Annotated in this window: 51 protein-coding genes, 1 pseudogene and 1 riboswitch (1 of these 53 only partly in view); of the genes and pseudogenes, 24 read left to right on the forward strand and 28 right to left on the reverse strand. The window is 70.3% G+C overall.

The genetic code is table 11. The annotated features are described in order from the left end of the window. Positions 1-188 (forward strand): annotated as a pseudogene (locus BWR60_RS37610) (hypothetical protein); the annotation flags it as partial. A gap of 79 nt (positions 189-267) precedes the next feature. On the opposite strand, the gene BWR60_RS07240 reads toward BWR60_RS37610, so the two are convergent. Beyond that, on the reverse strand, positions 268-891 hold the full coding sequence (locus BWR60_RS07240; RefSeq protein WP_088150339.1) for an FMN-dependent NADH-azoreductase: 624 nt from the start codon (positions 889-891) through the stop codon (positions 268-270). Between the two features lie 122 nt (positions 892-1,013). Here BWR60_RS07240 and BWR60_RS07245 point away from each other — a divergent pair, with 122 nt between their 5' ends. The 5 genes from BWR60_RS07245 to BWR60_RS07265 all read left to right on the forward strand — a co-directional run bounded on the left by BWR60_RS07245 (position 1,014) and on the right by BWR60_RS07265 (position 7,246). After that, positions 1,014-2,030 carry a LysR family transcriptional regulator gene (locus BWR60_RS07245; RefSeq protein WP_088150340.1) on the forward strand — a complete coding sequence of 339 codons (1,017 nt, stop codon included), beginning with the start codon at positions 1,014-1,016 and terminating at the stop codon, positions 2,028-2,030. Next, positions 2,026-2,219: riboswitch (cobalamin riboswitch) on the forward strand. It overlaps the preceding gene by 5 nt. A 99-nt stretch (positions 2,220-2,318) precedes the next feature. Next, entirely contained in the window at positions 2,319-4,208 is a 1,890-nt protein-coding gene (locus BWR60_RS07250) for a TonB-dependent receptor plug domain-containing protein (RefSeq protein ID WP_088150341.1), read from the forward strand. A gap of 242 nt (positions 4,209-4,450) precedes the next feature. Next, entirely contained in the window at positions 4,451-5,224 is a 774-nt protein-coding gene (locus BWR60_RS07255; protein WP_429913016.1) for an ABC transporter substrate-binding protein, read from the forward strand. Between the two features lie 211 nt (positions 5,225-5,435). Next, on the forward strand, positions 5,436-6,461 hold the full coding sequence (locus BWR60_RS07260; RefSeq protein ID WP_088150343.1) for a FecCD family ABC transporter permease: 1,026 nt from the start codon (positions 5,436-5,438) through the stop codon (positions 6,459-6,461). Continuing rightward, the gene (locus tag BWR60_RS07265) at positions 6,461-7,246 is read left to right on the forward strand and encodes an ABC transporter ATP-binding protein (RefSeq protein WP_088150344.1); all 786 of its coding nucleotides are present in this window, start codon (positions 6,461-6,463) and stop codon (positions 7,244-7,246) included. Before BWR60_RS07260 ends, BWR60_RS07265 begins: the two co-directional genes overlap by 1 nt. 13 nt (positions 7,247-7,259) lie before the next feature. On the opposite strand, the gene BWR60_RS07270 is transcribed toward BWR60_RS07265, so the two are convergent. Beyond that, a complete protein-coding gene (locus BWR60_RS07270; protein WP_088150345.1) occupies positions 7,260-9,593 on the reverse strand; it encodes an LPS-assembly protein LptD in 2,334 nt (777 codons plus the stop codon). Positions 9,594-9,734: 141 nt separating this feature from the next. Then, positions 9,735-11,288 (reverse strand): DEAD/DEAH box helicase, encoded by a 1,554-nt coding sequence (locus BWR60_RS07275; RefSeq protein ID WP_088150346.1) that lies wholly within the window; start codon positions 11,286-11,288, stop codon positions 9,735-9,737. A 169-nt stretch (positions 11,289-11,457) separates the two neighbouring features. Here BWR60_RS07275 and BWR60_RS07280 point away from each other — a divergent pair, with 169 nt between their 5' ends. Together BWR60_RS07280 and BWR60_RS07285 are read left to right on the forward strand one after the other, a co-directional pair. Further along, the gene (locus BWR60_RS07280; RefSeq protein ID WP_088150347.1) at positions 11,458-12,000 is read left to right on the forward strand and encodes an isochorismatase family protein; all 543 of its coding nucleotides are present in this window, start codon (positions 11,458-11,460) and stop codon (positions 11,998-12,000) included. 7 nt (positions 12,001-12,007) lie between these two features. After that, positions 12,008-12,712 carry an alpha/beta fold hydrolase gene (locus BWR60_RS07285; RefSeq protein WP_088150348.1) on the forward strand — a complete coding sequence of 235 codons (705 nt, stop codon included), beginning with the start codon at positions 12,008-12,010 and terminating at the stop codon, positions 12,710-12,712. 228 nt (positions 12,713-12,940) lie between these two features. Here BWR60_RS07285 and BWR60_RS07290 read toward each other — a convergent pair whose 3' ends face one another. From BWR60_RS07290 to parE, 3 genes are all read right to left on the reverse strand, one after another. After that, on the reverse strand, positions 12,941-13,486 hold the full coding sequence (locus BWR60_RS07290; RefSeq protein ID WP_088150349.1) for a hypothetical protein: 546 nt from the start codon (positions 13,484-13,486) through the stop codon (positions 12,941-12,943). Positions 13,487-13,546: 60 nt separating this feature from the next. Further along, a complete protein-coding gene (locus BWR60_RS07295; RefSeq protein WP_144445542.1) occupies positions 13,547-14,059 on the reverse strand; it encodes a hypothetical protein in 513 nt (170 codons plus the stop codon). 277 nt (positions 14,060-14,336) lie between these two features. Continuing rightward, positions 14,337-16,319 (reverse strand): DNA topoisomerase IV subunit B, encoded by a 1,983-nt coding sequence (parE, locus tag BWR60_RS07300; RefSeq protein ID WP_088150351.1) that lies wholly within the window; start codon positions 16,317-16,319, stop codon positions 14,337-14,339. 94 nt (positions 16,320-16,413) lie between these two features. On the opposite strand from parE, the gene BWR60_RS07305 reads away from it, so the two are divergent. Further along, complete coding sequence (locus BWR60_RS07305) at positions 16,414-16,815, forward strand: acyl-CoA thioesterase (RefSeq protein ID WP_429913015.1); 402 nt, start codon at positions 16,414-16,416, stop codon at positions 16,813-16,815. Positions 16,816-16,997: 182 nt separating this feature from the next. On the opposite strand, the gene BWR60_RS07310 is transcribed toward BWR60_RS07305, so the two are convergent. From BWR60_RS07310 to BWR60_RS07350, 10 genes are all read right to left on the reverse strand, one after another. After that, positions 16,998-18,194, reverse strand: coding sequence for a multidrug effflux MFS transporter (locus BWR60_RS07310; RefSeq protein ID WP_179221663.1), 1,197 nt, complete (start codon positions 18,192-18,194; stop codon positions 16,998-17,000). 14 nt (positions 18,195-18,208) lie between these two features. Next, positions 18,209-18,937 (reverse strand): class I SAM-dependent methyltransferase, encoded by a 729-nt coding sequence (locus tag BWR60_RS07315; RefSeq protein WP_088150434.1) that lies wholly within the window; start codon positions 18,935-18,937, stop codon positions 18,209-18,211. Between the two features lie 261 nt (positions 18,938-19,198). Continuing rightward, positions 19,199-19,459 carry a hypothetical protein gene (locus BWR60_RS36220; RefSeq protein ID WP_144445543.1) on the reverse strand — a complete coding sequence of 87 codons (261 nt, stop codon included), beginning with the start codon at positions 19,457-19,459 and terminating at the stop codon, positions 19,199-19,201. Between the two features lie 60 nt (positions 19,460-19,519). Beyond that, positions 19,520-19,744 (reverse strand): hypothetical protein, encoded by a 225-nt coding sequence (locus tag BWR60_RS07320; RefSeq protein WP_179221664.1) that lies wholly within the window; start codon positions 19,742-19,744, stop codon positions 19,520-19,522. Positions 19,745-19,757: 13 nt separating this feature from the next. Further along, a complete protein-coding gene (locus BWR60_RS07325; RefSeq protein WP_144445544.1) occupies positions 19,758-20,132 on the reverse strand; it encodes a hypothetical protein in 375 nt (124 codons plus the stop codon). A gap of 109 nt (positions 20,133-20,241) precedes the next feature. Next, positions 20,242-20,469 carry a hypothetical protein gene (locus BWR60_RS07330; protein ID WP_179221665.1) on the reverse strand — a complete coding sequence of 76 codons (228 nt, stop codon included), beginning with the start codon at positions 20,467-20,469 and terminating at the stop codon, positions 20,242-20,244. Positions 20,470-20,557: 88 nt separating this feature from the next. Further along, entirely contained in the window at positions 20,558-21,535 is a 978-nt protein-coding gene (locus BWR60_RS38635) for a calcium-binding protein (protein ID WP_088150355.1), read from the reverse strand. A gap of 359 nt (positions 21,536-21,894) precedes the next feature. After that, a complete protein-coding gene (locus BWR60_RS07340) occupies positions 21,895-22,548 on the reverse strand; it encodes an amino acid ABC transporter permease (protein ID WP_088150356.1) in 654 nt (217 codons plus the stop codon). Beyond that, positions 22,548-23,219: an amino acid ABC transporter permease gene (locus BWR60_RS07345; protein WP_088150357.1), complete on the reverse strand. Its 672-nt coding sequence runs from the start codon at positions 23,217-23,219 to the stop codon at positions 22,548-22,550. Before BWR60_RS07345 ends, BWR60_RS07340 begins: the two co-directional genes overlap by 1 nt. A gap of 181 nt (positions 23,220-23,400) precedes the next feature. Next, the gene (locus BWR60_RS07350) at positions 23,401-24,243 is read right to left on the reverse strand and encodes a transporter substrate-binding domain-containing protein (RefSeq protein ID WP_088150358.1); all 843 of its coding nucleotides are present in this window, start codon (positions 24,241-24,243) and stop codon (positions 23,401-23,403) included. Positions 24,244-24,358: 115 nt separating this feature from the next. Here BWR60_RS07350 and BWR60_RS07355 point away from each other — a divergent pair, with 115 nt between their 5' ends. Further along, complete coding sequence (locus tag BWR60_RS07355; RefSeq protein ID WP_230982983.1) at positions 24,359-25,129, forward strand: IclR family transcriptional regulator; 771 nt, start codon at positions 24,359-24,361, stop codon at positions 25,127-25,129. A gap of 172 nt (positions 25,130-25,301) precedes the next feature. Beyond that, positions 25,302-25,715 carry a hypothetical protein gene (locus BWR60_RS07360; protein WP_088150360.1) on the forward strand — a complete coding sequence of 138 codons (414 nt, stop codon included), beginning with the start codon at positions 25,302-25,304 and terminating at the stop codon, positions 25,713-25,715. A gap of 105 nt (positions 25,716-25,820) precedes the next feature. Here BWR60_RS07360 and BWR60_RS38640 read toward each other — a convergent pair whose 3' ends face one another. The 6 genes from BWR60_RS38640 to BWR60_RS07385 form a co-directional block, all read right to left on the reverse strand. Next, positions 25,821-25,949, reverse strand: a complete 129-nt coding sequence (locus BWR60_RS38640; RefSeq protein WP_275542370.1) for a hypothetical protein — start codon at positions 25,947-25,949, stop codon at positions 25,821-25,823. Then, positions 25,946-26,356, reverse strand: coding sequence for a hypothetical protein (locus BWR60_RS36225; protein ID WP_144445545.1), 411 nt, complete (start codon positions 26,354-26,356; stop codon positions 25,946-25,948). Before BWR60_RS36225 ends, BWR60_RS38640 begins: the two co-directional genes overlap by 4 nt. Continuing rightward, positions 26,353-28,158, reverse strand: a complete 1,806-nt coding sequence (locus tag BWR60_RS07370; RefSeq protein WP_088150362.1) for an adenylate/guanylate cyclase domain-containing protein — start codon at positions 28,156-28,158, stop codon at positions 26,353-26,355. The genes BWR60_RS36225 and BWR60_RS07370 overlap by 4 nt, the downstream gene beginning before the upstream one ends. Before the next feature lie 107 nt (positions 28,159-28,265). Further along, the gene (locus BWR60_RS07375; protein WP_088150363.1) at positions 28,266-29,144 is read right to left on the reverse strand and encodes an arginase family protein; all 879 of its coding nucleotides are present in this window, start codon (positions 29,142-29,144) and stop codon (positions 28,266-28,268) included. A gap of 126 nt (positions 29,145-29,270) precedes the next feature. Continuing rightward, on the reverse strand, positions 29,271-29,972 hold the full coding sequence (locus BWR60_RS07380) for a class GN sortase (RefSeq protein ID WP_218823382.1): 702 nt from the start codon (positions 29,970-29,972) through the stop codon (positions 29,271-29,273). Positions 29,973-30,049: 77 nt separating this feature from the next. Next, entirely contained in the window at positions 30,050-32,296 is a 2,247-nt protein-coding gene (locus BWR60_RS07385; RefSeq protein WP_179221666.1) for a marine proteobacterial sortase target protein, read from the reverse strand. Positions 32,297-32,488: 192 nt separating this feature from the next. On the opposite strand from BWR60_RS07385, the gene BWR60_RS07390 reads away from it, so the two are divergent. From BWR60_RS07390 to BWR60_RS07415, 6 genes are all read left to right on the forward strand, one after another. Then, on the forward strand, positions 32,489-33,283 hold the full coding sequence (locus tag BWR60_RS07390; RefSeq protein WP_088150436.1) for a helix-turn-helix domain-containing protein: 795 nt from the start codon (positions 32,489-32,491) through the stop codon (positions 33,281-33,283). Positions 33,284-33,382: 99 nt separating this feature from the next. Beyond that, complete coding sequence (locus BWR60_RS07395; protein ID WP_088150366.1) at positions 33,383-36,568, forward strand: UvrD-helicase domain-containing protein; 3,186 nt, start codon at positions 33,383-33,385, stop codon at positions 36,566-36,568. A 137-nt stretch (positions 36,569-36,705) separates the two neighbouring features. Continuing rightward, positions 36,706-37,626: a DMT family transporter gene (locus BWR60_RS07400; RefSeq protein WP_144445546.1), complete on the forward strand. Its 921-nt coding sequence runs from the start codon at positions 36,706-36,708 to the stop codon at positions 37,624-37,626. 308 nt (positions 37,627-37,934) lie between these two features. Next, positions 37,935-38,654: a glutathione S-transferase gene (locus BWR60_RS07405; protein ID WP_088150368.1), complete on the forward strand. Its 720-nt coding sequence runs from the start codon at positions 37,935-37,937 to the stop codon at positions 38,652-38,654. A 39-nt stretch (positions 38,655-38,693) separates the two neighbouring features. Beyond that, positions 38,694-39,548 carry an NAD-dependent epimerase/dehydratase family protein gene (locus BWR60_RS07410; RefSeq protein WP_088150369.1) on the forward strand — a complete coding sequence of 285 codons (855 nt, stop codon included), beginning with the start codon at positions 38,694-38,696 and terminating at the stop codon, positions 39,546-39,548. Between the two features lie 164 nt (positions 39,549-39,712). Next, positions 39,713-39,931, forward strand: a complete 219-nt coding sequence (locus BWR60_RS07415; RefSeq protein ID WP_088150370.1) for a hypothetical protein — start codon at positions 39,713-39,715, stop codon at positions 39,929-39,931. Here the strand turns inward: BWR60_RS07415 and BWR60_RS07420 are convergent. From BWR60_RS07420 to BWR60_RS07440, 5 genes are all read right to left on the reverse strand, one after another. After that, a complete protein-coding gene (locus tag BWR60_RS07420; protein WP_218823383.1) occupies positions 39,928-42,510 on the reverse strand; it encodes a polynucleotide kinase-phosphatase in 2,583 nt (860 codons plus the stop codon). The two genes, BWR60_RS07415 and BWR60_RS07420, sit on opposite strands and share 4 nt — an antisense overlap. Further along, the gene (locus BWR60_RS07425; RefSeq protein ID WP_088150371.1) at positions 42,507-43,085 is read right to left on the reverse strand and encodes a hypothetical protein; all 579 of its coding nucleotides are present in this window, start codon (positions 43,083-43,085) and stop codon (positions 42,507-42,509) included. The genes BWR60_RS07420 and BWR60_RS07425 overlap by 4 nt, the downstream gene beginning before the upstream one ends. Continuing rightward, a complete protein-coding gene (locus tag BWR60_RS07430; RefSeq protein WP_088150372.1) occupies positions 43,082-44,470 on the reverse strand; it encodes a 3' terminal RNA ribose 2'-O-methyltransferase Hen1 in 1,389 nt (462 codons plus the stop codon). Before BWR60_RS07430 ends, BWR60_RS07425 begins: the two co-directional genes overlap by 4 nt. 43 nt (positions 44,471-44,513) lie before the next feature. Next, positions 44,514-45,254 (reverse strand): trypsin-like serine peptidase, encoded by a 741-nt coding sequence (locus tag BWR60_RS07435; RefSeq protein ID WP_179221667.1) that lies wholly within the window; start codon positions 45,252-45,254, stop codon positions 44,514-44,516. A gap of 165 nt (positions 45,255-45,419) precedes the next feature. Beyond that, entirely contained in the window at positions 45,420-47,447 is a 2,028-nt protein-coding gene (locus BWR60_RS07440; protein WP_088150374.1) for a calcium-binding protein, read from the reverse strand. A gap of 445 nt (positions 47,448-47,892) precedes the next feature. Between BWR60_RS07440 and BWR60_RS07445 the strand changes: the two genes are divergently transcribed. Further along, positions 47,893-48,123 (forward strand): hypothetical protein, encoded by a 231-nt coding sequence (locus tag BWR60_RS07445; RefSeq protein ID WP_088150375.1) that lies wholly within the window; start codon positions 47,893-47,895, stop codon positions 48,121-48,123. A 9-nt stretch (positions 48,124-48,132) separates the two neighbouring features. Here BWR60_RS07445 and BWR60_RS07450 read toward each other — a convergent pair whose 3' ends face one another. Then, on the reverse strand, positions 48,133-48,927 hold the full coding sequence (locus BWR60_RS07450) for an IclR family transcriptional regulator (protein ID WP_088150376.1): 795 nt from the start codon (positions 48,925-48,927) through the stop codon (positions 48,133-48,135). Between the two features lie 224 nt (positions 48,928-49,151). Here BWR60_RS07450 and BWR60_RS07455 point away from each other — a divergent pair, with 224 nt between their 5' ends. The 6 genes from BWR60_RS07455 to BWR60_RS07480 all read left to right on the forward strand — a co-directional run. Next, complete coding sequence (locus BWR60_RS07455) at positions 49,152-50,687, forward strand: ABC transporter substrate-binding protein (protein ID WP_088150377.1); 1,536 nt, start codon at positions 49,152-49,154, stop codon at positions 50,685-50,687. A 165-nt stretch (positions 50,688-50,852) separates the two neighbouring features. Next, a complete protein-coding gene (locus BWR60_RS07460) occupies positions 50,853-52,385 on the forward strand; it encodes an ABC transporter substrate-binding protein (RefSeq protein ID WP_088150378.1) in 1,533 nt (510 codons plus the stop codon). Positions 52,386-52,586: 201 nt separating this feature from the next. Further along, a complete protein-coding gene (locus BWR60_RS07465) occupies positions 52,587-53,528 on the forward strand; it encodes an ABC transporter permease (RefSeq protein WP_088150379.1) in 942 nt (313 codons plus the stop codon). Further along, positions 53,528-54,397 (forward strand): ABC transporter permease, encoded by an 870-nt coding sequence (locus BWR60_RS07470; RefSeq protein ID WP_179221668.1) that lies wholly within the window; start codon positions 53,528-53,530, stop codon positions 54,395-54,397. Before BWR60_RS07465 ends, BWR60_RS07470 begins: the two co-directional genes overlap by 1 nt. Further along, the gene (locus BWR60_RS07475) at positions 54,397-55,551 is read left to right on the forward strand and encodes an amidohydrolase/deacetylase family metallohydrolase (protein WP_088150381.1); all 1,155 of its coding nucleotides are present in this window, start codon (positions 54,397-54,399) and stop codon (positions 55,549-55,551) included. The genes BWR60_RS07470 and BWR60_RS07475 overlap by 1 nt, the downstream gene beginning before the upstream one ends. Continuing rightward, positions 55,548-56,445: the 5' portion of an ABC transporter ATP-binding protein gene (locus BWR60_RS07480; protein WP_088150382.1), read on the forward strand. The gene runs 116 nt beyond the window's last position; 898 of the gene's 1,014 nt are visible here — the first part of the coding sequence; the start codon lies at positions 55,548-55,550; its stop codon lies beyond the right edge, outside the window. Before BWR60_RS07475 ends, BWR60_RS07480 begins: the two co-directional genes overlap by 4 nt.

Here is a 56,445-nt window from a genome sequence, read left to right on the forward strand (position 1 = left end):
CACCCGCCGCCGCACCCGGGTCTCGGCCCGGCTGCCGGATGCGCGGGAGCAGCGCTTGCTCGAGATCACCCCGCACCCGGCCGGTGATGGCGACCGAGGCGCTGAACGTCGACGCCGACGGCACGGTGGTCGAGTTCGGCCTGTCCAGCTTCGCCAGCGATCGTATCCAGCTGGTGTTCGAGGGCTGAGCGGACCGGATCGAGGCTGACTAACCCCCTCCCCCTASCCCCCTCCCGCAAGGGGAGGGGGGACTAGGAAGGTGCCTTTTCACGCCGCGACGGCCAGGCCCGGGCTCGCCTTGGCCTGCTGGTGCGCCTCGGCCACCGCGCGGTCGCGATGCTCCGGCCCGTAGCCCAGGCCCTCGGCGCGGACGAACTCGATCTCGGTGACGCCGATGAAGCCCAGCGCGGTGCGCAGATAGGCCTCCTGGTGGTCCATCGCCTCCAGCCCCGCGGTGTAGATGCCGCCGCGCGACGAGACCACGATCACCTTGCGGTCGCCGGCCAGGCCCACCGGGCCGGTCTCGGTGTAGCGGAAGGTGCGGCCGGCCTGCAGCAGGCGGTCGATCCAGGCCTTCAGCTGGGTCGGCACGGTGAAGTTGTACATCGGCGCGCCGATCACCACGACATCGGCCGACAGGAACTCCTCGACGATGCTGTCGATCAGCGCGCGCTCCTCGGCCTGCGCCGGGGTCAACTCGGCATCCTTGCCGAACTTGATCACCGCCAGCCGCTCCGCCGTCAGATGCTCCGGCGCGTCGGCGACCAGGTCGCGATGCACGATCTCGGCCTGCGGGTGGCGGGCGCGCCAGGCCTCGACGGTGGCGCGGGTCAGCTGGCGCGACACCGAGGCGTCGCCGAGCGGGCTGGAATCGATCTGCAGGATCTTCATGGACCCCTCCTGGGTGCAAATGACAGTGCCATTGCATTTACGGATGGAGATAATCCATCTGTAGCCTGGATTTTCGTGATGGATCGTTCTATCTGTGGGACAATCCATCGCGGGTGACGGCCATGCTCGACCTCAACGACCTCCGCCTCTTCGCCAAGGTGGCGCAGCTGGGCGGCTTCACCGCCGCCGGCCGGGCACTGGGCCTGCCCAAGTCGCGGCTCAGCCGCCGCATCGCCACGCTGGAGGAGGAGCTGGGCGTGCGGCTGCTGCAGCGCTCCACCCGCCGGCTGTCGCTGACCGATGTCGGCGAGACCTTCCTGCGTCATTGCGAGGCCCTGCTGGCCGAGGCCGAGGCGGCGGAGCAGGCGGTGGCCCAGGCGCGGTCGGAGCCGAGCGGCCTGGTCCGCGTCACCTGCCCGCACATCCTGGCGCAGACGATGATCGCGCCGCTGATCAACAGCTTCCTGGCCGACCATCCGGCGGTGCGGATCTCGATGGAGCTGACCGGCCGCCGCGTCGACGTGATCGAGGAGCGGGTCGACCTGGCCTTTCGCGTGCGCCGGCCGCCGACCGAGCCCTCCGACGTGGTGGTGCGGGTGCTGGCCCAGACCCGCGGCGTGGTGGTGGCCGCGCCGATGCTGCTGGACCGGATCGGCCGCCCGGTCGAGCCCGTCGACCTGATCCGCCTCGGCACGCTCGACCTGCACCGCGCCGACGGCCGCCATGTCTGGACCCTGGCCGACGCCGCCGGCGGCACCCAGTCGCTGCCGCATGTGCCGCGGCTGGCCAGCGACGACATGTTCACCCTGCGCCAGGCCGCGATCGACGGGCTCGGCTCCGCGCTGCTGCCCGACTATATCTGCCGGCCGGCGATCGAGGCCGGGCTGCTGGAGCATGTGCTGCTGGACTGGCAGGTGCCGGAGGGCGAGGTGCAGGCGGTGTTCGCCTCGCGCCGCGGCCTGGTGCCGGCGGTGCGCGCCCTGGTCGACCATGTCGTGCGCTGGGTGCCCCGGATGGTGTCGATCTGCGACGGCGAGCGGCGCGAGGAGGACCGGCTGCCGCCCTACCGGGATTCCGGCGCCAACGCCGCCGCGCTGGGCCTCGATGCGCTGTTGACGGCGCGGCCGGCCGCCCACTAGCTTCGCCGCGACGGTTCCTTCGGGATCAAAAGGGAACGCGGTGAGGGCTTCGGCCCGACGCCGCGGCTGCCCCCGCAACTGTGAGCGGCGAGTCCTTCGTCATCACGCCACTGGGCTCGCGGGCCTGGGAAGGCGACGTAAGGGCGACGACCCGCAAGCCAGGAGACCTGCCGTCAGTCGTGGTCACGCGCGAGCACGCCGGGCGGGGTGTCCTGGCGGTTGCCGAACCGGTGCGCCGGGGAGACAGCGTTCGCGGTGACGTGCCACCGCGTGTCCCCCGAGGTCTCCATGCCCGTCTCATCCCGCTGCGTCCTGGCCCTGCTCGCGGCCGGCATCTCCATGCCCGCGGAGGGGCAGGAGGCCGGCCTGACCCTGCCGCCGATCGTGGTCACCGCCAACCGCACCCCGACCCCGGCGGCGGAGGTCGGCAGCGCCGTCACCGTGATCACCCGGCAGGAGCTGGAGGACCGGCAGGTCCGCCAGCTTTCCGACGCGCTGCGCCAGGTGCCGGGCGTCGCCGTCAACCGCACCGGTCCGGCCGGCCAGACCACCCAGATCCGCATCCGCGGCTCCGAGAGCAACCAGACGCTGGTGCTGATCGACGGGATCGAGGTCAACGACCCGTCATCGGAGTCCGAGTTCGACTTCGCCCATCTGATGGCCGACGACATCGAGCGGATCGAGGTGCTGCGCGGGCCGCAGAGCGCGCTCTACGGCTCGGACGCGATCGGCGGCGTGGTCAACATCGTCACCCGGCGGGGGGAGGGGCCGGCCGCCGGCGCCGCCTCGGTCGAGGGTGGCGGCTATGGCACCCTGCGCGCCCATGCCTCGGTCAGCGGCGGCAACGACGATCTGGACTATCTGATCGGCGCCGCCGGGCTGCGGACCGACGGCGCCTCCGCCGCCCGGACTGGCAGCGAGGCCGACGGCACCCGCAACGGCACGGTCTATACGAAGATCGGGCTGCACCCCAGCGAGCTGGTCGATATCGACGTGGTCGGGCGGTACACCCGCTTCAACACCGATCTCGACGGCTTCGCGGGCGGCGTCGGCGCCATCGACAGCAAGGACGATGTCGACGGGTCGAGCTTCCTCGGCCGGATCCAGGGCAGGCTGAAGCTGCTCGACGGCCGGTGGGAGCATATCGTCGGCCTGTCCTATACCGACGACAGCCGCGACTACCGCGACGGCGACGACATCGTCACCGCCAGCTATCGCGGCAAGACCACCCGGGTCGACTACCAGACCAACCTGACGCTGGACAGCGAGGCGGTGTTGCCGGCCGAGCACCGCCTGACCTTCGCCGTCGACCATGAGGAGCAGCAGGCCGACAGCGACAGCGGCTTCTCCGCCTTCAGCCGGCGGATCGGCGCCACCGGGCTGGTCGGGCAGTACCAGCTGGGCCTGGCCGACAGCCTGTTCCTGACCGGCAGCGTGCGGCACGACCTGAACGACCTGTTCCGCGACACCACCACCTGGCGCCTGACCGCGGCCTGGCAGATCGAGAGCACGGGCACCAAGCTGCGCGCCTCCTATGGCACGGGCGTGAAGAACCCGACGCTGTTCGAGCTGTACGGCTTCACCAACACCTATCGCGGCAACCCGGACCTCAAGCCTGAGCACGCGGAGGGCTGGGACGCCGGCTTCGACCAGCAGCTCTGGGGCGACCGGGTGGTGCTGGACGCGACCTATTTCGAGCAGCGGATCAGCGACCTGATCGTTGGCAGCGGCCAGGGCTCGGCCAACCTGCCGGGCACCGCGACCGCGCGCGGGGTGGAGCTGGGCCTGTCGGTGACGCCGGTCGACGACCTGACCATCCGCGCCTCCTACACCTATACTGACGCGGAGGATGCGACCGGGGCGGAGCTGGTGCGCCGGCCGCGCAACCTCGCCAGCCTCAACGTCAACTACCGCTTCCTGGAAGGCGCGGCGACCGTCAATCTCGGCGTCGACTACAATGGCCGGCAGAAGGACCTGGCCTTCGACGAGGCCTACAATTCGTCGCCGGTGACGCTGGACGGCTATACTTTGGTGAACCTGGCGGCGTCGTACCAGGTGAACGACAGGATTCAGCTCTATGGCCGGATCGACAACCTGCTGGACGAGGATTATGAGGAGGTCTGGACCTACGGCTCGCTGCGGCGGGCCGGCACTCTCGGCATGAAGGTCAGCTTCTGATCGCGATGCGCTTCGCTGCCGCCTTTCGGAGAGTATTGAGCGCTTTGCGTTGCCTCTCCCGCGTGGCGGGAGAGGTCGACAGCGCGCAGCGCTGGCGGGTGAGGGTTGGCACCGGCCTCGACAAAATCCCCTCACCCGGAGCCGCCAACGCGGCTCCGACCTCTCCCGCAAGCGGGAGAGGCAACGCGCGCGTTTTTCTGCTCCTCCTCTTTGCCCTCCTTTCCTTCACCGCCACGCCCGCCCTGGCCGGGCCACATCGCATCGTCTCGCTCAATCTCTGCGCCGATGCGCTGGTGCTGCGCCTGGCCGACCGCGCCGACGTGCAGTCGGTGACCTGGCTGGCGCGCGACCCGGAGAACTCGGTGGTGGCGGCGGAGGCGGCGTCGGTGCCGGTCAATCACGCGCAGGCGGAGGAGGTGGCGGCGCTGCGGCCCGACCTGGTCGTGGTCGGCGCCTTCACCGCCCGCAGCACGGTGGCGCTGCTGCGCCGGCTGGGGATGCCGGTCCTTGAGATCGGCGTGCCGCGGGACATCGACGGCATCCGCGCCCAGATCCGCCAGGTGGCCGCGGCCCTGGGCCAGGCGGAGCGTGGCGAGGCCATGATCGCGGCGATGGATGCGCGGCTGGCGGCGATCCGGCCCCCGGCTGCGCCGCCGCTGGCGGTGGTGCTGCGCCCGAACGGCTTCACCGCCGGCCGCGGTTCCCTGGTCGACGAGATCCTGCGCCGCGCCGGGGTGCGCAACCTCGCCGCCGAGCAGGGGCTGGAGAATTACGGCGAGATCCCGCTGGAGCGCGTGGCCCTGGCAGGGGTGCGCCTCTTGATCCTGAACCAGCCGGAGAACGGGGCGCCATCGCTGGGCGAGGCGATGCTGGACCATCCGATCCTCTCCGCCCTGCCGGACCTCCGCCTGGTGCGGGTGCCGCCGCGGCTGTGGACCTGCGGCGGACCCGAGGTGGCCGACGCCGCCGCCCTGATCGCCGCCGCCGCAAGGCAGGCCGAAGGGGAGGGGGCGTGATCGGGACGATTTCCAAGTCCCCCCTCCCCTTGCGGGAGGGGGTTAGGGGGAGGGGGTTTTCTCCATTCCGAACCGGCTCAGGCCTGAGGCAGCCGGACGGGACGGCGCGTGCGGTCCAACCCATTCGCGCGCGGACGCGCGCAGCCCCCTCCCCCTATCCCCCTCCCGCAAGGGGAGGGGGGACTGGAAAAAGCATGTGCGGAGGGGCGGCATGACGGCCGGTTTCGACACCGCATCCCGTTCCGCGGCTCCTTCCTATCCGTTCCTGCTCACCGGCCTCGCCCTGGCCGCGCTCGCCTGCCTGGCCGGGTCGGTCGCCACCGGCTACGCGCCGCTCGACCTCGGCCCCGCGATCGGCGACCTGCTGGCCGGGCGGCAGAGCCTGCCGGCGCTGGTGCTGCTGGAGCTACGGCTGCCGCGGGCGCTGCTGGGCCTCCTGGTCGGGTTCAGCCTCGGCCTCGGCGGCGCGGCGATGCAGGGGCTGCTGCGCAACCCGCTGGCCGAGCCCGGGGTGATCGGCGTCTCGGCCGCGGCGGCGCTCGGCGCCGTGCTGGTGTTCTACACCGGCCTCTCCGGCGGCTTCGCCCTGGCCCTGCCGCTGGGCGGTATCGCCGGGGCGGTGCCGGCGACGCTGCTGCTGCTGGCGCTGGCCCGGCGCGGCGCCGGCACCATGACCGTGATCCTGGCCGGCGTCGCCATCAGCAGCGCTGCCGGCGCCCTGACTGCCCTGGCGCTGAACCTGTCGCCGAACCCCTATGCGGCGCTGGAGATCGTGTTCTGGCTGATGGGGTCGCTGGCCGACCGCAGCCTGGACCATGTCTGGCTGGTGCTGCTGCCGATGGCGATCGGCTGGGCCCTGATCCTGGCCGGGTCGCGGGCGCTGGACGCGCTGACCCTGGGCGAGGACACGGCGACCAGCCTGGGCTTCGACCTGGGCCGGCTGCGGCTGCAGCTGATCGTCGGCACCGCCCTTGCGGTCGGCAGCGCCGTGGCGGTGAGCGGGGCGATCGGCTTCGTCGGGCTGGTGGTGCCGCATCTGCTGCGGCCCCTGGTCGGGCACCGGCCGGGACGGCTGCTGCTCGCCAGCGGCCTGGGCGGCGCCGTGCTACTGCTGCTGGCCGATATCGCGGTTCGGCTGATCCGGGTGCAGCCGGAGCTGAAGCTGGGCGTGGTCACCGCGGTGATCGGCGCGCCCTTCCTGTTCAGCCTGATCTGGCGGCTGCGGCGGAGCGCCTGATGCGGATCGACGCCACAGGGCTGCACTTCTCCCTCGGCGGCCGCCCGGTCCTCGCCGGCATCGACCTGGCGCTGGCGCCGGGCCGGCTGGTCGGGCTGATCGGCCCGAACGGCGCCGGCAAGACCACGCTGCTGCGCGCGCTCGCCGGGCTGCAGGCGCCGGATGCCGGCACGGTGCGCTATGACGGGCAGACGGCCAGGCAGCTCGGCCGCGACCGGCTGGCGCGCGGCCTGGCGGTGCTGATGCAGGGCGACGACGTGCAATGGCCGTTGCGGGCCGACCATCTGGTGGCGCTGGGGCGGCTGCCGCATCGCCGGTTCCTCGGCGGTCTGTCGGCGGCCGACGAGGCTTCGGTGGCGCGGGCGCTGGAGGCTGCGGATGCCGCGCATCTGCGGCTGCGCACCGTCGGCACGCTGTCGGCCGGGGAGCGGATGCGGGTGCTGTTCGCCCGGGCGCTGGCGGTCGAGGCGCCGATGCTGTTCGCGGACGAGCCGGTGGCGGCGCTGGACCCGTTCCACCAGCTGCAGATCATGGAACTGCTGCAGGCCCGCGCCCGGGCCGGCGCCGGCGTGCTGGTGGTGCTACACGATTTGGCGCTGGCCGGCCGGTTCTGCGACCGGCTGGTGCTGCTGCAGGACGGCCGGGTGCTGGCCGACGGCGCGCCGGACGCGGTGCTGACCGACGACCATCTGCGCCGGGCCTATGCGGTGGAGGTGCAGCGCGGCGAGCGTGACGGGGTCGGCTATGTCCTGCCCTGGTCCCGCATCGGAACGCCGGGGCCGTGAGAGGGCTGCCGGCTCAGGTGCCCGCGGCGCGGCTCTGCTCGCCGCTCAGCTTAAGCGGCACCTCGCCCAGGTTCTTCAGGTTCAGCGTCAGGAAGAAGGAGTAGCCCTCCTTCTGGTCCTCGGCGGTGGTGAAGCGGCGCTGCACCGTGACGCCGAAGGTGAAGCACTCGTCCTGGTACTGCGCGCCGGCGCTGTAGGTGAACGGCCGCATCTTCTCGATGTCGTAGGTCAGGCCGGTCGACAGCGTCCAGTAGTCCGAGATCTTGGCGCTGCCGCCGGCGCCGAGCTGCTGCTGGTTGAAGGTGTTGCCGTCGTCGTCCGGGCCCTTGTCGTCCAGCAGGCTGTAGTTGACGTTCAGGTTCAGCCAGTCCAGCGGGGTGGCGGAGGCCTGGACGAACTGCCGGCGGCTGTAGAAGTTGTCCTTGTCCAGCCGGAACCGCCAGTCGAGGTTCAGATACGGTCCCGGATGGAAGGTGACGCGGCCGACATAGTCCGAGACCTTGTCGCGCAGGCCGGAGCTCTCGGGGAAGTCGTCGTCCTCCTCGAACCGGTAGCTCTGGCCCAGGAAGAAGGTGGCGGAGGCGCCGTCCGGCGCGTACAGGCCGTAGCGGAAGCCGTAGGAGACGTGCTGCCCGCCCTCGACCCGGTCGAGGCCGGGGAAGCGGTTCTCGCTGAACAGGTTGATCTCGTCGAACTCGATGTCGGCGCTGTCGTTGTTCGGGATCTTGCGGCCGTTGCTGATCTTCGGCGCGGCGCTGAAGCTGACGATCGGCTCCAGCAGCTGCTGGTAGCTGCCGATCTGGCCGACGAAGGGATAGCGCGCCGTCAGAGTCGCCACCGGGAACAGCCGGGCGGCGCCGACACTGTCCTTGAGGATCACCTCGTCCGGCCCGCCATTGACCACGTTGATGCCGTCCGGCACGTCGCTCGACTGGTACAGGTCGCCGCGCAGATAGGTGCGCGCGTTCAGCACGATGCCGCTGTCGGTGTAGAAGTCGCGCTGCCAGCCGACCTGGGTCGACAGGCGCCGCGTGTCCAGGCCGCGGGTGGGATCGCTGGTCACCGGGTCGTAGTCGCGCAGCAGGCTGATGGCGCTGGCATTGACGAACCACTGGCCGCCCAGGACGGTGTTCGGCTCGCTGACGTAGTTGGCCTGCGCCCAGGGCAGGATGGTGGGCGAGAAGCCCTTGCTGCCGATGCCGGTGCCCGGCTGCCGCAGGTCCTGCCAGTCCAGCGCCTCGACCGAGATGTAGCTCAGGCCGTAGAAGCCCTCGGCGAAGGCCCGGCTCTGCAGGATGTCGGCGCCGGAGATGTTGAAGTTGTCGAGATATTTGCGGTCCGAGGTGCGCTGGACGTTCACCCCGAAGCGCCAGTTCTGGTCGAAGTCATAGGCGGCGGTGCCGAAGAAGTGCCAGCGCACCTGTTGCGACCGGAAGTCGAGATTGGTGCCGTTCGGTCCCGAATTGTCGTTCAGGATCTTGCTGTAGCCGCTCTGGTTGATGCTGCCGTCGAGGGTGACCAGGCCCTTGTCGAAGCGCTTGCGGTACTCGCCGCTGAACACCACGCCGGCATCGCGCGTGATCATGGCGCCGAGCGTGGCGTCCTGGTCCGGCGAGATGTCGAAATAGTATTGCAGCCCGAAGAACGGCCCGACATCGGAGGTGGCGCCGAAGGTCGGGAACAGGAAGCCCTGGCGCCGGTCGACCGAGGGGTCGGGCATCGAGAAGTAGGGCGTGTAGAACAGCGGCACGCCGAACAGGTCGATGAAGGCGTCGTGGTAGATGATGTCCTTCGACACCGCGTCGTTGGTCACCCGCACCGCCCGGATCTGCCACAGCGGCGGCTGCGACGGGTCGTCCTTGCAGACGTTGCAGGGCGAATAGACCGCGCGGTCGATGGTGGTGACCTCGCCGCGCTCGCGCACCGCGCTGTTGCCGACCATGCGCGAGTTGTCGGACAGGATCAGCGACACCTGCTGGATGAAGCCGTCCTTCAGGTCGTCGGTCAGCTCGGCATAGTCGCCGAACATCACCTCGCCGCCCGGCTGCACCATGGTGACGTGGCCGCTGGCGGCGACGACCTGGGTCTTCTGGTTGTAGGTGACCTGGTCGGCCCGCACGATCTGGTGATTCTGGTGGATCTCCACCTTGCCGCGGGCGGTGACGAGGCCGAGCGTCTGGTCGTAGATCAGCTCATCGGCGCTGATCACCGGGGGCTGCTGCTGCCCGGCGGGTGCCGCGGGCGACGCCGCGGCGGGCTGCGACGGCTGCTGCTGCGCGGCCGGTGCGGCGGGCTGCGTCTGCTGCGCGCCCGGCTCCTGGGCCGAGGCGCCGATCGCCGTGAGCATCGCGATCACGGAAACGGCGCCGAGAAAGGTCGATAACCGATTGATTCGCTTCACTGCCGCTTCCAAGCTCCGACGCCGGCCGTCGCCCCTTGTGCCGAAAGCGATGGGGCGAAGTCAACGTCGGTTACGGCAGTGCGGGTACTAAGCGGCGGTTTCGGTGACCTCGGCGGTGCTGCGCTTGCGCTGCGGCACGGGGCGAAGCAGGAAGGCCGGGACATGGTCGCCGAGGCCCAGGACCGGCACGTCGTCATGGTCTTCGCGGTGCCGCCGCCGGTCGCGGCCGCGGTCCTCGCCATGCTCGTCGCGACGCGGGGCGTCCCGGCGCGGCCGGTCGCCGCCGCGACGGTCCTCGGCGTGGTACGGCCGCTCCTCGGCGCGGTGTGGCCGGTCCTCGACAGGACGCGGCGCCGCCTCCGCACGCTCCTCGCGGCGGGGCTCCGCCGCCGAGTCGCGGTCGCGACGCCGGCTCGACGACTCCGGACGGTCGCCGCGCTTGCCGCCCTCGGCACGCTCGCCGCGCCGGCGGGCCTTGCCGCGCTGCTTGATCTCGTCCTCGGACAGGAAGCCCTCAAGCCCGATCTCGGGCAGCACCAACACCGGGATCTGCTTCTTGGTCAGGCTTTCGATCGCCTTGACGAAGCGGCCCTCCTCGGGCGTGGCGATCGAATAGGCCTTGCCGGTCTTGCCGGCACGGCCGGTGCGGCCGACGCGATGGACATAGTCGTCGGCATGGATCGGCACGTCGAAGTTGAAGACGTGGCCGATATCGCTGACGTCGATGCCGCGGGCGGCGACGTCGCTGCAGACCAGCGTGGCGATCTCGCCCTTGCGGAACCGGTCCAGCGTCTCGTTGCGCATCGACTGGACCATGTCGCCATGCAGCTGGCCGGCGTTGAAGCCGTGGCTCTGCAGCGACTTGAACACCACCGAGACGTCGCGCTTGCGGTTGCAGAACACGAAGGCGCTCTTCACGTCCTCCTGCCGCAGCAGGTGGCGCAGCGCCTTGCGCTTGTCCTCGGCCTCGACGATGACGAGGTTCTGCTCGACCGTGTCGGCGGTGGTGGCGGGCGGGGCCACCGAGATCTGCTTCGGATTGCTGAGGAAGGCGTCCGACAGGCGACGGATCTCCGGCGGCATGGTGGCGCTGAAGAACAGGGTCTGCCGCAGCGGCGGCAGCAGGCCGACGATGCGCTCGATATCCGGGATGAAGCCCATGTCGAGCATGCGGTCGGCCTCGTCGATCACCAGGATCTTGACGTCGGCCAGCAGGACCTTGCCGCGCTCGAACAGGTCGAGCATCCGGCCCGGCGTGGCGATCAGCACGTCGACGCCGCGGTCCAGCTTCTTGATCTGGTCCTCGAAGCTCTCGCCGCCGATCAGGAGGGCGTAGGACAGCTTCTCGTATTTCCCGTACAGCTCGAAATTCTCGGCCACCTGGGCGGCCAGCTCGCGGGTCGGCTCCAGGATCAGCGACCGCGGCATACGCGCCCGGGCCCGGCCGGAGGCGAGGATCTCCAGCATCGGCAGGGTGAAGCCGGCGGTCTTGCCGGTCCCGGTCTGCGCAATGCCGAGGACGTCGCGCCCCATCAGCACATAAGGTATGGCCTGGGCCTGGATCGGGGTCGGCGTGGTGTAGCCGACATCGTCCACGGCGCGCAGGATTTCGGGCTTCAGCCCAAGATCCGAAAAGAGCATCGTACAGGAATCTTTACTAATGGGGGCGCGCCGAGCGGCCCGCCGCAGGCCCTTTAAATGGGAAAAACCAACGTCAAGTCAATTGAAACTATCGAGACGTCCGGGCATGGCTCACCCCAGCGGCGTGCGACTCGGGCGCTGCCGGGACGATAGATCGAAGAGGTGACGAATGCTGCTCGACCGGAATGACAGCGTCCTCCTGGTGGTCGACGTGCAGGCGAAGCTGGTGCCGGCGATGCATGATTTCGCGGCGGCGCGGAAGGGCATCGAGACGCTGATCCGCAGCGCCGTGGCGCTCGGCGTGCCGGTGCTGTTCGCCGAGCAGTATCCGAAGGGGCTGGGCCCGACCCTGCCGGATCTCCTGGCCCTGGCGCCGGATGCGCCGGTGGTGCCGAAGACCCGGTTCTCGGCGGTCGGTGAGCCGGCGCTGCTGGACCATCTCGAGGGGATCGGCCGCCGCACGGTCGTGCTGTGCGGCCTGGAAAGCCATGTCTGCGTGCTGCAGACCGCCTTCGACCTGCATGACGCCGGCTTCCGGCCGGTGGTGGCGATCGACGCCACCACGGCGCGGGCGCCGCGCAGCACGGCGGTGGCGGAGCTGCGGCTGGTGCAGGGCGGCGTCGAGATCGCGACCGCCGAGATGGCCTGCTTCGAATGGCTGGGCGAGGCGGGGACCGAGGAGTTCCGCACGGTCAGCGCCTTCCTGCGATGATTGTCCGATGACTCTGCCGGTCCTGTTCCTGCCGGGCCTGCTGTGCGACGCCGACCTGTGGGCGGCGCAGCTGAACGCGTTCTCGGCCGGGCGCGCCGTAGCTGTGGCCAGCCTGACCGGCGCCGATTCCGTGGCCGGGCTGGCGGAGGCGGCGCTGGACGCGGCGCCGCCGCGTTTCGCCCTGGCGGCGCTGTCGATGGGCGGCTATGTCGCGCTCGAGATCCTGCGCCGGGCGCCGGAGCGGGTGGCCGGCCTGGCCCTGATCGACACCTCGGCCCGGCCGGACACGGAGGAGCAGAGCCGCCGCCGGCGCGGCCTGCTGGCCCTGGCCCGGAAGGGCGAGTTCAAGGGCGTGACGCCGCGGCTGCTGCCGATGCTGCTGCATCCCGGCCGGCTGGAGGACGAGGCGCTGACCGGCCGGGTGATGGCGATGGCGGCGCGGATCGGCCGCGACGCCTTCCTGCGGCAGCAGACGGCGATCCTCGGGCGGCCGGACAGCCGCCCGGACCTGCCGCGGATCGGCTGCCCGGCCGTGGTCGTCTGCGGCCGCCAGGACGCGCTGACGCCGCTGGCGGTGTCGGAGGAGATGGCGGGTCTGATCCCCGGCGCGGATCTGGTCGTGGTCGAGGATTGCGGCCACCTCTCGACCATGGAACGGCCGGACGCCGTCAACGCCGCGCTGGCCGCCTGGCTCGGGCGGCTGCCGGGCTGAGGCTGGTCCGGCTACCCCTGATTGTCATTGCCGGGCTTGACCCACTGCTGTCCGGTTAAGCTTCTGGGGTTGTGGATAGAGTCCCTGATCCCAACCTTTGTTGTCATTGCCGGGCTTGACCCGGCAATCCAGGGGCCACCGAGAGCGGCTCTTGAAAGCCCCTGGATCCTCGGGTCAAGCCCGAGGATGACAAACGAGGACGGCTTTCTTCCCCCTTCACCGGGCTCCTCACGGAAAATCCGGCCGGCCGAACGGCGCCGGCAGGACATAGGGGAAGAGCTGGATGGTCAGGTTGCGGACCAGGGAGACGAATTGCGGGTCGTCCGGCCCGGTCGCCTGGTCGAGATAGCCCGCCACCGCCGACTGCTCGCGGCCGAGGATGCAGAAGGCGGCGCGCACCACGATCGGCCGCTTGGCCGGGGCGGTGGTCCAGGTCTTGCGGTCGCACAGGTCGAACGGGTTGACCTCGGGCCGGGCGTTGAACACCACCGAGACGAAGTAGTCGCGGTTCTCGGTCGGCCCGGGCGTTGTGGTGAAGCGGGTCCTCGGCCCGACATAGGTGCCGGTCATGATCTCGGTCACCCGCTGGTCGAAGCCCGGCGCGCCGAAGGGGTTGCCCTGGACCACGGTGCGCAGGTCGCGGCCGTCGGCGGCGCGGAACAGCTCGCCGGTCGAATACATCATGCCGAGGTCGCTGCGCACGATCCGCGGCCCGGAGCAGGCGGCCAGCGCCAGCAGCGCGGCGGCGGCGAGGGCGCATCGGAGCAGGATCATGGCGTTTCCCCTTTCTCGACCCCCGCGGGCGGGCGCCGGACCGTCCGGCGCCCCACGCGATCAGTACGGGAACATCGACAGCATCATATGCTGGATCATGCTGACGAAGTTCGGATCGTCCGGCCCTTTGACATTGTCGACATAGCCGGTCACGGCCGTGGCCTCGCCGCCGGTGATGCAGAAGGCGGCGCGGGCGGTGATCCGGTTCGGATTCGGCGGTGCGGTCGGGATCGGCGCGCTGTTGCACAACGCGAACGGCACGACGTCCGGGGACGGGTTGAACACCACCGAGACGAAATAGTCGCGCTTGGCCGTGGGGCCGGGGGTGGTGGTGAAGTTGGTCTTCGGCCCGACATAGGTGCGGTTCATGATCTGGGTCACCGCCTGGTCGAAGCCGGGCGTGCCGAAGGGATTGCCCTGGACCACGGTGCGCAGGTCGCGGCCATCCGCGGCGGCCGAGAACTCGACCCGGGAGTAGCGGGAGCTGATGTCGGAGACGACCACCCGGTCGCTGGCGCAGCCGGCCAAGGCGAGGGCTGCGAGGGGTAAGAGGCGGAGTGCGTGCTGGATCATGTCAGTTCTCGATGCGGCGGCCGGTCCTATGATATGGCGCGGCGCGGGGCGCCGCCAATCGGCCGGCTCCAGGGTTTCTACGCGAACCGTTCGGCCCCGCTTGTGCCCCGGGTCACAGGCTGCGGCGGGATGCCCCAGACGATCTTGCGCCCTACGCTGATGTAAGGATCGTCATTGCGAGCGCAGCGAAGCAATCCAGGGTCGTTTGGCGTGGCCCCTGGATTGCTTCGTCGCTGCGCTCCTCGCAATGACGGATGGAGAGGTCGGGCCGCCGGCCTCAGATATCCAACTCGGTCGCCTTGTCGGCGTTCTGCTGGATGAAGCGCAGCCGCAGCTCCGGCTTGCGGCCCATCAGCTGCTCCACCAGGTCGGCGGTGCGGCGGCCGTCGATCTCGTCCTCCGGGTCGTCGACCAGGTCGACCCGCAGCAGCGACCGCTTGCCCGGGTCCATGGTGGTGTCGCGCAGCTGCGCCGGCATCATCTCGCCCAGGCCCTTGAAGCGGCTGATCTCGACCTTCTTGCCGGCGAACTGCTTGGCCAGCACCTCGTCCTTGTGCGCGTCGTCGCGGCAATAGACGGTGGTGGTGCCGGCCTGCACCCGGTACAGCGGCGGCTGCGCCAGGAACAGGTGGCCCTCGGCGATCAGCCCGCGCATCTCCTTGTAGAAGAAGGTCATCAGCAGCGACGCGATATGGGCGCCGTCGACATCGGCGTCGGTCATGATGATGACCCGCTCGTAGCGCAGCTTGTCGCTGGCATACTGGCCGCGGGTGCCGCAGCCCAGCGCCAGGGTCAGGTCGGCGATCTCCTGGTTGCCGGCCAGCTTGTCGGCCGAGGCGCTGGCGACGTTCAGGATCTTGCCGCGCAGCGGCAGGATTGCCTGGGTCTCGCGGCTGCGCGCCGCCTTGGCCGAGCCGCCGGCGCTGTCGCCCTCGACCAGGAAGATCTCAGTGCCTTCCGGCGCGTTGCGGCTGCAATCGGCCAGCTTGCCGGGCAGGCGGACGCGGGCGGTCGGGGTCTTGCGCCCGTTCTCCTTGGCCTGCTTACGGCGCAGCCGCTCCTCGGCCCGTTCGGTCAGGAACTCCAGCAGCCCCTCGGCCGATTTCGGGTCGGCCGACAGCCAATGGTCGAAATGGTCTTTAATGGCGCCCTCGACCAGCTTGGTGGCCTCGGGCGACGAGAGACGGTCCTTGGTCTGGCTCTGGAACTGCGGGTTTGGGATGAAGATCGACAGCAGCACGGCGACGCCGGACATCACGTCGTCGGCGATGATCTGGCCGGCGCGCTTGTGGTTGGCCAGCTCGGCGAAGCCGCGCAGGCTGCGCAGCAGGCCGCCGCGCAGGCCCTGCTCATGGGTGCCGCCCTGCGGCGTTGGGATGGTGTTGCAATAGGTGTGGACGAAGCCCTCGTCGTCATCCTCGGGCCAGGCCACCGCCCATTCCAGCTGGCCGCCGCCATCGGGGAAGGTGGCGGTGCCGGCGAAGGCGGTGGGGGTGCGCGTCGGCCGCTCGTTCAGCGCCGCCTTCAGGTAGTCGGACAGACCGCCGGGGAAATGCAGCACCGCCTCGGCCGGGGTGCGGTCGTCGCCCGCCACCAGCGCCGGGTCGCAGCGCCAGCGGATCTCGACGCCGCGGAACAGATAGGCCTTGGACCGCGCCAGCCGGTACAGCCGGCCGGGCTGCAGCCGGGCGTCGGCGCCGAAGATCTCCGGGTCCGGATGGAAGCTGATCGTGGTGCCGCGCCGGTTCTGCACCGCGCCGCCGCGCTCCAGCGGGCCCTGCGGCAGGCCGCGGGAGTAGCGCTGGAGAAAGAGCTGGCGGTCCCGCGCGACCTCGATCCGCAGGTCATCCGACAGGGCGTTGACCACCGACAGGCCGACGCCGTGCAGGCCGCCCGAGGTGGCGTAGACCTTGTTCGAGAACTTGCCGCCGGAATGCAGGGTGGTGAGGATCACCTCCAGCGCCGACTTGCCGGGGTATTTCGGGTGGTCGTCGACCGGGATGCCGCGGCCGTTGTCGCGGACCGTGACGAAGCCGTCGGCGTCGAGCCACAGGTCGATGGTGTTGGCGTGGCCGGCCACCGCCTCGTCCATGGAATTGTCCAGCACCTCCGCCACCAGATGGTGCAGGGCGCGGTCGTCGGTGCCGCCGATATACATGCCGGGGCGGCGGCGCACCGGTTCCAGCCCCTCCAGGACCTCGATGTCGCTGGCGGTGTAGCGGCCGTTGGAGTTGGTGCCGGGCTCGAACAGATCTGCCATGATCCGGAATCGGGGTCTTCTCGTGGAACTGCGGGCTGGCTCCATCATATAGACACTTCCGGCCTTCTGCGTAACCAAATCTAGGATTTCATCCGTGACCACCCTGCTGCTGCCATCCGGGATGCCGGCCCTCCGCACCATTGCCATGCCGAAGGACGCCAATCCGAATGGCGACATCTTCGGCGGCTGGCTGCTGTCGCAGATGGATCTGGCGGGGGCGGTGGTGGCGCATGAGCGGGCGCGGGGCCGCACGGCGACGGTGGCGGTGGAGGCGATGAGCTTCCTGGCCCCGGTCAGGATCGGCGACACCGTCTCCTGCTATGCCGAGCTGGTGTCGACCGGGCGCAGCTCGATGAAGGTGCGGATCGAGACCTTCGTGCAGCGCCGCACCGACCACAGCGTGGTCAAGGTCACCGACGGCACCTTCACCTATGTCGCGATCGACGGCGACGGCAAGTCGCGCGCCCTGCCGCCGGAGCCGACCGCGATCGGGTAGGGCCGGTCAAAGACCCCAGGCATAGCCGAACACCGCCAGGCCGTAGCAGGCGCCGAACACCAGGGTGAGGGTCACGGTCTCGCGGATGAAGGTCCAGTCGCTCATGATGTTCCTCTTATGTTCCATTCGAGCGATAGGAACATAGGAGGAACATTCGGTCAAGCGGGATTGACGGCCCGATGTCAGGCCGGCTGGGTGCTGCGGCTGCGGACGGCGATGCGCTCGGCCAGCAGCGCGGCGGGGGCGACCGCGGCCATGGTCAGGGCCATGGCCAGCGGCGTGCCGTCGGACAGCGCCGCCGCCAGCGCCGCGACGGCGGCGGAGACGGCGAGCTGGGCGCAGCCGGCCACGGCCGAGGCGGCGCCGGCCATCTGCGGGTGGTCGGCCATGACGCAGGCGATGCCCTGCGGCAGGATGATGCCGACGCCGACGATATAGGCCGCGACCGGCAGCATGAAGGCGACCAGCCCGCCGTCGAGCAGGTACAGCGCCGCCAGGGCCAGGCCGGCGATGCAGCAGACCAGCACCCCGATCGACAGCAGCGCGGTGATGCTGAGCCAGCGGCCGAGCAGGGCGCCGAGTTGGGCCCCGACCATGAAGGCGACCGGCAGCACGGCGAAGATGGCGCCGAACCGGGCCGGCGGCACGCCCCAATGCTCGATCACGGCATAGGAGGAGCCGGCGACGAAGGTGAACAGCCCGGCGAAGGCGAAGGACACGCACAGCACATAGGCCAGGAAGCGGCGGTCGCGCAGCAGCGTGGCGTAGCTGTGGAGCAGATGGGCCAGCATGGTCGCCGGCGGCCGGGCGCTGGCCGACCGGGTCTCGCCCAGGCCGAAGGCGACGATGGCGGCCAGGGCCAGCCCGGAAGCGGCCAGCGCGGCGAAGATGCTGCGCCAGCCGAAGACGGTCAGCAGCGCGCCGCCGATGAAGGGGGCGACGGCGGGGGACAGGCCGATGATGGTGCTGAGATGCGCCACGGTGCGGGCCGCGCCGTCGACCGGGTAGCTGTCGCGCACGATTGCCACCGCCAGCACGCCGCCGGCCGAGGCGCCCAGCGACTGCAGCAGCCGCCAGGCGATCAGCGTCTCGACCGAGCCGGCGGAGGTGGCGCCGAGGCTGGCGGCGGCGAACAGCAGGAAGCCGCCGATCAGCACCGGCCGGCGGCCGAACCGGTCGCTCAAGGGGCCGATCACGATCTGCCCGGCGGCGGAGCCGAGCAGGTAGACGCTCATGGTCAGCTGCACCCGGTCCGGCCCGGCCGCGAACTCCACCCCGATGGTCGGCAAGGCCGGCAGGTACATGTCGATCGCCAGCCCTCCCAGCGCCACCAGGGCGGCCAGCAGGGCCAGGAAGGGCAGGCTGCGGGGGCGGATCACGATGGTCTCCGGCGCTAGCGGTCGGCGGCGAGGAGGAGGAATGCCGGGCGCTCGCGCTCGATCGCGTAGTCCGGATGCTCGGCGATCTGCTCCGCGGTCGGGCCCCATTCCTCGAGATGCGACAGGGTGAAGCCGGCCCGCAGCAGCAGGTCGACAGTGCCGCCGATGGTGCGGTGCTGCTTGACCACGCCCTTGGCCAGCCAGTCGGTGACGCGCGGCCCCTCGTCCAGGTAGCGGTCGACCGGCCAGGTGTCGCGCCCGGCCTCGTCGCGCACCCATTTCGGGTCGGACGGGGCGGAGTAGATCGGGTGCTCGACCGAGGCCACCAGCCGCCCGCCCGGCGCCAGTGCCCGGTGCAGCCGCGCCAGCAGCCCCTCCAGGTCGGCGATGTAGTGCAGCGCCAGCGCGCTGTAGGCGAAATCGAAGGAGGCGGCCGGCAGATCAAGCCGCTCCAGGTCCTCGCGGCGATAGGCGACGGCGATGTCCGGGTCGGTGGCCCGGGCTCGGGCCAGCATGTTCTCCGACACGTCGAGGCCCAGCACCTCGGCGGCGCCGGCCTGCCGCGCCCAGCGGCAGAACCAGCCGAAGCCGCAGCCGAGATCGACCACGCGGCGGCCGGCCAGGTCCGGGACCAACGCGCGCATGGCGGGCCATTCCGGCATGCCGTCCAGGCCCTCGATCGACCGGCGCAGCCGGCTGTATTCAGCGAAGAAGCCGGGTGTGTCGTAGATGTTCTGGGTCACGGGTGCGTCCTCCATCTTCAAAAGGCGGACGGGGTGCACGGCGGCCGGGAATGCGGCCATGAAAAAGCCCCGTCCGTTTCCGGCGGGGCTGTCTGGGATCAGGCGCTGACCGCGATCAGCGCACACAGAGTCCGGGCGTCCCGCCGACGGCGATGCGGCTGCGTCTGGTGACGATGCGGGACGGGATCACGGACATGGCCTCTGTATCGCGGGCGGCGGGTGCCGCGTCAAGGACGAGTTTCGGCGGAGTGGACTTTGATCCTAGCCATTGCCCTTCCCCTTGGCGTCGTCGGAGCCGCCGCCCTTGCCTTTCCCCTTACCCTCGGGCGGGCTTGCCATCAGCATCGAGGGATCGCGAGGGATCGTTCCGGCTCCATCCGGCGTTCCCGTCCTGGCTGCGCTCGGCGTCGGGGATGCGGCGAGCCCCGGGACCGCATGGTCCGCCCGGTCCGTTGCGGCATTCGCGGCGCCCGCCGCGAGCACGATCCCGGCCAGGGCCGACAATACCGATATCGTGCGCATCGATCCCCTCCTGTCGCTGGTCGAGGCGGGCCCGCCGGTGCGGCGGGCCGCGCCGGGGCATCACCAGTAGCCCTTGCCCTTGAGGTTGCCGGCAACGGCGCCGGCCGCGCCGCCGATCAGGGCGCCGATCCCGGCATTGCCGCCCGCCAGCGCGCTGATCGCGGCGCCGCCCGCCGCACCGATGGCGCCGCCGGTGAGGGTGGTCTGCTCCTCGCGGGTCAGGTTGCTGCAGCCGCCGGCCAGCAGCGCGCCGCACAGCGCCACGGGCAGAAGAATCCGCTTCATCATCGTGCCCTCCCTATTTGCGCCCGGGTTCGACCTTGGCCACGTCGGTGACGATGACCTCGATCACCGCCCGCGAGACCTGGTCCGGATGGGCGGCGTAATAGTCGTCGACCGCCTTGGAGATGTCCGCCAGCGACATCGGCTGCAGCTTGGTGATCAGGGCGTTGATCATGCCCGGCCGGGTGCGGCGGTCATCCTTCCGCAGCTCGTACTCGACCGAGATGACGTTGGCGGCGCCGACCAGGAAGGCCTTCTTCTCGGCATCGGATGCCTTGGTCCAGTGCGCGCCGGTGACCAGCGGGACATCCCCGGCCCGGGCCGGCATCGCCGCAGCGGCGGCGATCAGCACGGCCCCGACAAGCAGGGGCTTAATGGATAGCGTTGCCATTATTACCCTCCCTCCTGAAATGACGATTCTATCGTTTCGTCTTTTGGGAAGATAATCAAATGATAGATTGCCGGCCCCGGGCGAGGGCGGGCATGCCCCGCCGGGCCGGCTACCAGTAGCCCTTGCTCTTCAGGTTGCCGGCGACGCCGCCCGCGGCCGCGCCGATCACGCCGCCGGCCAGCAGGCTGCCGCCGGTCAGCGCGGTCAGGGCGACGCCGCCCGCCGCGCCGATGCCGGCGCCGCCGAGCGTATCGCGCGCCTCGCGGTTCATGTTGGAGCAGCCGGCGGCCAGCAGGGCGGCGGCGAGGGCGAGCGGCAGGATCAGGCGGCGGGTCATCGGGATCTCGGGGCAAAACGGGACGGCAAGGCAACCCGCGGTGCCCCGCTTTGTTCCGTCTCGCCCCGCCCGGTCCGCCGCCGCGCCGTCAGAGCAGGAAGTCCTCCGCGGCCGGGACGTGCCCGCCGAGCAGCGCGATCGTGAAATCGGCCTGGCCGTCGCCGTCGATGTCGGCGGAGATCACGGCGAGCCCGCCCGCGGCATCGAAGCGCAGCTCCCCGGCCTGGCCGGAGAAGGCGGCGTGGCCGATGAAGCTGAAGGCGGTGTCGCCGTTGCCGGCATTGCCGTCGGCGTCGATCCGGCTGAGGTCGATGCGGTCGCCATCGGCGGTGGAGAAGTCGACGATGACGTCGCGGCCGGCGATGTCGGTGCCGGTGTCGCCGGCCGCGGCATAGACGAAGCTGTCGGCGCCGCTGCCGCCGATCAGCGTATCGGCGCCCGCGCCGCCCTCGATCCGGTCGGCCCCGCCGCCGCCGACCAGGCGGTCGGCCCCGGCGTCCCCCGTCAGCGTGTCGTCGCCGCCCAGGCCGCGCAGGATGTTGTCGCCGGCATCGCCGGTCAGCGTGTCGCCGAAGCGGCTGCCGTGGATCGCCTCGATGTCGCTGCTGATGACGTCGCCCTCGGCGCTGCCGCCATGGTTCACATGCGTCGCCAGGTTGATCGAGACCGCGGCGTTGCTCTCGGCATAGCTGGCGACGTCGATGCCGGCGCCGCCGCTGAGGATGTCGGCCCCGGCGCCGCCGCGCAGCAGGTCGTTGCCGCTGCCGCCGTCGATCACGTCGTTGCCGTCGCCGCCGGCGATCTTGTCGCGGCCGGCGCCGCCGCTGAGGACGTCGTCGCCCGTGCCGCCGCGGACCCAGTCGTTGTCGTCGCCGCCATCGATGACGTCGAAGCCTTCGCTGCCGTCGATGATGTCGTCGCCGGCGCCGCCGGTGATGACGTCGAAGCCGCTGCCGCCGTCGATGGTGTCGTTGCCGGCGCCGCCGCTGACGATGTCGTTGCCGCCGCCGGCATCGATGGTGTCGTCGCCCGGCGTGCCGATGATGACGTCGGAACCGTTGCTCATGTTTCCCCCCAATTGTGCCGTCACACAGGATGGTTGAAGGACGCAGCCCACCGCGGGCGGGGCTTGGCCCTCAGGGCCGCCGACCGTCGCGGAAATCCAAGAAGCCAAAACGACTCTTAAAGGTTTCGGTAATTCGTAAATGATTTCGCGACCGATTCGAAGTCTATATAGACTCGATCTGCAAAGGATAGGGAGCGGATTCTGTCGAATGGAATCTGATTTCCAGATATGACGGAATTAAAGTAAATGATCGAGATCGAAGTCCGATCCGGTTCCGCATAAAACCGTAATATTTATTTGTGGCAATTCCGACGGGCGGCCGGGGCGGAGGACGTGACCCGGGGCCGGCCGGCCGCGCGTCAGCGCAGGGCGGCGCGGCGGCCGAGGGCCTTGCCCAGCCGCTCTATGGCGAAGTTGACGACGAAATAGATCGCCGCGGCCAGCAGGTAGAATTGCAGGCTCATATAGTTGCGGCTGATCACCTCCTTGGTGGCCAGCAGCAGCTCGGTGACGCCGATCACCGACAGCAGGGTCGAGGCCTTGACCATCTCGGTGCCGGTGTTGACCCAGCTGGGCAGGATCTGGCGCAGCGCCTGCGGCAGCAGCACCAGCCGGATGGTCTGGCGGAAGGTCAGGCCCAGCGACTTCGCCGCCTCGGTCTGGCCCGGCGGGATCGCCTGCAGCGCGCCGCGCACGATCTCGCCGACATGCGAGCTGCAGAACACGGCCAGGGCGAAGATGCCGGCCTGCACCGCGGTCAGCTGGATGCCGATGACCGAGAGGACGTAGAAGGCGGCCAGCACCAGCACCAGCACCGGCGTGCCGCGGATGAAGTCGACATAGAGGCGGGCGGGCCAGCGCAGGGCGCGGGGGCCGTAGGTCAGGGCCAGGCCGACCAGTACGCCGAAGATGGTGCCGGCGAGGATCGACACGACGGAGATCTGCACCGTCAGCCAGGCGCCGTCGAGCAGGGCCCAGCGCGCCACCCAGACCTGCTGCAGGAAGGCGTCCATCAGCGGGCTCCCCCGGGCAGCCGCAGCCGCGCCTCGAGCCGGCGCAGCAGCAGGGCGATGATGGTGCAGGTGAAGACATAGAGCAGGCTGGTGACCATCCAGGTCTCGATCACGCGGAAGCTCTCGGTGTTGACCTTGCGGGCATAGAAGGTCAGCTCCGGCACCGCGATGGCGGCGGCCAGGGACGTGTCCTTGAACAGCGAGATGAAGTTGCTGCCCAGCGCCGGCAGGATGTTGCGCAGCATCAAGGGCGCCACCAGCAGGCGGCGGATCTGCATCGGCCGCAGGCCGAGCGCCGTGCCGGCCTCGATCACGCCCTTCGGCACCGACTGGATGCCGGCGCGGAACACCTCGACCAGATAGGCGCCGGCATAGACCGAGAGCGAGGCGACGAAGCTGTCGATCTTGTCGAGGCGGATCCCCGCCCGCGGCAGGGCGAAGAACACGAACAGCAGGATCACCAGGATCGGCAGGTTGCGGAAGAAGGTGACGTAAGCCGAGGCGAGGCCGCGGGCGGCCCGGCTGCGTGAGGTGGCGGCGAAGGCGCCGATGAGGCCGAGGACGCAGCCGATCAGGATCGACACCACGGCCAGGCCGAGCCCGAGCGCCAGCCCGCTCAGCAGCAGGTCGCGGCTGGCCCACACCACGCCGAAATTGAACTGGTAGTCCACCCGCGTCTCCGTTGGTGTCGATGGCGGGGCCTGAGCCACCCCCTCACCCGAAATCGCTGCGCGATTTCGACCTCTCCCCAAGGAGAGGTGAAAATCCCCTCTCCCTCGGGGAGAGGGAGGGGCCCGGCCCGTCGGGGCCGGGAGGGTGAGGGGGCTGTCTCAGGCCCCTGTCGTCAGAGCCTCACCGCATCTCGGTCGGGAAGCCGATGGCCGGGGCCGGCGGGCGCTGGCCGAACCACTGCTCGAAGGAGGCGGCATAGGTGTCGAACTCGACCCCGGTCATCGCCTCGTGCAGCGCGGTGTTGACGAAGTTCAGCCAGTCCTGGTCGCCCTTCTTCACCGCGCACGCATAGGTCTGCGGGTTCCAGCCATAGCCGGCGTCGACATAGCGGTCCGGGTTCTGCTTCATGAACCAGCGCAGCGACGACATGTCGGTGGCAGCGGCGTCCGCGCGACCGGAGTTCAGCGCCTCGTACATCAGGTCGGTGCTCTCGTACTGATCGACCGCCGCGCCGGGCAGGGCCGCATGCACCATGTCCTCGGCATAGACGTTCTGCAGCACCGAGACGGTGACGCCGCTGCCGGCGGCCTTCAGCTCGTCATAGCTCTTGTACTTGCCGTCCTTCATCAGCAGCAGGCCGACGCCCTCCCGGTAGTAGGGGATGGTGAAGTTCACCTGCTGCGCCCGCGCCGCCGTCACGGTGATGAACTGGCAGGTGATGTCGACCTTGTCGGTGGTCAGGTTCGGGATGCGGGCGTCGGAGGACTGGACCACGAACTCGACCTTGCTGGGGTCGTTGAACAGGCCCTTGGCGATGATCTTCGCCATGTCGATGTCGAAGCCGGCCAGGTCGCCCTGCTCGGTCTTGAAATGCCAGGGCGGGTTGGTGCTGCCGGTGCCGACGATCAGCTTGCCGCGGCTCAGCACCTCCTGAAGCTTGTCGGCCGCCACGGCGCCGCCGGCGGTGCCCAGCAGCAGGGCGGCGGCGCTGACCGAAAGCAGCGTCCGGGTCACGATGCGCATTTCAGCCTCCATGTTCTTTGTCCGGTATATCGGACAATGATCTTGTATGTCGGACAATCGGCACGATAGGCTCGGCTTGGGACGAATGCAATCGACCGCAGCGAAGGGGGCAGCCATGGCGGAAGCGACCAGCCGGGAGCGCGGCATCGACCGGGCGGTGGCGATCCTCGAATATCTGCAGGCGCGGCGCGGGCCGGTGCGGATGGGTGAGCTGGCCAAGGCGATCGGCGCGCCGCGCTCGACCCTCTACGAGATCGTCGGCCGGCTGACCGCGGCGCGGATCCTGGAGCCGGCGGGGGAGGGCGGGGCTGTGTTCTTCGGCCGCGCCGTGCACTATTACGCCCAGACCTATGTCGCCGGGGTCGACCTGCTGAGCCGGGCCCGGCGCGAGGTGCTGGGGCTGGCCACCGAGACCGGCGAGACGGCGCAGTTCTGCATGCTCGACGGCGACAAATACGTGGTGATGCTGAACGAGCCCGGGCGGCGCACCTTCCGCATCACCTCCGAGGTCGGGATCCGGCTGCCGATCCCCTGGACCGCGTCGGGCCGCCTCTTGGTGGCGCATCTCGACGCCGCGGGCATCGCCGGCTTCATCCCGGCGGAGGATTTCACGCTGCCGAACGGCGAGCGGATCGACCCGGCCGAATTCGTCGCCGAGACCGGGGCGGCGCGGGCGCGCGGCTATGCCGTGACGCAGGAACTGGTGGACCGCTTCACCCGCTGCCTGGCGGCGCCGGTGATCGACCGTGACGGGCGGGCGGTGGCGACCCTATGCCTGGTCACGCCGCTGGACACGCCGGCGGAGCGGCAGGGCGCGCTGCTCGACACCCTGCTCGCCGCCGCCCGCCGCCTGTCCCTGGCACCGCCGGGAGCGGTGGGGCTGTAGCGGGGCCGTGCTGGCCGGGCCGCCCATCGGCACGGCCGACGCCGTGGGTCGGGGCGCAATCCGCTTTGGTCGCATTCTTGGTGATTTTGAAGAAAATAAAACAAATTGCGGCGCTCGATTGATGATCTTAGATGAAGTTGCTTTCTCTATTTATTTCATAAGGATTTATGTCATGACCGATACTTTGGTGGACGCGCGGCCCGACAGCCTGCCGGTGGTGAACTGGCCCGGCGGCAACGCCTGCGGCAACTACGACGCCTCGATCAGCGACCCGTCCAACCCGCTGTATCAGGGCAGCCAGCTGGCGATCAACGGCAGCACCAATCTCAGCAGCTGCATCGTCGGGCCGGATGGCGCGAATGTGCAGTGGATCACCTATCAGCAGAACAACGGCATCATCAACTCGGTCTTCTACGCCTATGGCCAGGGACCGAAGGGGGCGGGGTCGGGCAGCCTGTCGCTGACCATCCTGACCCAGGCCGGGCAGAAGCACACGCTGAGCCTGACCAGCTCGTCCCCGGGATTGCACAGCGACCGGTTCCAGGACAATTCGGGAATCGTCTCGATCTCCTGGGCCCACACTTGAACGAATACGCATCGAACGGATCCGGGGCGGCGGGTTTCCCGCCGCCCCTTTTGTATCGGCATCCGGGTCCTCGCCGGCTCGCCCCGCTCGATGGCACACCGCCACTCAGGCCTTCGCGGCCAGGCGCCGGCGCAGGAAGGCCAGCAGCGCCTCCGGCTCGGCCACCGCGTGGCGCGGGAGCGGCACAGGCCCGCTCTCGAGCCAGACCAGGATCAGCCCGGACTCCTCCGTCACCGCCTGGACGCCGGGCCAGAGCCAGCGGCTGGTGCCGACGGGGCTGTCCGTCGCGACGCCGTCCTCGTCGATCGTGATCCGCCGCTCGCGCCGCAGCCGGTCCATATCCTGCCGGAACAGCGGCGCGCCATCCTGGCCCCTGGAAGCCGCGCCGCCCAGACGCCGCCCCAGAAGGCGAAGAAGCCCAGCACCGCGACCAGCCTGCCGGTGGCGCTGTCGACCGCCCCGAGCGTCACCGCGATCAGCCCGGCCAGCAGGCCGGCGAGGAGGCCGAGCAGGATCACGATCCAGGTGCCGGCGGGGCCGGCGCTGCGCTGCTGCCGCTGGCTCCAGGCCTGGTACAAGGCGGTGGCCTCGGCCTCGCTCAGCGCGGCGGTGATGTCGAAGCGCACGGCCTCGCCGGTCATCGCGTCTCCAGGCGGAAAAGATCGATCTCGGTCTCGCGGCCGGGGACGGCATGCGGGCCGAGGGGGCGGAGGTCGGACCGCTCGCCCGCCGCCAGCGCCACGGTCTCGCCGCTGGCCAGCACCACGACCTCGTCCGTCGGCGCCACGGCCTTGCCCAGCTGCTCCAGCCGGTTGCCGAGATTCACCGCGTCGCCGACGATGGTGTAGCCCGACCGGCCGCTCATGCCGATATTGCCGGCCACCACCCGGCCGCTGTGCAGGCCGACCCGCAGGCGCAGCGGCGCCAGGCCCCGGCCGCGCCGGGCGGCGTTGTCGGCGGCCACCGCCGCGGCGATGGCGCGGGCGGCGCGCAGGGCGCGGTCGGCATGGTCGGGCTGGTCGTCCGGCGCGCCCCAGAAGGCCATGACGCAGTCGCCGATGAACTTGTCGATGGTGCCGCCCTCGGCCTCGACGCAGCGGCCCAGCAGGTCGAAATGCGCGTTCAGCATCGCCGCCACCTCGGCCGCTGGCATCCGCTCGGCCGTGGCGGTGAAGCTGACGATGTCGGTGAACATCACCGTCACCACCCGCTCGGTGGAGGCGACGGTGCCGCCGCTGCGCAGCAGGCGCCGCACCAGCGATTTCGGCACATAGGTCTCGAGCCAGCGCAGCCCGGTCAGCATGGTGTTGTAGGCGCGCGCCTGCTCGTTCAGCTCGGAGAACAGACTGCCGGGCAGGGGCCGCAGCGCGGCGAAGTCGAGCGAGCCGACGGCGCGCACCTCCCGCGCCATGGCGCCGACCGGGCGGGCGATGGCGCGGCTGACCACGATCGCGACCAGGATGGCGATCGCCAGCACGGCCAGCCCCGCCAGCGCGGCGCGCAGCAGGTCGTCGGTCGGCTTGTCCAGCGCCGCCACCGGCACCTCGACGCCGACGATCAGCGGCGCCGGGGCATAGCCCGGGACGGTCCGGGTCAGGACGACGCGGCCGTCGCCGCCCCGGCGCACCACGCGCGCCTCCAGGTCGGCGTCGCCCACTGTCTCCGGCTCGCCGTCAGTCCACAGCGCGGCCAGGAACGGGTCGCCGACCTCGTCCAGCCGGGGCAGGGGATGCTCGGGCGACAGCGCCGGGCGCTGCGCCGCCATCGCCGGATGGGCCAGCACGCGGTCGCGGCCGTACAGGATGAAGGGCGTGGTGCCGGGGTTGGTCTCGGCGATCGTCCGCAGGTGGCCGGACAGCGCGTCGACCGTGAGCGTCGCCCGCAGCACGCCGGCGAAGCGGCCTTCGGCCTGGACCGGCCGGCTGAGATTGGCGACCGAGGTGCGCATCGGCTCCGCCGCCACGTAATAGACCGGGCCCCAGACGGCCTGATCGCTGCTGCGCGCCGCCTCGATCTCCCGCCGTTCCTGGTCGGTGCGGATCGTGTCGGTGAAGGTGAAGGCGCCGTGCGGGCCCTGGGTGACGCCGCGGATGGTGCCGTCGGGCGCGGTCAGGGACAGGACGCGGACCTGCGGCGTGCCGGCCAGGGCGCCGGTCAGCAGCCGGTCCAGCGCCGCGCCGTCCGCCGGGTCGGTGCGGCCGGAGGCGATCTCCCGCGCCAGGAAGGCCAGCTGGTCCTCGACCGGGGTGAAGCGGTCGCCGATCCGGGCCTGCACGGAATCGAGCCCCAGCTGCGCCGCCCGGGCCAGCAGGTCGCGGGTGGTGCCGGCGGTCATGAACCAGAACACGGCCAGCACGTCGATCGTGGTCAGCGCCACCAGCCCGGCCATCACCACGGCCAGCGTGCCGGACAGGGGGATGGTGCGGCGCCGGGTGCCGCTCACGCGCCGATCCGTCTCAGCCTCTGTCGCCAAACCGTCGCCTCCTCGCGCTGGCCGCACTCTATCCGGCGGGGCGGGGGGAGGCGACCAGGATGTGCCGGCGCCGCCGGCTATCCGGCCAGCAGCGGCAGCCGGCGCAGCAGGTCGCGGGTGGCGAGCGCTTCCCACGGCAGATGCTCGGCGAGGGCGAGGCCGACCACGTCACAGGCGGCGGCGACGTCGCCCAGCAGGCGGACGACCTGTTCGGGCGTCATCCGGCCGCGCGGCACGCCGGGATAGGCGCCCGCCGGCAGGCCCGGCCGGTTGAACAGCAGCGGCCCGAACAAGGCGGGGTCGAGCACGTCGAGGTCGAAATGGATCGCTAGCCGGGTGATCTCCTGCTCCGCGATCCAGTCCAGCACCGGCGCCGAGCTGTCGGCGAGCGCCTCGGATCCGGCGCGGCGCAGGTCGAGGGATTCGATGATCTCGCCCTCGACCCGCGACCATGTATCCAGCCCGGCATACATCACCCGCGACGGCTGGATGGGCTGCCGCACCTCCGCGGTCAGGTCCGGGTCGGCCCGCTCCAGCAGCGCCCCCAGGACATGGGCATGGGCGTTGGGATAGTGCTCCGCCGGCACGACATCCGGATGCGCGTCCACCCAGAGGACGCCGAGACTGCCGCCGTAGCGCTCGTTCAGATAGGCCATCGGGGCGAGATCGACCAGGCAGTCGCCGCCGATCGTCACGATCCGGTCCGGCCGGTGCTTGTCGATCAGGGCGCGGGCCGCCTGTGCCTGGCGCTTCACGGCGGCGCGCGCGACGATCCCGGCTTCGTTCACCAGGGTCTCACCCGGCTGCGGCTCCGGCACCGGAACGGTCTCGACCGGCCCGGTCGGCTCCGGCGCCAGCCAGGCCAGGAGCCGCGATCCGAAGAAGTATCCTTGTTCGTCCCCGCCCTGCCATTGCGGCATGATCAGGCGAAGCGTCGTGCCGGCGTCGTTCGTCATGGCTGGGGCCGTCCTCGGTCAGGAGCATTCGGGGCGACGCTGCGGGAGGGGCTCGGCGAGCCGGCCGTCCTCGCACCGGCCACAGCTTACACCACGCGGACGGAATTCCTCCGCTGGGTGATGCCCTCACCGCTGCGGGCCGGTCGACGCGTCGGCCACCAGCGGGCCTGCCGGGCTCGCCTTGGCCGGCTGGATCTCCTCGGCCTCCACCAGGTAGCGGTACGGCCCCCGCGTCGTGGCGTCGAAGGGCCAGCAGGTGGCCAGCACCAGGTTGCGGCCGGGCGCCCGCGGGTCGATGCCGGAGACATCCCACAGCGCCACCCGCGTGCCGGTCACCTTGAAGGCGACGCGGCGGCCGTCGCGGCGGGTGACGTCGATCTCGTCGCCCACCTTCACGTCGCGCAGCACCCGGAAATGGGTGTCGCGATGGGCGGCGTAGACCGCGGTGCCGGGGTCGCCGGCCTCCGGCGTGTCCGCCACATGGCCGGGGCCGAATGCCAGGGCCTGGCCGCTGGCGCCGGCCAGAGCGATGGCGCTCTCGCCCAGCCGCGGCAGGTCGATCCGCGCCACCGGCCAGGTGTCGGCCCAGGGCCAGGGCTTGACCGCCCGGCCGGTCTCCAGCGTCGCGGCGAAGGCGCGGTCCAGCAGCAGCTGCGCCAGCTGCGCCTTGGCGTGGATCCACAGGCCCTGGCCGGCCAGGGCGAGGCCGCCGAGGACCAGGAGGAGGGCGATGGTCTTTCGCAGCCGCAGGCCGGCTCCATCCCCCTCACCCTCCCGCCGCCTGCGGCGTCGGGCCCCTCCCTCTCCCCGAGGAGAGGGTTCGTTCACCTCTCCTCGGGGAGAGGTCGAAATCGCCTCGGCGATTTCGGGTGAGGGGGCGGCTCCGGCCCAACCGGTGAGAACGCTCATGCCCGGCCTCCCACCGTCCGGCGGCTGAAGGCGAACACCGCCAAGCCGGCCAGCAGCAGCGCCAGGCCGCCCAGGATCCGCAGCTCGGCATCGGTCGCCGTCTGCGGCAGCACGACCTCCTCGACCGGCACCGGCCTGTCGGCAGCGGCCGGGGCGTCGGTGCGGGCGGCGGCGGGCAGCAGCAGGGCGGCCTCGCGGAACTCCGGCTTGGGCTTGGCCGTGCCGAAGACGCTGTCGAAATCCCAGCCGGCGGGCAGGTTCAGCGGGATGTCGTCGCGGGTCAGCGGCGCCCCCTCCGGCCGGCGCGGCGTGCGGTCGACCGCGACCAGGCTGGTCAGCCGCGTCACCAGATGGTGCTGCAGCGCCAGCGCCAGGATGCGCTGCTCGGCCTGCTCCGGGCCGATCTGGCCCAGGGTCTCCGCCACCTCGGCATCGGCGATCTTGCGCCGCGCCCACAGCTTGGATAGGCCCTCGCCCTTGGCCGCCTGCGCCACCGGCAGGGTGACGACCCAGGGCTGGTCGCCGATCATGCCCTTGACCTCGATCGTGCCGGTCAGCGCCGCCAGCTTCGCCGCCAGGACCACCGGCTCGCCGCGATACAGGTCGGGCAGCGTCTCCGGCGTGGCGTCGGCGGCGCCGGCCGAGAAGCGCGCCGACAGGTTGGTGACGACCGGGCTCTCCAGCTTGTCGAACAGGCCGCGCATCCGCTCCTCCACCTGGTCGGGCGCGCCGATCTGAGTGAAGGTGCCGCGGCCCAGCTCGGCGGCGCGGGTCATCAGATAGGTGTTGGGGGCGGAGCCGATGCCGACCATGAACACCCGCGACCGGCCACGCATCCCGGCGATGGTGTCGAACAGCTGCTGCTCGTTGCCGATGGCGCCGTCGGTCAGGAACACCACCTGGCGCAGGCGAGGCGTGCCGTCGGTGCCGCGATCGGTCAGCGCCGCCTTCATCGCCGGCACCATCTCGGTGCCGCCCGACGCCTCCAGACCGGAGACGAAGGCCTTGGCGCGGCCAAGATGCTCGCTATCGGCCAGCACCGCATCCGGGAACAGCACGTCCAGCGTGTCGTCGAAGCGCACCACGTTGAAGCGGTCGGCGGGCGACAGCCGGCCGAGGGCGTAGAGCAGGCTGGACTTGGCCTGGTCCATCGAGGCGCCGCCCATCGACCCGGAATTGTCGATCACGAACACCACGTCGCGCGGCCGCTTGTCCTCGGCCTGCTGCAGGGCGGGCGGGGTGACGAAGGCCAGCAGGTAGTCCTCGCCGGCGACCGTCTCGCGGAACAGCCCGACCGAGGGCGCGGCGCCGGCCGCCGGGGCCCAGCTCAGCTCGAAGTCGCGATTGGCCGGGACCGGGCCCTTCATGGTGACGACGCGGCTGTCCGGCCCCTGGCTCTCGACGTCGACGGCATGGTTGGCGCTGACCACCTCGCCCAGCGGGAAGCCGGCCTGCAGCCGCACCTTCAGCGTCACCGGATTGGTCGGGGCATTGCGGCGCGGGTCCTGCACCGGCGGGGTGATGCGGTCGCGGTCGGGCACGGGATCCGTCGTGGTCTGGCCCCAGCCGCCCTGGCCGGGCTGGAAATCGACCGACTGCCGCACCGGCGCCGGGCTGTAGCGCGGCGCCGCCACCAGCGGCACGCGCAGCGAGAAGCGGCCGCCCGACTGGTGCACGCTCTCCTGGTATTCGATCTGGATCAGCACGGTCTCGCCCGGGCCGACATTGGCGACCGAGGTGGTGAACAGGTTCGGCCGCTCCTGCTCCACCAGGCCCGCGGTCCGGCCGGCCTGCCTCGCCGCCTCATAGGTGCGGCGCGCCTCCTCGCGGGCGGCGATGTCGCCGGTGATGACGCGGTCGCCGACCACCATCTTCAGCGTGTCGACCGCGCCGTCCTCCGGCAGCGGATAGACATAGACGGCCTCGACCCACTGGTCGGTCGGGTTCTGGAACACCTGGGTGACATGGGCCCGTGCCGTGGGGCCGCTGACCGTCAGGTCGACATCGGTGCCCAGCCGCGGCGCCTCGACATAGCGGCCCTTCTCATTGGCGCGGAACAAGAGCGCGCCGGACTGCATCTCGCCCGGCGTTACCAGCGCCGGCCCGGCCTCGGCCCGGGCGGCGCGGCCGCCGATGGCCAGCGTCAGCACCGCGAGCAGCAGCGACAGCAGCAGCAGCGGCGCCGCATGCCCGAACCGGGACTGGAATGCCGGCCCAAGCCCCGCCGGCAGCTCCCTCGTCATGGACCTCATCGAACCCTCCATAAGCCTCGGCCGATGCCCGATCGGCCTGGGTTTTTTGTCGGTCGGAGGGGTTCTGTCCGGCCACGGTGATGATCCGGCTTGTTCCGCAGGCGGTGGCCGGGATAGGTCTTGGTCCGCACCGGCCTGTGCGGATCGGTGCGGATTTGTCCGGAGGAGGGCGCTTTGGTCGGCTTGTCGACGCACGCGGCCGAGCACGAGCTGTCGGAGGAGCAGAGCCACGCCGTCGCCGCGCTGGTGCGGGAGGAGCTGGCGCGCCGCCGCATCTCCCGCCAGTTCCTGGCCGACCAGGCGAAGATCAGCCTGTCGACACTGGAGAAGGCCTTGTCCGGCCGCCGGCCCTTCACCCTGGCGACGCTGATCCGGCTGGAGGAGGCGCTGGGCGTCAAGCTGCGCCGGGCCGAGCCGCGGGCCGCTGCCCCTACGGCGCCCGCACAGCCGGCCGCACCGGTCGGGGTGGCGCCGGAAGGGCTGGGTTCCTACGCCCGTCCGGCCGTGTCCTGGATCGAGGGGGTGTATCTGACGCTGCGGCCGTCCTTCGGCGACCGCCGCGCCATCTACGCCTACCGCACCGAGATCCGCTGGGACGAGGCCGGGTCGCACCTGGCCTTCCACGAGGCCGACCGGGTGGACGCCGCCTTCACCCAGCACGGCACCGTCTCGGTGCCGCACCAATCCGGACATATCTATCTGGTGACCAACACCAGCGGGCAGTACCGCATGGCGGTGCTGGGCCGGCCGACCATCACCGGCGAGATGCACGGCATCCTGACAACGCTGCAGGCCGGGCCGGGGTCGCAGCTGACCCCGGTGGCGTCGCCCATCGTGCTGGTGCCGATGGCCGCGGCGGGCGCGCCGGAGTTCGGCCGCATCTCGCCCGACAACCCGCATCACGGCTGCTACCGCGACATCCTGCGGCGGACGATCGAGGACTCCTTTGCCCGCTTCCTGCCGGTGGCCGCCGACTAGCACCCGGCGTTTGCTGCCCCGGCACGCCGTCCTATCATCCCCGGATCGGCGCCCGAGTCTTCTACGGCGAACCGCGGGCGCGCGGAACTCGGGGCCGAGATGCGCTTTCACGCCGACCTGCACGTCCATTCCAAGCATTCGCGGGCGACCAGCCGCGACCTGGACCTGGAGCACCTGGCGCATTGGGCGGCGCGCAAGGGCATCGGCGTGGTCGGCACCGGCGACTGCGTCCATCCGGTCTGGCTGGCCGAGCTGAAGGACAAGCTGGTGCCGGACACGCCGGGCCTGTTCCGGCTGCGGCCGGACCTCGAGGCCGCGGTGATGGCGACCTTGCCGGCGCCGTGTCGCACCCCGGTGCGCTTCATGCTGTCGACCGAGATCTCGACCATCTACAAGAAGGGCGACCGCACCCGGAAGATCCACCACCTGATCTACGGGCCGGATTTCGCCACGATCGACCGGCTGCAGGCCAGCCTGGCGCGGATCGGCAACATCGCCTCGGACGGACGGCCGATCCTTGGCCTCGATTCCCGCGACCTGCTGGAGATCGCGCTGGCCTCGGGGCCGGACGCCTATCTGGTGCCGGCGCATATCTGGACGCCGTGGTTCGCGGCGCTGGGGTCGCAGTCGGGCTTCGATTCCATCGCGGACTGCTATGGCGACCTGGCCGACCACATCTTCGCGGTGGAGACCGGCCTGTCCTCCGACCCGGCGATGAACTGGCGGATTTCCTTCCTCGACCGCTATCGCCTGACCTCGAATTCCGACGCGCATTCGCCGGGCAAGCTGGGGCGCGAGGCGACCGCCTTCGACTGCGACCCGGACTACCACGCCATCCGCCGGGCGCTGGAGACCGGCGACGGCTATGTCGGCACGGTCGAGTTCTTCCCGGAGGAGGGCAAGTACCACGCCGACGGCCACCGCAAATGCGATGTCCGGCTGAGCCCGCAGGAGACGCTGGCCCTGGACGGCCGCTGCCCGGTCTGCGGCCAGCCGGTCACGGTCGGCGTGCTGCACCGGATCGAAAAGCTCGCCGACCGCAGCGAGGAAGAGGCGGTGCCGCCGCCGACCGCCGGCGAGATCACCAGCCTGGTGCCGCTGCCCGAGATCCTGTCCGAGCTGCTGGCGACCGGCCCGTCCAGCAAGGCGGTAGAGCGCAGCTACGACCGGCTGGTCGGCACGCTGGGATCGGAGCTGGGGATCCTGGGGGAGATCCCGGTCGAGGACATCGCCCGGGCCGAGGGCGAGCTGCTGGCCGAGGCGGTGACCCGGCTGCGCAAAGGCCAGGTGATCCGCGACGCCGGCTATGACGGCGAATACGGCGTGATCCGGCTGTTCGAGCCGCAAGAATTGAAGAGCCGCACCGCCGGCGGGCTGCTGTTCGACCTGCCGCAGAGGCGGGCCAAGGAGGATGCGGCAGGACCGGAGCGTGGCCTCTCCCGCCTGGCGGGAGAGGTCGGGCGTCCGCAGGACGACCGGGTGAGGGCGGGCCCCGGCCTCGACGAAACCCCCTCACCCGGAGCCGCTGGCGCGGCTCCGACCTCTCCCGCAAGCGGGAGAGGCAACGCAGATGCCAGCCTCCTCGACCGGCTCGACCCGGAGCAGCGGGCGGCGGCGGAGCGGGTCGAGGGGCCGCTCTTGATCGTCGCCGGGCCGGGATCGGGCAAGACCCGGACACTGACCCATCGCATCGCCCATCTGGTCGCGGCGCATGGCGCGGCGCCGGACTCCTGCCTCGCCATCACCTTCACCCGCCGGGCGGCGGCGGAGATGCGGGAGCGGCTGGAGCACCTGCTGCCCGGCGCCGCGGCGCGGATGCCGATCCACACCTTCCACTCCCTCGGCCTGGCCCTGCTGCGCGAGCATGGCGAGGCGGCCGGGCTGCACCGCGACTTCAAGGTGGCGGGGGAGGCGGAACGCGCGACCCTGCTGCAGGAGGTGCTGGAGGTCTCGCGCACCAAGGCCGAGCGGCTGCTGCGCGCCATTTCGCGGACCAAGCGCACCGGGGCGCCGGCCGATCTCGACCTGGCCGAGGCGCTGGCCCGCGCCGACGAGGCGATGGCGCTGCGCAACTGGATCGATTTCGACGACCTGATCGGCAGGTCGATCGCGGCGCTGGAGAGCGATCCCGGCCTCGTCGCGCTGTGCCGCGACCGGTTCCGCCACGTCTCGGTCGACGAGTTCCAGGATGTCGACGACAGCCAGGTGAGGCTCCTGTCGCTGCTGGTGCCGCCGGGCGGCAATCTCTGCGTCATCGGCGACCCCGACCAGGCGATCTACGGCTTCCGCGGCGCCGATGCCTCCTGCTTCGACCGGTTCCATCGCGATCATCCCGGCGCGACCGTGATCCGGCTGCGCCGCAACTACCGCTCCACCGGCACCATCGTCACCGCCGCCTCGCGCTTCATCGGCGCCGATGGCCGCACCGAGCCGGCGGCCGAGATCGTGCGGGCGATGCAGGACCGCATCTCGGTCCACGCCGCCGCCAGCGACAAGGCCGAGGCCGAGTTCGTGGTGGCCGAGATCGAGGCCCTGCTGGGTGGCCACAGCTTCTTCTCGATCGACAGCGGCCGGTCGGACGGCCGCGCGAACGACCAGCTCGGCTTCGGCGACATCGCCGTGCTGTACCGCACCGACGCCCAAGCCGACGCGGTGGCGGAGGCGCTGGGCCGCGGCGGCATGCCCTTCAAGAGGAGCTCGCTGGCGCCCTTGTCCGAGGACCCGGCGGTGATCGCCCTGCTGGCGGCGCTGGAGCAGGAGGAGGGGCCGCTGCCGCAATGTCTGCAACAGACGGCGGAGACGCTGCGCCGCGACGGCGCCGACCCGGCCGCGACCACGGCGGCTCTGCAGCGCCTGTCGCTGATCGCCTCGCGGCAGGACAATGACGATCGCACGGCCTTCCTGGCGGCGGTGGCGCTGGCGACCGAGGCGGATTTCTGGGACCCGCGCGCCGACCGGGTCTCGCTCTTGACCCTGCACGCCGCCAAGGGGCTGGAGTTCCCGGTGGTGTTCATCCTCGGCCTGGAGGACGGCGTGCTGCCGCTGCGCTTCGGCGAGGCCGACCCGGCGGCGACGGCGGAGGAGCGGCGGCTGTTCTATGTCGGCATGACCCGGGCGATGGACCGGCTGTTCCTGTGCCGGGCGCGCGAGCGGCGCTGGCGCGGCGGTGCGGCGCGGCTGGAGGCGTCGCCCTTCCTCGGCGAGATCGAGGCCGAGCTGCTGGCCCATCGCCGCGCCGACCCGGCCCCGCGGCGCCCGGCCGAGAAGCAGCTCAGCCTGTTCTAGGCCTCCCGCCACGAGAAGACCGCAATTCGACACGGTTCCATCGCGTCACGGCGCGATTGCGGCCATGATTTGCCGCTTTGCTGAGGTCCATTCATGCCGGCCTCGGCAGCATTCATATTCGAGAAGGCTCAGTCGCCGTGCGCACCACCCGACGCCAGATGCAGGGAATCCTGTTCTACGCCCTGGGCGTCGGCGCCTTCGCGACGATGGATGCCTTCGCCAAGTATCTCAGCGGCAGCTACCCGGTGGCCGAGATCATCCTGATCCGCGCCCTGTTCGGCTACCTGCCGATCCTGCTGCAATACCGCATGGGCACGGTGCGGGGGATGCAGGCGGTGCGCTCGGCCAATCCGCTGATGCAGCTGCTGCGCGGCGGCTGCGTGCTGGCCGCCGGCGCCACCTTCTTCCTCAGCCTGTCCGGCCTGTCGCTGGCCGACGCGACCGCGATCTCCCTGGCCGCGCCCGTCTTCATGGCACTGATCGGGATCACCGTGCTGCGCGAGCCCGCGGGGTGGGAGACCTATGCCACCATCGCCGTCGCCCTGGCCGGCGGCCTGCTGATCGTACGGCCGACGGACGGGATGAACCTCTACGCGCTGATCGCCGTGGTGTCGGCGCTGTTCTACGCGCTGGGCGTGGTGGCGACGCGCCGGGCCGGGCAGGCGGATGCGCCGGTCGTCACCGCCATCTGGGGCAACACGGTGATGCTGGTGGGCTCCGGCGCCTGGGTGCTGCAGTCGGGGTGGGTCTGGCCGGTGGCCGGCGACTGGCTGCCCTTCATCGGCGTCGGCCTGGCCGGCGGGGTGGCCAACCTGCTCTACATCGCCGGGCTGCGGCTCAGCGGCGTGTCCGATGTCGCGGTGATCGACTATTCGATCTTCGCCTGGGCGGCCGCCTTCAGCGTCTTCGTCTTCCATGAGGACATCCCGGCCGCCAGCCTGGTCGGGGCCGTCCTGATCCTCGGCAGCGGGGTGTACAGCGCCGCGGCGAAGTGGCTGCGGTCGCGCGACGAGCCGGCGGGGGAGCCGCTGGCCGTCGGCATGGGCCCGACCTCCTGACGCTCGATCGGGGATGAAACAGGAACGGGGGCTTGCGCCCCCGTCTCCCGATCGTTCTGCCGTCCTGTTTGCCGGTGCGCTGGGTCGCGACGAAGACGCCCATCGAGCTTCTGATTGCGGGCGGATTCAAATATGCCCGTTTGACTATCGACGCCTTGAAATACCTCTTCATGTAAGTGTCGGCCCTTCGTCAGGGGCTCGATGGGCGTACCATCCGATGGGATAGTGTCCGGATCCTATCCGGCCCTGCGTGAATCGAGCGTGAATTCGTTTCGCGGAACCCGTCGTATGCGAAAGGATATTACGGAATGATCTACGAGCTCTATTACTGGCCGGAGATCCAGGGCCGCGGCGAGTTCGTCCGGCTGGCGCTGGAGCAGGCCGGGGCCGACTATGTCGACATCGCCCGCCGCGAGGGCGACGACCTGCCCGGGCTGATGCACTACCTGCAGGACGGGGCGGTGCCGCAGCCGCCCTTCGCGCCGCCCTATCTCAAGGCCGGCGACCTGCTGATCGGCCAGACCGCCAACATCCTGCTGTTCCTCGGCGACCGGCACGGCCTGGCGCCTTCGGACGAGGCGGGGCGGCTGTGGACCCATCAGCTGCAGCTCACCATCGCCGACCTCGTGGTCGAGGTGCACGACACCCACCACCCGATCGGCAGCGGCCTGTATTACGAAGACCAGAAGCCGGAGGCGAAGCGCCGGGCGGCGGATTTCCTGGCCCACCGCCTGCCGAAATTCCTCGGCTATTTCGAGCAGGTGCTGGCCCGCAACCCGGCCGGCGACACGCATCTGGTCGGCGACACGGTCACCACGGCCGACCTGTCGATGTTCCAGATGATCGCCGGTCTGCGCTACGCCTTCCCCAAGGCGATGGCGCGGGCCGAGAAGAAGCACCCTCTCCTGGTGGCGCTGCACGACCGCGTGGCGGCGCTGCCGCGGATCAAGGCGTATCTGGAGTCGCCGCGGCGCATCCCGTTCAACCCGATGGGCATCTTCCGCCACTATCCGGAGCTCAATGCCTGACCTATCTTGTCCGACAATAGTTCGGCAAGGGAGGACGGGATGATCATCGTCACCGGCGGCAGCGGCCAGGCGGGGCGCGCCTGCCTGAAGGACCTGATCGCGCATGGCCACGACGTCTGCTCGGTCGACCTGGCGCCGCCAGCGGATCCATCGGTGCGGCACAGCCGGGTCGACCTGACCGATTACGGCCAGACCGTCGCCGCCTTCTCGGCGATCGACGACCGGGTGGCGCGGGTCACCGGCATCGTCCATCTGGCGGCGATCCGCGCCCCCGGCCTGGCGCCGAACCATGTGATCTTCGAGACCAACACCGTCAGCACCTACAACGTGTTCGAGGCGGCGCGGCAGCTGAAGATCCGCAACATCGTCTGGGCGTCGAGCGAGACGGTGCTGGGCCTGCCCTTCGCCGACCCGCCGCCCTATGTGCCGGTGGACGAGGACTATCCCGGCCGGCCGGAGACCGCCTATTCCCTGTCCAAGCTGATGGGCGAGGAGATGGCCAGGCAGTTCTGCCGCTGGGACCCGCAGGCGAAGATCATCGGGCTGCGCCTGTCCAACGTCATGGACCCGGAGCGCTATGCCGAATTCCCCGGCTTCGACGACGATCCGCGCAAGCGCAACTGGAACCTGTGGGCCTATATCGATGCGCGCGACGCCGCCCAGGCGATCCGGCTGGCGTTGGAGTCGAGGCTGACCGGCGCCGATATCTTCGTCATCGCCAATGCCGACACGGTGATGGGCCGGCCGAACGACGAACTGCTCGACGCCGTCTATCCCGGCGTGCCGCGGAAGCGCCCGTTCGGCCCCAACGAGACGCTGCTGTCGATCGACAAGGCGCGGCGGGTGCTGGGCTACGAGCCGCGCCACAGCTGGCGCGACCCGGCATCAGGTTGAGGCCGGGCTCGTCCTGACCTGCGGTCCCGATGACAGGGCCGGCGGAGACGACCCGCCACCGCAAAGGAAATCGGCCTTCGTGCGGCTGTGTTGCCATCCAGGACCAACATGCCGAAGGAAGCCCTCGGGGTGGTGTGCACCCAGGGAGCGGAAGCAACACGGACGTGTTCACGACCCTCATCCTCGTCTGCGCCACGGCAATGCCGCAACATGACTGCACCCGCGACACCGCGGTCGACGTGGTCGCCGGCCCGGTGGCGCCGTCACCGCTCGGCTGCGGCTTCGCCGGTCCGGCGATGCTGGCCAGCACCGCTCTCGGGCCGGGGCTGGGCAAGGGGCGCTACCTCAAGGTCGTCTGCGACCAGCGGCACGAGACGGGCTAGAGGCGCGGATCGATCGGCTCGCTCTCTAGCGCCAGCACGCCGAACACGCATTCATGGACACGGCGCAGCGGCTCGCGGGCCACGAAGCGCCGCAGCGCCTCATGGCCGAGGGCGAATTCGCGCAGCGCCAGGTTGCGCTTGCCGCCCAGTTTGCGCTCGCGCAGCCGCGCCAGATTCTCCGGCAGGTCGTATTCCGGACCGTAGATGATGCGCAGATACTCCTTTCCGCGCACCTTCACCGCCGGTTGGATCAGGCCCTTCGGGCCGCGGGCGACGAAATTGAGCGGCTTCACCACCATGCCTTCGCCGCCGGCCGCGGTCATCGCCTCCCACCAGGCGACCGCGTCGGCGCAGGCGGAGTCATCCACCAGCCCGACCCGCCGCCAGCGTGTCGATGCGACAGCCGGGCCACCGGCCTGGGCCAGCCGGTCGGCCACGTCCATGTGCCAGGGATGGTCCCGGTCAAAGCAGACGCGGCCTTCTGCGGCCAGCAGATGGAACGGGGCGATGCGCAGGTCGCCGACGCCGGAGACTGGCCAGACATACGGTGCCCAGGCCCGGCCATAGGCTTCGGCCCGCTCGCGCCGCGCGGCCGTATGCTGCCGCAGATCCTCCAGCGGCAGGCCGCGCCAGACCGCCCGGGCCAGCGCCTCGCCAGCCGCGGTCAGCCCGGCCAGGCTGGCGGCTGCGACCGGCGCGTACTGGCTGTCGATCAGGGCGCCGGCCTTGGCCGACCAGGGCATGATCTCGGTGTCGAACAGCAGCCACCCGGTCTCCAGCTCGGCCCACAGCCCGGCCACGTCAGCCGCCGATCGCAGCCGTGCCAGCACCGCCTCGGTGGTCGCGGGGTCGGCGAAGAATGCGCGGCCGGTGCGGGTCCAGATCGCCCCGGTCTCGTCCCCGGTCACGCCGAACCGTGCCCGGGCGGCGGCGGCGTCACGGCACAGCGCGATCACGGCGCGCGAGCCCATGTGCTTCTCCTCGCACACGACCTCGGCCACGCCGCGCTCGCGGAAATGCTGGAACGCCTCCTCCGGCCGCTCCAGCCACTCTTCCCGCGCGCTGGTCTCCACCGGCGACATGGTCGGCGGCAGGTAGGCGAGCCATTGCGGGGCCAGAGCGAAGCGGCTCATCACCTCCAGCGCCGCGGCGGCGTTCTCGGCGGCGATCTCGATCCGGCCGCGCAGCCCGGTCTCGACCCAGCGCCGCCCGACCACATCCTCCATGTCCAGCAGGTCGTCGGCCTCGGCCTGGGCGCTGCGCTCCTCGGTGCGGGGCACCAACGGCCGGGTCGGCTCGCTCCACACCCGTTCCGCCGACACCGAGACCAGCTCCTTCTCCGGCCAGCGCAGCGCCGTCAGCCTCCCGCCGAAGACGCAGCCGGTGTCGACGCAGAGGGTGTTGTTGACCCATTCCGGCTCGACCACCGTGGTGTGGCCGTAGACAATCGCCGTCGGCCCGCGATAGGCCGCCGCCCAGTCCAGCCGCACGGGCAGGCCGAACTCGTCGGTCTCGCCCGTGGTCTCGCCATACAGCGCGAATTCGCGCACCGCGGGCGAGGCGCGGCCGACCATTTCCGGCTTCAGCCCGGCATGGGCGACGGCGAGCTTGCCGCCATCCAGCCAGGCATGGCTCAGCAGTCCCTCCAGGAACGGCTTGACCGCGGCCTTGAAGGCCGGGCCCTCGGCCTCGATCTGGTCGATCGACTGCTGCAGCCCGTGCGCGATCTTGACGTCGCGCCCCTCCAGCCAGCGCGCCAGCTTGCGGTCGTGGTTGCCGTTGACGACATAGGCGGTGCCGGCCGCCGCCATGCTCATGGCGATGCGCAGCACGTCGGGCGTGCGCGGGCCGCGGTCGACCAGGTCGCCGACGAACACCGCCTTGCGGCCCGTCGGCGGCGTCACCGTGACCTGGCGCCCGCCCTCCGCCTCTCGCCAGTCGATGGCATAGCCAAGGCGGTGCAGCAGCTCCTCGAGTTCGTCGGCGCAGCCATGGACGTCGCCGATGATGTCGAAGGGGCCGGTGTCGCCGCGCTTGTCGGTCCACAGCGGCTGGCGCCCGACCGCTGCGGCGTCGATGCCCTCGGCCGTCCCCAGCCGCCACACCTGGCGGAAGCCCTCGCGTTGCAGGCCGCCCAGGCCGCGCCGGATCTCCGACACCATCCGCACCACCACCTGTGGGCCGAAGGGGCGGTCGGGCCGCGCCTTGTTGCGCTCGACGCAGAGATCGATGCCGGGGTCGAGGACGATGGCGACGGGCAGAGCGTGCCAGCGCCGCGCCAGCGCGATCCAGTCCTTGCGGTCGGCGGCGCGGACATTGGTGGCGTCGATCACCGTCAGGCGCCGGTTCTTCAGGCGCTTCTCGGCGATGGTGCGAACCAGGTCGAAGGCGTCGGCCGTCGCCGACTGGTCGGTCTCGTCATCCGACACCAGGCCGCGGCAGTGGTCCGACGAGATGATCTCGGTCGGCCGGAAATGCCGTGCCGCGAAGGTCGACTTGCCGGATCCGGACGCGCCGATCAGCACGACCAGGGCAAAGTCGGGAATGTCGATGCGGGACGGATCGGCGGCGCGACTCACGATGCGGCCCCCTCCAGGGCGGCGAAATAGCGGTCCAGAAAGGCGGCGTCGCCGACCCGGCCGGTCTCGTCCAGCCAGTAATCGGCGACGATCGACGGCGACAGGGAGTCGATCGCCAGCAGCGCCGCCCGCAGGGCGGCGAGCTGCGCCGGTTCGGGGCCGGAGGCCTCGAACCAGACGCGGGCGACGAGGTCGCCCTTGGGCTCGACCTTGACGAAGCAGGACCGCCCGAAGCCGAAGCAGACGGCGTCCTCCTCGTAGGAGCCGAGGGGATCGCGCCCCGCGTCCCTGGCCATCGCGCTGCCGATGGCGGCGTAGAATCGGCGGACGCGCGGCATCAGCGGCTCGAGCGCCGCGACCACCGCGGCGAGCTGAAGGCCGGCGGCGGCGAAGTCGGTCTTGGGCGGCTGGATCACATGCATGTCGGTCCAGCCCTGGCCGTCCGGCGCGCGATTCCGCTCGTCGGCCTCGGTGGCACGGGCCATGTCGTTCTGTGCCTCGTCCTCGGCCGCGGCCGGATAGAGGTTGCGCATGCCCCAGTCATCCTCGTGGATGTGGATCAGCCCGTCGGTCATGCGGTCCTCGTGAACACGGCCATCTGGCTCGGCGCGCCATGCTCGGCATCGGCGGGGCCGATGTCGTCCATCTCCACGGCATAGCCATGGGCATCGGCGACCGCGGCGGCCCAGGCGCGGAACTCGGCGCGGCTCCATTCGAAGCGATGGTCGGCGTGGCGGAAGGCGCCGGCGCTGAGCGTCGGGAACAGCACGTTGTAATCGGCATTCGGCGTGGTCACGACCACCAGCCGGGGCCGGGCCTCGCCGAACACCACCCGGGCCAGCGCCGGCAGCCGGTCGGGGTCGAGATGCTCGATCACCTCCACCAAGGCGGCCGCGTCGGCCTCGGCCCAGCGGCGGTCGCGGTAGGTCAGGGCGCCATGCAGCAGCGTGACCCGGCCCTCGGGCGGGCCGCCGGGCAAGCCCAACTTGAGCCGGCGCTGCGCTCGCTCCAGGTCGCGCGACGAGGCGTCGACGCCGATCAGCCGGTGGACCCAGCGCTCCCGTGCCAACAGGGACAGGAGCTTGCCCTCGCCGCAGCCGAGATCGGCGATGACCTTGGCACCGTTCGTTCGCAGCGTCGCGGCCACCGTCGCCAGCCTCTGGTCGTGCAGCCGGATCGGCGCCTCCAGCGCCTCCTCGCGGCTGGCGGCGCCCTCCGGGCCGGTCTCCGCGGACGCGTCTTCCTCCGGCACCAGCCGGGCCAGGGCCTGGCGGGCGAGGGTCCGTTGGTGGACCAGGTAGCGCCGGACGATCAGCTCCTGCGCCGGATGGCCGCCCAGCCAGCCCTCGCCGCGGGCCAGCAGCTTCGCCACCTCGTCCTCGCCGACCCAATAGTGCTTGTCGTCGTCCAGCACCGGGATCAGCACATAGAGGTGGTTCAGCAGCGCGCTCAGCCGCTCGGTGCCGGACAGGGTCAGGGTGACGTAGCGCGGGCTGGGCGCGCCGCCGGGGCCCGGGACGGGCTCGACTCGCACCGTCCAGCCCAGCGGCTCGAACAACTGGCGCACCAGCGCCTCGCCGCCGCGCACGGGCAGGGGGCTGACCCGCGCCTCCAGCGGCATCGGGGCGGCGGCCAACTCCGGCCGGTCCTTCGAGATGCCGGTCATCGCCGTCTTGACGCTGCGAATCAGCGCCACCGAAAGGAAGGAGGAGGCGGCGTAAGGGCGGTCGTTGACATACTGGTCGACCATGCCCTCGGCCGAGCCGCGGCCACGCACCAGCCCGACCGGATCGATCTGCAGCAATAGCACGGCCTCGCAACGCTCCGGCGTGGCTTCCGGGTAGAACAGGCAGACCTTGCCGAAGGACAGCTCGGTCTCGTGCACCCGGTCCGGATGCTTGTGCAGCAGGAAGCCGAGATCGGTCGCGGGGCTATGGGTCGTGGCAATCGAAAGATACATCAGGCCTCTGTAGCCGAACGCCCGGTCGCGGGGAAGGCCAGCCCTAGCGAAGCGCCGCGGCGAAGGCGGTGGCGGGGACCGCGAAGTTCAGGGTCAGCCGGTCGGTCGAGCCGGCGACGGCGATGCCCACCACCTGCCATTGCCCGTCCCGCAGCGCCAGCAGCGGGCTGCCGCTGGTGCCGCGCGTGCCGTTGCAGTCATGGATCAGCACCGGTCCCTTGGTGGTGCGGTCGGTGCCCAGCACCATGCAGGCGGTGTCGGCGGTGATGATCTGCGCCTTGTCCTGGCTGTAGCCGCCCAGCACCACCGCCGTGCCGGGGGGCGGCACCGACTGCGAGACCGACAGCGGCGGCGCCTGCGGCGGGGCGTCGTCGGCCAGCTCCAGGATCGCCCAATCCGCCGCATAGCCCTCCCGCGGCTTCTGCGGATCGTAGGTGTCGGCGTGGATCACGTCGGTCACCAGGCTGTGCTCGATGAACTCGCCGCGCTCATAGCCGAACAGCACATGCAGCGAGGAGGCGGAGAGAAAGCGCTGCGTCCGCGGGTTGAACAGGCAATGCGCCGCGGTCAGCACGCGGCGGGGGCCGATCAGCGCGCCGGTGCAGCGGCCGCCGATGCCGGTCTGCACCTTGGCCAGGCTGCGCCAGGGCGCGGCCGTGCCGTCCACCGCCACGCGCCGGTCGTCGGGGCCCAGCCCGGGCAGCAGCAGCGGCGCGGCCGCCGAGGCCGCGACGGCGGAGAGGGCGAGGAGCGCGCCCGCAAGCAGAGCTGATCTGAGCCGCATCCCTGGTCCGCCTCTCCCGGTCCGCGCCGGATTCACGGCCGGACTCGCGGAGCGAGTATCGCCGCCGCGTCGGCCCCGGCCAAGCCGCGCGTATCGCCGCGGCATGGTGCGGGCAAAGAAAGACCCCACCCCGCAGGCGCGGGGTGGGGTCGTCCGTTCAAGGCCTCAGAGCACGAAGTCGCTGGCGGTCAGCGCGTGATCCGAGAGGACGGCGATGGCGATGTCCGGGTTCTTGTCCCCGTTGGTGTCGCCATAGACCATCTGGTAGCCATTGGCCAAGGCCACCACCCGCAGTTCGCCCGCCACGCCGGTGAAGGCGCCGGTGCCGAAGGTGAAGGCGCCGCCCGAGCCGTTGGCGTCGATCGCGGACAGGTCGATGTGGTCGCCGGTCGAGAAGTCCTCGATCGTGTCGCGGCCGGACGAGGCCACCGTGCTGTCGCCGACGGCGGCGTAGACGAAGCTGTCGTTGCCGGCGCCACCCTTCAGCGTGTCGGCCCCGGTGCCACCGGTGAGGACGTCGTCGCCGCCATTGCCCCAGAGCCGGTTGTTGCCGGCATCGCCGGTCAGGCTGTCGATGAAATTCGAGCCGTAGAGCTGCTCGATATTGTCCAGCGTGTCGCCGGTGGCGTCACCGCCGGAGGCGGTGTCGGCCAGCAGATTGACGGTCACGCCGGCCGCGCTGTTGATGTAGTAGGCGGTGTCGGTGCCGAGCCCACCGTCGATATGATCGGCCCCATCGCCCCCGTTGAGGATGTCGTTGCCGTCATTGCCGTTGATGGTGTCGGTGCCGGCGCCGCCCGAGATGGTGTCGTCCCCGGCGCCGCCGTTCAGCGTGTCGGTCCCGGCGCCGCCGTCGATCGAATCGTTGTTGGCCCCGCCATTGGCGATGTCGTCGCCGTCGCCGCCGACGAGCCGGTCATTGCCGTCGCCGCCGTCGAGGTTGTCGTTGCCCGCCTCACCCGACAGCGAATCGTCGCCGGCATTGCCGACGAGCGTGTCGTTGCCGAGCTCGCCGCCGAGGATGTTGCGGCCGGCGTCGCCGGTCAGGTTGTCGTCGAAGCTGGACCCGTACAGGTTCTCGATGCTGGTCAGCACGTCGCCGGCGGCGTCGCCGCCGCTGTTGACGCCGGTCGCAAGGTTGACCGTGACCCCCGAGGCCGAGCCCTGGTAGTTGGCGAAGTCGGACCCCGCGCCGCCGTCGATATTGTCGGCGCCGCCGCCGCCACGGATCGTGTCGTCGCCGTCGAGGCCCAGGATCGTGTTGGCCCCGGCACTGCCGTACAGATGGTCGATGAAGGCGGTTCCGGTCAGGTTGCTGATGCCGTTCAGCGTGTCGCCCTCGGCGTCGCCGCCGCTGCCGGTGCCGGCCGTCAGGTCGACGGTGACGCCCGCGCCGGAGCCGGAATAATCGGCCGTGTCGACGCCGCCGCCCCCGGTGAGGGCGTCCGCCCCCGCGCCGCCGATGAGGGTGTCGTTGCCGGCCGACCCGGTGAGGGTGTCGTCTCCGGCCGTGCCGATCACACGTTCGACACCGGTCAGGGTGTCGCCCTGGGCGTCGCCGCCCGTGCCGGTGCCGGTGGTCAGGTTCACGGTCACGGGCGTGGCGGAACCGGAATAATCCGCCGTGTCGATGCCGGCGCCGCCCTGCAGAGAATCGGCACCGCCGCCGCCGACGAGGGTATCGTCCCCATCGCCGCCGAGGAGGATGTCGTTGCCGCCCTGGCCGTCGAGGGTGTCGTCGCCGGCCTGGCCATTCAGGGTGTTGGCCGCGGCGCTGCCGCTGAGGTTGTCGCCGCCGGTGTTGGAGCCGATCAGGTTGACGATGCCGACCAGGTAATCGCCCTGGGCGTCGCCGCCGAAGCCCTGCGAGGCGCCGGTGAGCTGGACGTTGATGCCGAGGATCGGCAGGGTCAGGTCGAGGATCACCGACAGGTCGATGGTCACGCCGTCGACGGATGTGGTGTAGTCCGCCGCATCGACGCCGGAAAGGGTGATGACGCCGGCGGCGTTCAGCAGGCCGCCGATGATCACGTCCGCCCCGGCGCCGCCGCGGATGACGTCGTCGCCGGACCAGCCGATGGCGATATCATCCCCGCCCAACGCGTCGATGAAGTCGTTTCCGATGGCTTGGACGGGACCGATGAGAAGGTTCGGCAGGATTTCGGCGCCATTGGAGCCGGTAAAAGTGGCCATGAATATCCTCGCCAATATGACAAGCGCCCGATATGAATAAGGGCTCCCTAGTTGGTCATTTCTTCCCAAAACGTTCAACAAAAATGCGATCGACGGATATGCTTGTCACAATTGGTCCTGCAATTCGTGATATGAGGAGAATTTGCATATAATGTTATTCGATTCGATATCTTGCCTCTGGTTATGTCGTACAAAAGCATTTGATAGAGATGGAACTTTGTCCCTACAGTAATCGGCGAGCGAGGCGGGCCGGTGCGGCCGCCGATTTGATGCGCTCATCTGGGGTGGACGGGCGCGCTTCTCGAAAGCGTCACATTAACTCTGCGGCGCGGTCTGCCGCAGGGGCGGCTTCTTCGGGAACGATGGGATCGCTGCATGCGTTTTTCCGTCACCGAATCGATCGGACGCGGCCCCAGGCCGTGTCCCGAACCAGGGAGAGATCGCCATGGATCGCGACTTCACACGCCAGATGGCGCGGGCCAAGCAGTCGGCAAAGGCGACCAGCCGGGCACAGCGGGCCTTCCGCCATGACGACCCGGCGGCCCCGACCGGCATCACTGGCGCGGCCTATATCGCCGAGAAGCGCCGCGCGCTGCGCATCGCGATGGCGGAGGCCGCGGCCTTCGACCAGATGGTGGACCCGGTGGTGCGTGAGCTGGCGCCGCGGCGCCGCTAGCTCAGGGCGTCAGGCCGTCCAGCCCAGCAACCGCTCGATCCGGCTCGCCGCCTCCTGCACCGCGACGCTGTAGGTGCGCTCGCGCTCGCGCGCCTTCTGCTCAGGCAGCACGACGCTGATCGTGGCCTCGCAATCGCCGCTTGGCGTGCAGATCGGCGCGGCGATGCAGGCGACGGCGAAGTCGGATTCGCTCAGCTGGATCGCCAGCTTCTCGGCCAGTGCGGTCTCGCCGATCCGGCACAGCAGCTCCGGGTCGGTCTCGGCCATGCCGGTGGGCGAGGGCTGGGCGGCGCGGCGCATCAACTCGACCCGCTCGGCCCAGGGCAGGTGGCCGATCAAGAGGCGGCCGGACGCGGTCCAGTTCAGCGGCACCCGGGTGCCGACCTTGGACGAGACGCGGAAATGCCCGGCCGGCTCGGCCATCGCCAGCACCACCATATGGCCCTCGTCGCGGCCGCAGACCTGCACGGTCTCGCCCAGCAGGCGGCTCAGCTCCCGCATCTCCTGCGACGCGGTCTCCAAGAGGTTCAGGCTGCGGCCATAGGCCAGGCCGTAATGGTAGAGGCGGGGGCCGAACCACAAGAGGCCGTCGCCGTCGCGCGACAGCAGGTCCTGGCGCAGCAGCGAATCGACCACGCCGTAGATCGTCGACATCGGCGCGCCCAGCGCCTTCGATACGTCATAGGCGGTGAGGGGGCGGCCCGCGGCCAGCAGGTGGTCGCAGATCTGCACCGCGCGCTCGATGCCGCTGACCCGGCTGCGCTCGCTCACCCTCTCGGCCTTGGCCGCCGCTGCTTCCGCCATGATCCCATCCCGCCTGGCCCGGCCGCTGCTCCGGCCGAGTGGTATAGTCCTTATCGTTGCGAAGCTAGGCTTTGTCCCGCATTGCGGTCAATCGCCGAGCATTTCCGCCGTTCGGGTCCGATCGATGGGTTGACGTCCCGCCGCCGATCGCACTAGCGTATTCCGCAATGGAAGATGTTGCTTCCTAATAACGGAATACTAGGGACTCAAGACAGGGGGTGTCAATGCTGCGAACAACGCTGCGAATTCTGGGTGTGGTCGCGCTCGCGATCCTGCCGCTCTCCTCGGGCGCGATGGCCGCGCCGGCCAAGGGCGGGACGATCACCGTGGCCACGATCGGCGAGCCGCCGACGCTGGACCCGATGGTCAGCACGGCCGACCTGGTCGGCATCATCACCCAGCACATCTTCGAGACGCTCTTCACCTTCGATGCCGATTGGAACGTCACGCCGCTGGTCGCCGACGCGATGCCGGAGATCAGCGCCGACGGCCGCGTCTACACCATCAAGATCCGCCAGGGCCTGACCTTCCACGACGGCTCGGCGCTGGACGCCGACGACGTCGTCGCCTCGCTGAAGCGCTGGACCGAGGTGGCGTCGCGCGGGAAGCTGGCCGCCGGCAATATCGAGGCGATCGAGAAGCTCGACGCCGCGACCATCAGGATCACGCTGAAGCAGCCCTTCGCGCCGCTGCTGGCGCTGCTGGCCTTCAACAACAGCGCCGCGGTGATCTTGCCGTCCGAGAAGATCGCGCCGGAGCTGAAGGACATCGTCGGCAGCGGCCCCTACATGCTGAAGGCGCGGGTGCCCGACCAGTACATCCAGCTGGTCCGCTTCGACGGCTACAAGCCGCGCGAGGGCGACCCGAACGGCTATGGCGGCGCCCGCAAGCAGTATCTCGACGAGATCCGCTTCACGCCGGTGTCGAACCCGAACACCCGGGTCGAGGGCGCGGTGGCCGGGCAGTACGACTACACCGACTCCCTGCCGGTCGAAGCCATCGACAAGATCAAGGCCGGGGCGTCGGAGCCGATCATCCTCAAGCCCTTCGGCTGGCCGGTCTTCGTCATGAACACCAAGGAAGGCCTGCTCAGCGACCTGAAGCTGCGCAAGGCGGTGCAGCTGGCGCTGAACGAGGAGGACATGCTGGCCGCCGCCTTCGGCAGCACCGATTTCTACGCCCTCGACGGCGCCATGTACCCAGAGGGCTATCCCTGGCGCTCCGAGGTCGGCACCGAAATCTACAACAAGGGCGATGCCGAAGGCGCGCAGAAGCTGCTCGAGGAAGCCGGCTATGACGGCCAGAAGCCGATCCGGATCCTGACCAGCCGGCAATACGAGTTCCACTACAAGATGGCGCTGGTGGCGGCGGAATACCTGAAGGCCGCCGGCTTCCAGGTCACCCTCGACGTCACCGACTGGGCGACGCTGACCCAGCGCCGCGCCGACCCGGCGCTGTGGGACATCTATATCAGCCACAGCCCGTTCCTGCCGGAGCCGGCGCTGATCGGCGCCCTGGCCAAGGGGTCGCCCGGCTGGTGGGACACGCCGGCCAAGGACAAGGCGGTCGGCGCCTTCAACCAAGCGCTGACGCAGGAGGAGCGGGTGAAGCTCTGGGCCGGCGTGCAGCAGGTGATGGCCGACGAGGTGCCGCTGATCAAGGTCGGCGACTTCAACGCCCTCTCGGCCAAGTCGAAGGCGCTGCAGGGCGTGACCCCGGCCCCCTGGCCGTATTTCTGGAACGCCTACGTGGAGAAGTGACGGACGCCTGATGCCCTCACCGTCATTGCGAGCGCAGCGAAGCAATCCAGGGCCGTTTGCCTTGGCCCCTGGATTGCTTCGTCGGCTTCGCCTCCTCGCAATGACGGTGCGGGTGGCTCCTTCGCACTTCTTCCCGACCGCCATTGCCGCCGCTGAACGCAAGCCATGAAGACCCAACCCATGCGCCGCCTGCTGCTCTCCCTCCTCGTGGCCGCCGCCCTGGTGCCGGGCGCGGCGATCGCCGACCCGGTGAAGGGCGGCACGATCGACGTCGCCACCATCGGCGAGCCGCCGACGCTCGACCCGATGGCGAACACCGGCGACCTGCTGGGCATGATCACCCAGCATGTCTACGAGACGCTGTTCACCTTCGACGCCGAATGGCGCCTCCAGCCGCTGCTGGCCGAGGCGATGCCGGCGATCTCCGATGACGGCCGCACCTACGACATCAAGATCCGTCCCGGCGTCACCTTCCATGACGGCGAGAAACTGACCGCCGCCGACGTCGTCGCCTCGCTGCAGCGCTGGATGAAGCTCGCCTCGCGCGGCAAGCAGGCGGCGCCGATGATCGAGAGCGTCGCGGCCACCGGCGACCTCGCGGTTCAGATCAAGCTGAAGCAAGCCTACGCGCCGCTGCTGTCGCTGCTGGCCTTCAACAACAGCGCCGCGGTGATCATGCCGAAGGCGCATATGGACGACCCGCTGACCGACGTGGTCGGCACCGGCCCCTACAAGCTGGCCGAGCGCAAGCCCGACCAGTACATCCTGCTGACCCGCTTCGACGCCTATGCCGCCCGGACGGAACAGCCCAGCCGCTATGCCGGCAAGCGCACCGCGTATCTCGACGAGATCCGCTTCATTCCGGTCCCGAACGCCAACACCCGGATCGAGGGCGCGGTCTCCGGCCAGTACGACTTCTCCGACCTGCTGCCGGTCGAATCCTACGACAAGCTGACCGGGAACACCGAGCCGGTGATCCTGAAGTCCTTCGGCTACCCAATCATGATGCTCAACACGAAGCAGGGGCCGCTGGCGAAGCTGGAGCTGCGCCAGGCGGTGCAGGCGGCGCTGAGCGAGAGCGACATGATGCTGGCCGCCTTCGGCAAGCCGGAGTTCTTCACGGTCGACGGCGCCATGTATCCGGAGGGCTTCCCCTGGCGCAGCGACGCCGGGGTCGACACCTACGACCTGGGCGATCCGGAGAAGGCGCAGGCGCTGATGGAGAAGGCCGGCTATGCCGGCGAGCCGATCCGGATCCTGACCAGCCAGCAATACGAGTTCCACTACAAGATGGCGCTGGTGGCGGCGGAGTACCTGAAGGCGGCGGGCTTCAAGGTCGACCTGCAGGTGTCGGACTGGGCGACGCTGACCCAGCGCCGCAACGACCCGGCGCTGTGGGACATCTTCTTCACCCACAGCCCGTTCCTGCCGGAGCCGGCCCTCAATCTCGGCATGTCCGAGAGCGGCCCGGGCTGGTGGTCGACCGAGCGCCGCCGCACCGCCTTTGACGCCTTCAACGCGGCGTCCGACCCGGCGCAGCGAGCCAAGCTCTATGGCGACGTCCAGGCCGCGATCATGGAAGAGGTGCCGTTCATCAAGGTCGGCGACTTCAACGCCCTCTCGGCCAAGTCGCCGAAGCTGAAGGGCTACGACCCGTCGCCCTGGCCGTCCTTCTGGAACACCTGGATGGAGAAGTGAGGGGAATGGTGCCGACACGCGCCACTGCCGGCCAGTTTTCTCGGGTCCCCCCTCCCCCTGCGGGAGGGGGACAGGGGGAGGGGGTTCGCGCCGCCGGAGCCGGCGCCTTCGTTCTCTTCGCTCGACAACCCCCTCCCCCTAGCCCCCTCCCGCGAGGGGAGGGGGGACTCGACGAATACGGTCCCGGAGCGCGCTGAACCCATGCTCTCCTACATCGTCAATCGCCTGATCGGCATGGTCGCGGTGATGTTCATCGTGGCGACGGTCGTGTTCGTCATCATCCGGGTGACGCCGGGCGACCCCGCCGCGGTGATGCTCGGCCCCGACGCCCAGCCCTCGGACATCGTCGAGCTGCGGGCCAAGCTCGGCCTCGACCAGCCGCTGCCGGTGCAATACGTCACCTGGCTCGGCCAGATCGCGGTCGGCGATCTCGGCCAGTCGATCTTCCTGAACCAGCCGGTGCTGGACGCGATCGGCGACCGGGCCGAGCCGACCCTGATGCTGACCATCCTGTCGATCCTGATCGCGGTCGCCATCGCCCTGCCGGTCGGCATCGCCTCGGCGGTCTGGCGCGGCTCGGCGCTGGACCAGTCGGTGCTGACCCTGTCGATGTTCACCGCCAGCATCCCCAGCTTCTGGCTGGGCCTGATCCTGATGCAGATCTTCGCGGTCAAGCTCGGCTGGTTCCCGGTGGCGGGCTATGGCGGGCCGGGCGCGACCTTCCTCGAGCGGATGAGCCACCTGGTGCTGCCGGCGATCGTGCTGGGGCTGGTCAACTCCGCCCTCATCACCCGCTTCACCCGGGCCAGCATGCTCGACGTGCTGAACGACGACTATGTCCGCACCGCCCGGGCCAAGGGCCTGCCGGAGCGGAAGGTGGTGCTGAAGCACGCGCTGAAGAACGCGCTGATCCCGATCCTGACCGTGATCGGCCTGACCACGGCGCTGCTGGTCTCCGGCGCGGTGGTGACCGAGACGGTGTTCGGCCTGCCGGGTGTCGGCAACCTCGTGGTCAACGGCGTGCTGCGGCGCGACTACCCGGTGATCCAGGGCGCGCTCTTGGTGATCGCGGCGCTGTACGTCCTGGTCAATCTCGCCATCGACCTCCTCTACCTTTTCGTCGACCCCAGGGTGCGCACCTGATGGCCGCCACCGCCTCCGTCTCCATGGCCGGCGAGCGCATGAAGCTCGCCCGCCTGCTGCTGCGCCGCAAGACCGCGATGATCGGCCTGATCATCCTGGTGGTGCTGGTCCTGGCCGCCGCGCTGGCGCCCTGGATCACCAGCTACGCGCCGCAGAAGCTGTCGATCGTGAACCGGTTGAAACCACCGAGCGCGGCGCATTGGTTCGGCACCGACGAGTTCGGCCGCGACGTCTTCACCCGCGCCGTCTATGGCGGCAGGCTGTCGCTGTTCGTCGGCTTTTCCGTGGTGATCCTGTCCTCGGTGCTGGGCATCGTGCTGGGCCTGGTCGCCGGTTTCTTCCGGTCGGCCGACAAGGTCGTGGCCCGGGTGATCGACGCGATGATGGCCTTCCCGGACATCCTGCTGGCGATCTCGCTGGTCGCGGCGCTGGGCCCGTCGCTGGTCAATGTCATCGTCGCGCTCGGCATCGTCTACACGCCGCGCCTGGCCCGCATCGTCCGTGCCTCGACCCTGGTGATCCGTGAGCTGCCCTTCGTCGAGGCGGCGCGGGCGCTCGGCGTCTCCACCTGGCGCATCGTCACCGCCCATGTCCTGCGCAACCTGTGGTCGCCGATCCTGGTGCAGGGCACCTTCATCTTCGCCTATGCCATCCTGGCCGAGGCCGGGCTGTCCTTCCTCGGCGTCGGCGTCTCGCCCGAAATCCCTACCTGGGGAACCATGATCAACGCCGGCCAGCAGTACATGGGCTCGGCCGACTGGATGATGGTCTTCCCCGGCCTCGCCATCGTGCTGTCGGTGGTGTCGCTGCAGATGGTCGGCGACGGCCTGCGCGACATCCTCGACCCCCGCCTCCGCAAGGAACTGTGATGACCGTCCTCATCCGCTCGGCCCACCCGGCGGGCTTCCCCGACCACACGGACGATGCCCCGCTCGACATCCTGATCGCCGATGGCCGCGTGGCTGCGGTGGGGCAGGGGATCGAGGCTCCGTCCGATGCCGAGATCGTCGATGGAAAGGATGGCTGGGTGTCGCCCGGCTGGGCCGACCTGCACGCCCATGTCTATCACGGCGGCACCGACATCTCGATCCGCCCGTCCCAGGGCGGGCTGGCGCATGGCGTCACCACCATCGTCGACGCCGGCTCGGCCGGGGAGGGCAACTTCGTCGGCTTCCGCGAGTTCATCGCCGAGCCCGCGGCCGAGCGGGTGGTCGCCTTCCTCAACATCGGCTCGATCGGCCTGGTCGCCTGCAACCGGGTCAGCGAGCTGATCGACCAGCGCTCGATCGACATCACCCGCACCCTGGCGGTGATCGAGGCCAACCGCGACATCATCCGCGGCATCAAGTGCCGGGCCTGCAGCACGGTGACCGGCGCCTGGGGCATCACTCCGGTGAAGATCGCCAAGAAGGTGGCGAAGATCAGCGGCCTGCCGCTGATGGTCCATGTCGGCGAGCCGCCGCCGCTCTTGGAGGAGGTGCTGGCGGTGCTGACCCCTGGCGACGTCCTGACCCACTGTTTCCACGGCAAGCCCGGCGGCAACATCCTCGAAGACGAGGAGCTGTTCGGCATCGCCAAGCAGGTGGCGGAGGCCGGGGTGCGGCTCGATGTCGGGCATGGCGGCGCCTCCTTCTCCTTCAAGGTGGCGCGGGCCGGGATCGAGCGCGGGCTGAACCCGTTCTCGATCTCCACCGACCTGCATCTGCGCTCGATCGAAGGCCCGGTCTGGGACATGGCGACCACCATGTCGAAGCTGCTGGCCGTCGGCATGCCCTTCGCCGAGGTGGTGGCCGCCGCCAGCACCCGTCCGCGCTCCGTCGTCGGCCTGCCGGAAACCGGCAACCTGAAGGTCGGGGCGGAGGCCGATTTCACAATCTTCGGGCTGGAACCGGCGTCGGTGACGCTGCCGGATTCCTCCGGCGACAGCGCCACGCTCGACCAGCTGTTCACGCCGCGCCACGCCATCCTCGGCACCAAGTCCGTCAAGGCGGCCCGGCTGTTCGATCCGAAAGTGCACGGATGAGCGCCAGCAGCCGCGACATCGTCCTCGCGGTCGAGGATCTGCGGACCTGGTTCCACAGCCGGGACGGCGTCGCCAAATCGGTCGACGGCGTGACCTTCGACCTGGCGCGCGGCGAGACGCTGGCGATCGTCGGCGAGAGCGGCTCCGGCAAGTCGGTCACCAGCCTGTCGATCATGGGCCTGCTGCCCAAGCCGGCCGGCCGGATCGAGAGCGGCGCCATCCGCTTCCGCGACCGCAAGGGCACGACGCACGACCTGGCCCACGCCTCCCAGGCGCTGCTGCGCCGCCTGCGCGGCGCCGAGATCGCGATGATCTTCCAGGAGCCGATGACCAGCCTGAACCCGCTGTTCACCGTCGGCGACCAGATCGCCGAGGCGGTGCAGCTGCATGAGGGCACCGGCCGGGGGAAGGCGATGGCCCGCGCCCGGGAGATGCTGGAGCTGGTCGAGATCCCGGCGGCGGCGTCGCGGCTGAACGACTATCCGCACCAGATGTCGGGCGGCATGCGCCAGCGGGTGATGATCGCGCTGGCACTGTCCTGCAACCCGTCGGTGCTGATCGCGGACGAGCCGACCACGGCGCTGGACGTCACCATCCAGGCCCAGATCCTGGACCTGCTGCGCCGGCTGCAGGCCGAGATCGGCATGTCGATCCTGTTCGTCACCCACAATATGGGCGTGGTGGCCGAGATCGCGCACCGCGTCGCGGTGATGTACGCCGGACGGGTGGTGGAGGAGGCGCCGGTGCTCGACCTGTTCGACCGGCCGCGCCACCCCTATACCAGCGGCCTCCTGTCCTGCATCCCCAACGCCCGCACCGGCGGCCGGCATGACGACGCCAGGCTGCAGCCGATCCCCGGCACGGTGCCCAGCGTCATGGCCCTGCCGCCCGGCT

The organism is Inquilinus limosus (assembly GCF_002195995.1).
GTDB lineage: Bacteria > Pseudomonadota > Alphaproteobacteria > DSM-16000 > Inquilinaceae > Inquilinus > Inquilinus limosus_C.

Bases quoted from the DNA above. Each gene is read 5' to 3' on its own strand.
- BWR60_RS07240 (WP_088150339.1), bottom strand. From the start codon at position 891: ATGAAGATCCTGCAGATCGATTCCAGCCCGCTCGGCGACGCCTCGGTG.
- BWR60_RS07245 (WP_088150340.1), top strand. From the start codon at position 1,014: ATGCTCGACCTCAACGACCTCCGCCTCTTCGCCAAGGTGGCGCAGCTG.
- BWR60_RS07250 (WP_088150341.1), top strand. From the start codon at position 2,319: ATGCCCGTCTCATCCCGCTGCGTCCTGGCCCTGCTCGCGGCCGGCATC.
- BWR60_RS07260 (WP_088150343.1), top strand. From the start codon at position 5,436: ATGACGGCCGGTTTCGACACCGCATCCCGTTCCGCGGCTCCTTCCTAT.
- BWR60_RS07265 (WP_088150344.1), top strand. From the start codon at position 6,461: ATGCGGATCGACGCCACAGGGCTGCACTTCTCCCTCGGCGGCCGCCCG.
- BWR60_RS07270 (WP_088150345.1), bottom strand. From the start codon at position 9,593: ATGCTCACGGCGATCGGCGCCTCGGCCCAGGAGCCGGGCGCGCAGCAG.
- BWR60_RS07275 (WP_088150346.1), bottom strand. From the start codon at position 11,288: ATGCTCTTTTCGGATCTTGGGCTGAAGCCCGAAATCCTGCGCGCCGTG.
- BWR60_RS07280 (WP_088150347.1), top strand. From the start codon at position 11,458: ATGCTGCTCGACCGGAATGACAGCGTCCTCCTGGTGGTCGACGTGCAG.
- BWR60_RS07285 (WP_088150348.1), top strand. From the start codon at position 12,008: ATGACTCTGCCGGTCCTGTTCCTGCCGGGCCTGCTGTGCGACGCCGAC.
- BWR60_RS07290 (WP_088150349.1), bottom strand. From the start codon at position 13,486: ATGATCCTGCTCCGATGCGCCCTCGCCGCCGCCGCGCTGCTGGCGCTG.
- BWR60_RS07295 (WP_144445542.1), bottom strand. From the start codon at position 14,059: ATGATCCAGCACGCACTCCGCCTCTTACCCCTCGCAGCCCTCGCCTTG.
- parE (WP_088150351.1), bottom strand. From the start codon at position 16,319: ATGGCAGATCTGTTCGAGCCCGGCACCAACTCCAACGGCCGCTACACC.
- BWR60_RS36220 (WP_144445543.1), bottom strand. From the start codon at position 19,459: ATGCGCACGATATCGGTATTGTCGGCCCTGGCCGGGATCGTGCTCGCG.
- BWR60_RS07320 (WP_179221664.1), bottom strand. From the start codon at position 19,744: ATGAAGCGGATTCTTCTGCCCGTGGCGCTGTGCGGCGCGCTGCTGGCC.
- BWR60_RS07325 (WP_144445544.1), bottom strand. From the start codon at position 20,132: ATGGCAACGCTATCCATTAAGCCCCTGCTTGTCGGGGCCGTGCTGATC.
- BWR60_RS07330 (WP_179221665.1), bottom strand. From the start codon at position 20,469: ATGACCCGCCGCCTGATCCTGCCGCTCGCCCTCGCCGCCGCCCTGCTG.
- BWR60_RS38635 (WP_088150355.1), bottom strand. From the start codon at position 21,535: ATGAGCAACGGTTCCGACGTCATCATCGGCACGCCGGGCGACGACACC.
- BWR60_RS07340 (WP_088150356.1), bottom strand. From the start codon at position 22,548: ATGGACGCCTTCCTGCAGCAGGTCTGGGTGGCGCGCTGGGCCCTGCTC.
- BWR60_RS07350 (WP_088150358.1), bottom strand. From the start codon at position 24,243: ATGCGCATCGTGACCCGGACGCTGCTTTCGGTCAGCGCCGCCGCCCTG.
- BWR60_RS07355 (WP_230982983.1), top strand. From the start codon at position 24,359: ATGGCGGAAGCGACCAGCCGGGAGCGCGGCATCGACCGGGCGGTGGCG.
- BWR60_RS07360 (WP_088150360.1), top strand. From the start codon at position 25,302: ATGACCGATACTTTGGTGGACGCGCGGCCCGACAGCCTGCCGGTGGTG.
- BWR60_RS36225 (WP_144445545.1), bottom strand. From the start codon at position 26,356: ATGACCGGCGAGGCCGTGCGCTTCGACATCACCGCCGCGCTGAGCGAG.
- BWR60_RS07375 (WP_088150363.1), bottom strand. From the start codon at position 29,144: ATGACGAACGACGCCGGCACGACGCTTCGCCTGATCATGCCGCAATGG.
- BWR60_RS07385 (WP_179221666.1), bottom strand. From the start codon at position 32,296: ATGACGAGGGAGCTGCCGGCGGGGCTTGGGCCGGCATTCCAGTCCCGG.
- BWR60_RS07395 (WP_088150366.1), top strand. From the start codon at position 33,383: ATGCGCTTTCACGCCGACCTGCACGTCCATTCCAAGCATTCGCGGGCG.
- BWR60_RS07405 (WP_088150368.1), top strand. From the start codon at position 37,935: ATGATCTACGAGCTCTATTACTGGCCGGAGATCCAGGGCCGCGGCGAG.
- BWR60_RS07410 (WP_088150369.1), top strand. From the start codon at position 38,694: ATGATCATCGTCACCGGCGGCAGCGGCCAGGCGGGGCGCGCCTGCCTG.
- BWR60_RS07425 (WP_088150371.1), bottom strand. From the start codon at position 43,085: ATGACCGACGGGCTGATCCACATCCACGAGGATGACTGGGGCATGCGC.
- BWR60_RS07430 (WP_088150372.1), bottom strand. From the start codon at position 44,470: ATGTATCTTTCGATTGCCACGACCCATAGCCCCGCGACCGATCTCGGC.
- BWR60_RS07435 (WP_179221667.1), bottom strand. From the start codon at position 45,254: ATGCGGCTCAGATCAGCTCTGCTTGCGGGCGCGCTCCTCGCCCTCTCC.
- BWR60_RS07440 (WP_088150374.1), bottom strand. From the start codon at position 47,447: ATGGCCACTTTTACCGGCTCCAATGGCGCCGAAATCCTGCCGAACCTT.
- BWR60_RS07445 (WP_088150375.1), top strand. From the start codon at position 47,893: ATGGATCGCGACTTCACACGCCAGATGGCGCGGGCCAAGCAGTCGGCA.
- BWR60_RS07450 (WP_088150376.1), bottom strand. From the start codon at position 48,927: ATGGCGGAAGCAGCGGCGGCCAAGGCCGAGAGGGTGAGCGAGCGCAGC.
- BWR60_RS07455 (WP_088150377.1), top strand. From the start codon at position 49,152: ATGCTGCGAACAACGCTGCGAATTCTGGGTGTGGTCGCGCTCGCGATC.
- BWR60_RS07460 (WP_088150378.1), top strand. From the start codon at position 50,853: ATGAAGACCCAACCCATGCGCCGCCTGCTGCTCTCCCTCCTCGTGGCC.
- BWR60_RS07465 (WP_088150379.1), top strand. From the start codon at position 52,587: ATGCTCTCCTACATCGTCAATCGCCTGATCGGCATGGTCGCGGTGATG.
- BWR60_RS07470 (WP_179221668.1), top strand. From the start codon at position 53,528: ATGGCCGCCACCGCCTCCGTCTCCATGGCCGGCGAGCGCATGAAGCTC.
- BWR60_RS07475 (WP_088150381.1), top strand. From the start codon at position 54,397: ATGACCGTCCTCATCCGCTCGGCCCACCCGGCGGGCTTCCCCGACCAC.